General features: G+C 63.6%; 52 protein-coding genes, 1 tRNA gene and 3 pseudogenes (2 of these 56 running past the window's edge). 16 read left to right on the plus strand and 40 right to left on the minus strand.

Annotated features, from left to right (window positions below; all coding sequences use genetic code 11):
• The 8 genes from NKJ13_RS13795 to rsfS all read right to left on the minus strand — a co-directional run.
• Positions 1-681 carry the 5' portion of a D-amino acid dehydrogenase gene (locus NKJ13_RS13795; RefSeq protein WP_352505150.1) on the minus strand. The gene continues 648 nt to the left of window position 1, outside the view, so only the first 681 of its 1,329 coding nucleotides appear in the window; the start codon lies at positions 679-681; its stop codon lies off the left edge, out of view.
• A gap of 66 nt (positions 682-747) precedes the next feature.
• Entirely contained in the window at positions 748-1,899 is a 1,152-nt protein-coding gene (gene alr / locus NKJ13_RS13800; RefSeq protein ID WP_352504912.1) for an alanine racemase, read from the minus strand.
• A 29-nt stretch (positions 1,900-1,928) separates the two neighbouring features.
• Complete coding sequence (locus NKJ13_RS13805; protein ID WP_352737819.1) at positions 1,929-2,450, minus strand: RNA pyrophosphohydrolase; 522 nt, start codon at positions 2,448-2,450, stop codon at positions 1,929-1,931.
• Between the two features lies 1 nt (position 2,451).
• Positions 2,452-3,651 (minus strand): divergent polysaccharide deacetylase family protein, encoded by a 1,200-nt coding sequence (locus NKJ13_RS13810; RefSeq protein ID WP_352737820.1) that lies wholly within the window; start codon positions 3,649-3,651, stop codon positions 2,452-2,454.
• A gap of 202 nt (positions 3,652-3,853) precedes the next feature.
• Complete coding sequence (locus NKJ13_RS13815) at positions 3,854-5,179, minus strand: S41 family peptidase (protein ID WP_023719673.1); 1,326 nt, start codon at positions 5,177-5,179, stop codon at positions 3,854-3,856.
• Positions 5,180-6,523, minus strand: a complete 1,344-nt coding sequence (locus NKJ13_RS13820) for a murein hydrolase activator EnvC family protein (protein ID WP_352737821.1) — start codon at positions 6,521-6,523, stop codon at positions 5,180-5,182. It lies immediately after the preceding gene.
• Between the two features lie 150 nt (positions 6,524-6,673).
• The gene (rlmH, locus tag NKJ13_RS13825; RefSeq protein WP_352701338.1) at positions 6,674-7,156 is read right to left on the minus strand and encodes a 23S rRNA (pseudouridine(1915)-N(3))-methyltransferase RlmH; all 483 of its coding nucleotides are present in this window, start codon (positions 7,154-7,156) and stop codon (positions 6,674-6,676) included.
• A gap of 61 nt (positions 7,157-7,217) precedes the next feature.
• The gene (gene rsfS, locus NKJ13_RS13830; protein WP_352701337.1) at positions 7,218-7,595 is read right to left on the minus strand and encodes a ribosome silencing factor; all 378 of its coding nucleotides are present in this window, start codon (positions 7,593-7,595) and stop codon (positions 7,218-7,220) included.
• A gap of 238 nt (positions 7,596-7,833) precedes the next feature.
• On the opposite strand from rsfS, the gene NKJ13_RS13835 reads away from it, so the two are divergent.
• Positions 7,834-8,691, plus strand: coding sequence for a mechanosensitive ion channel family protein (locus NKJ13_RS13835; RefSeq protein WP_254816404.1), 858 nt, complete (start codon positions 7,834-7,836; stop codon positions 8,689-8,691).
• Positions 8,692-8,717: 26 nt separating this feature from the next.
• Here NKJ13_RS13835 and NKJ13_RS13840 read toward each other — a convergent pair whose 3' ends face one another.
• The 5 genes from NKJ13_RS13840 to obgE form a co-directional block, all read right to left on the minus strand.
• Entirely contained in the window at positions 8,718-10,007 is a 1,290-nt protein-coding gene (locus tag NKJ13_RS13840) for an MFS transporter (RefSeq protein ID WP_352737822.1), read from the minus strand.
• A gap of 74 nt (positions 10,008-10,081) precedes the next feature.
• Entirely contained in the window at positions 10,082-10,669 is a 588-nt protein-coding gene (locus NKJ13_RS13845) for a nicotinate-nucleotide adenylyltransferase (protein ID WP_352687105.1), read from the minus strand.
• A 135-nt stretch (positions 10,670-10,804) separates the two neighbouring features.
• Positions 10,805-12,091 carry a glutamate-5-semialdehyde dehydrogenase gene (locus tag NKJ13_RS13850; RefSeq protein ID WP_352737823.1) on the minus strand — a complete coding sequence of 429 codons (1,287 nt, stop codon included), beginning with the start codon at positions 12,089-12,091 and terminating at the stop codon, positions 10,805-10,807.
• 13 nt (positions 12,092-12,104) lie between these two features.
• Positions 12,105-13,259 (minus strand): glutamate 5-kinase, encoded by a 1,155-nt coding sequence (gene proB / locus NKJ13_RS13855; protein WP_352737824.1) that lies wholly within the window; start codon positions 13,257-13,259, stop codon positions 12,105-12,107.
• Between the two features lie 2 nt (positions 13,260-13,261).
• Entirely contained in the window at positions 13,262-14,293 is a 1,032-nt protein-coding gene (gene obgE, locus NKJ13_RS13860; RefSeq protein WP_352737825.1) for a GTPase ObgE, read from the minus strand.
• A gap of 171 nt (positions 14,294-14,464) precedes the next feature.
• Here obgE and NKJ13_RS13865 point away from each other — a divergent pair.
• Positions 14,465-14,797: pseudogene (locus NKJ13_RS13865) on the plus strand (endonuclease/exonuclease/phosphatase family protein); the annotation flags it as partial.
• 58 nt (positions 14,798-14,855) lie between these two features.
• Here NKJ13_RS13865 and NKJ13_RS13870 read toward each other — a convergent pair.
• The 3 genes from NKJ13_RS13870 to NKJ13_RS13880 all read right to left on the minus strand — a co-directional run bounded on the left by NKJ13_RS13870 (position 14,856) and on the right by NKJ13_RS13880 (position 16,634).
• Positions 14,856-15,443, minus strand: coding sequence for a GNAT family N-acetyltransferase (locus tag NKJ13_RS13870; protein WP_352737826.1), 588 nt, complete (start codon positions 15,441-15,443; stop codon positions 14,856-14,858).
• 115 nt (positions 15,444-15,558) lie between these two features.
• Positions 15,559-15,828, minus strand: coding sequence for a 50S ribosomal protein L27 (gene rpmA / locus NKJ13_RS13875; protein WP_023678077.1), 270 nt, complete (start codon positions 15,826-15,828; stop codon positions 15,559-15,561).
• A 98-nt stretch (positions 15,829-15,926) separates the two neighbouring features.
• Positions 15,927-16,634: a 50S ribosomal protein L21 gene (locus tag NKJ13_RS13880; protein WP_352737827.1), complete on the minus strand. Its 708-nt coding sequence runs from the start codon at positions 16,632-16,634 to the stop codon at positions 15,927-15,929.
• A gap of 338 nt (positions 16,635-16,972) precedes the next feature.
• Between NKJ13_RS13880 and NKJ13_RS13885 the strand changes: the two genes are divergently transcribed.
• Positions 16,973-17,062: transfer RNA gene (locus tag NKJ13_RS13885), tRNA-Ser, on the plus strand.
• A 73-nt stretch (positions 17,063-17,135) separates the two neighbouring features.
• Here NKJ13_RS13885 and NKJ13_RS13890 read toward each other — a convergent pair.
• Positions 17,136-17,489: pseudogene (locus tag NKJ13_RS13890) on the minus strand (DUF308 domain-containing protein); the annotation flags it as partial.
• A 600-nt stretch (positions 17,490-18,089) separates the two neighbouring features.
• On the opposite strand from NKJ13_RS13890, the pseudogene NKJ13_RS13895 reads away from it, so the two are divergent.
• Positions 18,090-19,007 (plus strand): annotated as a pseudogene (locus NKJ13_RS13895) (alpha/beta fold hydrolase).
• 104 nt (positions 19,008-19,111) lie between these two features.
• The gene (locus tag NKJ13_RS13900) at positions 19,112-19,435 is read left to right on the plus strand and encodes a hypothetical protein (protein WP_352777840.1); all 324 of its coding nucleotides are present in this window, start codon (positions 19,112-19,114) and stop codon (positions 19,433-19,435) included.
• A gap of 21 nt (positions 19,436-19,456) precedes the next feature.
• Here the strand turns inward: NKJ13_RS13900 and recQ are convergent, their stop codons facing one another.
• The 9 genes from recQ to uxaC form a co-directional block, all read right to left on the minus strand.
• Entirely contained in the window at positions 19,457-21,295 is a 1,839-nt protein-coding gene (gene recQ / locus NKJ13_RS13905; RefSeq protein WP_352777843.1) for a DNA helicase RecQ, read from the minus strand.
• A gap of 363 nt (positions 21,296-21,658) precedes the next feature.
• Positions 21,659-21,997, minus strand: coding sequence for a cupin domain-containing protein (locus NKJ13_RS13910; RefSeq protein ID WP_352740020.1), 339 nt, complete (start codon positions 21,995-21,997; stop codon positions 21,659-21,661).
• A gap of 24 nt (positions 21,998-22,021) precedes the next feature.
• Positions 22,022-22,789, minus strand: coding sequence for a 2-dehydro-3-deoxy-D-gluconate 5-dehydrogenase KduD (kduD, locus tag NKJ13_RS13915; RefSeq protein WP_352740022.1), 768 nt, complete (start codon positions 22,787-22,789; stop codon positions 22,022-22,024).
• Entirely contained in the window at positions 22,786-23,643 is an 858-nt protein-coding gene (gene kduI, locus NKJ13_RS13920) for a 5-dehydro-4-deoxy-D-glucuronate isomerase (protein ID WP_352740024.1), read from the minus strand. The genes kduD and kduI overlap by 4 nt, the downstream gene beginning before the upstream one ends.
• A gap of 28 nt (positions 23,644-23,671) precedes the next feature.
• The gene (locus NKJ13_RS13925) at positions 23,672-24,448 is read right to left on the minus strand and encodes a FadR/GntR family transcriptional regulator (protein WP_352618125.1); all 777 of its coding nucleotides are present in this window, start codon (positions 24,446-24,448) and stop codon (positions 23,672-23,674) included.
• A gap of 10 nt (positions 24,449-24,458) precedes the next feature.
• Positions 24,459-25,739, minus strand: a complete 1,281-nt coding sequence (locus NKJ13_RS13930; RefSeq protein WP_023678089.1) for a TRAP transporter large permease — start codon at positions 25,737-25,739, stop codon at positions 24,459-24,461.
• A 4-nt stretch (positions 25,740-25,743) separates the two neighbouring features.
• Positions 25,744-26,271 (minus strand): TRAP transporter small permease, encoded by a 528-nt coding sequence (locus NKJ13_RS13935; protein ID WP_023719697.1) that lies wholly within the window; start codon positions 26,269-26,271, stop codon positions 25,744-25,746.
• Positions 26,272-26,374: 103 nt separating this feature from the next.
• On the minus strand, positions 26,375-27,352 hold the full coding sequence (locus NKJ13_RS13940; RefSeq protein ID WP_023678091.1) for a TRAP transporter substrate-binding protein: 978 nt from the start codon (positions 27,350-27,352) through the stop codon (positions 26,375-26,377).
• Between the two features lie 37 nt (positions 27,353-27,389).
• Complete coding sequence (gene uxaC, locus NKJ13_RS13945; protein WP_352740026.1) at positions 27,390-28,799, minus strand: glucuronate isomerase; 1,410 nt, start codon at positions 28,797-28,799, stop codon at positions 27,390-27,392.
• 175 nt (positions 28,800-28,974) lie between these two features.
• On the opposite strand from uxaC, the gene NKJ13_RS13950 reads away from it, so the two are divergent.
• On the plus strand, positions 28,975-30,525 hold the full coding sequence (locus NKJ13_RS13950) for a mannitol dehydrogenase family protein (protein ID WP_352740027.1): 1,551 nt from the start codon (positions 28,975-28,977) through the stop codon (positions 30,523-30,525).
• On the plus strand, positions 30,522-31,700 hold the full coding sequence (gene uxuA / locus NKJ13_RS13955) for a mannonate dehydratase (protein ID WP_352740029.1): 1,179 nt from the start codon (positions 30,522-30,524) through the stop codon (positions 31,698-31,700). The genes NKJ13_RS13950 and uxuA overlap by 4 nt, the downstream gene beginning before the upstream one ends.
• Before the next feature lies 1 nt (position 31,701).
• Here uxuA and lepB read toward each other — a convergent pair whose 3' ends face one another.
• The 7 genes from lepB to NKJ13_RS13990 all read right to left on the minus strand — a co-directional run bounded on the left by lepB (position 31,702) and on the right by NKJ13_RS13990 (position 38,570).
• A complete protein-coding gene (lepB, locus tag NKJ13_RS13960; protein WP_502899819.1) occupies positions 31,702-32,676 on the minus strand; it encodes a signal peptidase I in 975 nt (324 codons plus the stop codon).
• Between the two features lie 90 nt (positions 32,677-32,766).
• Positions 32,767-33,174, minus strand: a complete 408-nt coding sequence (locus NKJ13_RS13965; RefSeq protein ID WP_352489184.1) for a F0F1 ATP synthase subunit epsilon — start codon at positions 33,172-33,174, stop codon at positions 32,767-32,769.
• Positions 33,175-33,292: 118 nt separating this feature from the next.
• Positions 33,293-34,858, minus strand: coding sequence for a F0F1 ATP synthase subunit beta (gene atpD, locus NKJ13_RS13970; RefSeq protein ID WP_352740031.1), 1,566 nt, complete (start codon positions 34,856-34,858; stop codon positions 33,293-33,295).
• 67 nt (positions 34,859-34,925) lie between these two features.
• Positions 34,926-35,810: a F0F1 ATP synthase subunit gamma gene (locus NKJ13_RS13975; RefSeq protein WP_352701321.1), complete on the minus strand. Its 885-nt coding sequence runs from the start codon at positions 35,808-35,810 to the stop codon at positions 34,926-34,928.
• A gap of 28 nt (positions 35,811-35,838) precedes the next feature.
• The gene (gene atpA / locus NKJ13_RS13980; RefSeq protein ID WP_352648923.1) at positions 35,839-37,368 is read right to left on the minus strand and encodes a F0F1 ATP synthase subunit alpha; all 1,530 of its coding nucleotides are present in this window, start codon (positions 37,366-37,368) and stop codon (positions 35,839-35,841) included.
• The gene (locus NKJ13_RS13985) at positions 37,368-37,928 is read right to left on the minus strand and encodes a F0F1 ATP synthase subunit delta (protein WP_352648921.1); all 561 of its coding nucleotides are present in this window, start codon (positions 37,926-37,928) and stop codon (positions 37,368-37,370) included. Before NKJ13_RS13985 ends, atpA begins: the two co-directional genes overlap by 1 nt.
• A 246-nt stretch (positions 37,929-38,174) precedes the next feature.
• On the minus strand, positions 38,175-38,570 hold the full coding sequence (locus tag NKJ13_RS13990; RefSeq protein ID WP_352701319.1) for an AGROH133_08824 family phage infection protein: 396 nt from the start codon (positions 38,568-38,570) through the stop codon (positions 38,175-38,177).
• Between the two features lie 209 nt (positions 38,571-38,779).
• Here NKJ13_RS13990 and NKJ13_RS13995 point away from each other — a divergent pair, with 209 nt between their 5' ends.
• Together NKJ13_RS13995 and NKJ13_RS14000 are read left to right on the plus strand one after the other, a co-directional pair.
• A complete protein-coding gene (locus tag NKJ13_RS13995; RefSeq protein WP_254820451.1) occupies positions 38,780-39,013 on the plus strand; it encodes a type II toxin-antitoxin system Phd/YefM family antitoxin in 234 nt (77 codons plus the stop codon).
• Between the two features lie 118 nt (positions 39,014-39,131).
• Complete coding sequence (locus NKJ13_RS14000; RefSeq protein ID WP_352701318.1) at positions 39,132-39,458, plus strand: PIN domain-containing protein; 327 nt, start codon at positions 39,132-39,134, stop codon at positions 39,456-39,458.
• Positions 39,459-39,467: 9 nt separating this feature from the next.
• On the opposite strand, the gene NKJ13_RS14005 is transcribed toward NKJ13_RS14000, so the two are convergent.
• Positions 39,468-41,651, minus strand: coding sequence for a primosomal protein N' (locus NKJ13_RS14005; protein ID WP_352740033.1), 2,184 nt, complete (start codon positions 41,649-41,651; stop codon positions 39,468-39,470).
• Positions 41,652-41,741: 90 nt separating this feature from the next.
• On the opposite strand from NKJ13_RS14005, the gene fsa reads away from it, so the two are divergent.
• On the plus strand, positions 41,742-42,395 hold the full coding sequence (fsa, locus tag NKJ13_RS14010) for a fructose-6-phosphate aldolase (RefSeq protein WP_023678103.1): 654 nt from the start codon (positions 41,742-41,744) through the stop codon (positions 42,393-42,395).
• A gap of 70 nt (positions 42,396-42,465) precedes the next feature.
• Here fsa and NKJ13_RS14015 read toward each other — a convergent pair whose 3' ends face one another.
• Together NKJ13_RS14015 and leuS are read right to left on the minus strand one after the other, a co-directional pair.
• A complete protein-coding gene (locus NKJ13_RS14015) occupies positions 42,466-43,047 on the minus strand; it encodes an LPS assembly lipoprotein LptE (protein WP_352740035.1) in 582 nt (193 codons plus the stop codon).
• Positions 43,034-45,658, minus strand: coding sequence for a leucine--tRNA ligase (gene leuS / locus NKJ13_RS14020; RefSeq protein ID WP_352740037.1), 2,625 nt, complete (start codon positions 45,656-45,658; stop codon positions 43,034-43,036). Before leuS ends, NKJ13_RS14015 begins: the two co-directional genes overlap by 14 nt.
• Positions 45,659-45,804: 146 nt before the next feature.
• On the opposite strand from leuS, the gene NKJ13_RS14025 reads away from it, so the two are divergent.
• Both NKJ13_RS14025 and NKJ13_RS14030 read left to right on the plus strand, forming a co-directional pair.
• Positions 45,805-46,467 carry a YggS family pyridoxal phosphate-dependent enzyme gene (locus NKJ13_RS14025; RefSeq protein ID WP_352504881.1) on the plus strand — a complete coding sequence of 221 codons (663 nt, stop codon included), beginning with the start codon at positions 45,805-45,807 and terminating at the stop codon, positions 46,465-46,467.
• A 109-nt stretch (positions 46,468-46,576) separates the two neighbouring features.
• Positions 46,577-47,623 carry an aldo/keto reductase gene (locus tag NKJ13_RS14030; RefSeq protein WP_352504880.1) on the plus strand — a complete coding sequence of 349 codons (1,047 nt, stop codon included), beginning with the start codon at positions 46,577-46,579 and terminating at the stop codon, positions 47,621-47,623.
• A 65-nt stretch (positions 47,624-47,688) separates the two neighbouring features.
• Here NKJ13_RS14030 and NKJ13_RS14035 read toward each other — a convergent pair whose 3' ends face one another.
• On the minus strand, positions 47,689-48,597 hold the full coding sequence (locus tag NKJ13_RS14035; protein WP_352504879.1) for a LysR family transcriptional regulator: 909 nt from the start codon (positions 48,595-48,597) through the stop codon (positions 47,689-47,691).
• Between the two features lie 138 nt (positions 48,598-48,735).
• On the opposite strand from NKJ13_RS14035, the gene NKJ13_RS14040 reads away from it, so the two are divergent.
• Both NKJ13_RS14040 and NKJ13_RS14045 read left to right on the plus strand, forming a co-directional pair.
• Complete coding sequence (locus tag NKJ13_RS14040; protein ID WP_352740039.1) at positions 48,736-49,917, plus strand: MFS transporter; 1,182 nt, start codon at positions 48,736-48,738, stop codon at positions 49,915-49,917.
• Between the two features lie 56 nt (positions 49,918-49,973).
• Positions 49,974-51,008 (plus strand): aldo/keto reductase, encoded by a 1,035-nt coding sequence (locus NKJ13_RS14045; RefSeq protein ID WP_352504877.1) that lies wholly within the window; start codon positions 49,974-49,976, stop codon positions 51,006-51,008.
• A 41-nt stretch (positions 51,009-51,049) separates the two neighbouring features.
• On the opposite strand, the gene NKJ13_RS14050 is transcribed toward NKJ13_RS14045, so the two are convergent.
• Positions 51,050-51,322: an usg protein gene (locus NKJ13_RS14050; protein ID WP_254820441.1), complete on the minus strand. Its 273-nt coding sequence runs from the start codon at positions 51,320-51,322 to the stop codon at positions 51,050-51,052.
• A 305-nt stretch (positions 51,323-51,627) separates the two neighbouring features.
• Here NKJ13_RS14050 and acs point away from each other — a divergent pair, with 305 nt between their 5' ends.
• The gene (gene acs, locus NKJ13_RS14055) at positions 51,628-53,583 is read left to right on the plus strand and encodes an acetate--CoA ligase (RefSeq protein ID WP_352504876.1); all 1,956 of its coding nucleotides are present in this window, start codon (positions 51,628-51,630) and stop codon (positions 53,581-53,583) included.
• Entirely contained in the window at positions 53,583-54,326 is a 744-nt protein-coding gene (locus NKJ13_RS14060) for an MOSC domain-containing protein (protein WP_352504875.1), read from the plus strand. The genes acs and NKJ13_RS14060 overlap by 1 nt, the downstream gene beginning before the upstream one ends.
• On the opposite strand, the gene NKJ13_RS14065 is transcribed toward NKJ13_RS14060, so the two are convergent.
• Positions 54,327-55,595, minus strand: a complete 1,269-nt coding sequence (locus NKJ13_RS14065; protein WP_352504874.1) for a class I SAM-dependent methyltransferase — start codon at positions 55,593-55,595, stop codon at positions 54,327-54,329.
• Positions 55,596-55,982: 387 nt separating this feature from the next.
• Positions 55,983-56,258: the final stretch of a pilus assembly protein TadG-related protein gene (locus NKJ13_RS14070; RefSeq protein ID WP_352479566.1), read on the minus strand. Its footprint extends 1,086 nt past the window's final position; only the last 276 of its 1,362 coding nucleotides appear in the window; its start codon lies off the right edge, out of view — the gene reads right to left on this strand; its stop codon occupies positions 55,983-55,985.

Here is a 56,258-nt window from a genome sequence, read left to right on the forward strand (position 1 = left end):
AAACATCTTGCAGTCGCCGGTTTCGTCGCCGGGCAACCGCAGGCCACCGACGAATTTTTCGCGCACGCCAGCCAGCGCGGGTTCGGCCGCAATGCAGCCGTCGGGGTCGAGGACCTCGTAGGGGACGCCATAGGTCTTCAGCACCTCGACATCGCCGCCGACGCCGTCGAGCTGCTTTTGCGTTCGGAAAAGCTGCAGCGTGCCCTTGGCACGCTCGTCATAGGCGATGCCGGTCGCCTCGCGCAGCGCCTTCAGCGTGTCGCGGCTGTACTCGGCCAGCGGCACCATGCGCGCCTTGTTCAGCGCGTAGCGTTCAGCCGTGCAATTGCGCAGCATCTTGACCAGCCATATCCACATATGCGGATCGAGGGCCGGTCGCACCACCAGTGGGCCGTGCTTCATCAAAAGCCATTTGATGGCCTTCAGCGGAACGCCGGGCCCGGCCCAGGGCGAAGCATAGCCGGGCGATATCTCGCCGGCATTGGCAAAGCTGGTTTCCAGCGCCGGGCCTTTCTGGCGATCGATCACCGTCACCTGATGGCCGGCCTCGGCAAGAAAATAGGCGGTGGTGACCCCGATCACGCCGCCGCCCAGCACGAAGATCTTCATCGTTTGGTTCTCCGCGGCGGCATCTCGTCGGGATTCGAGACCGGGATCATCGCCGCCTTCTGTCTGCCGGATTCTGTGGCGTCAGCCAAGTGCCGATGCTCAGGGAAAAGACATGCGTGAGGACAACAAGCTTGCGTCCTAGCGATTCACATAGCGCCGGTGGAAACGGTGGCCGAGGCTGGTCAAGACCTCGTAGCCGATAGTGCCGGCCTGGCCGGCTACCTGGTCCACCGTCTGCGACGACGGCCCGATCAGTTCGACGAGGTCGCCGGCCTTCAGCTTGCCGGGCGGCAGTGCGGAAATGTCGAGGATGATCGTATCCATTGAAATCCGGCCGACGAAGGGCAGCCGCACATTTTCGAACCAGGCAGCGGAAGCGGCGCGACGATGCCAGCCATCGCCGTAGCCGAGCGAAATCGTCGCCGCGGCAAGCGGGGCCTTGGCATGGAAAGTGTGGCCGTAGCCGACACCGGCGCCAGCCTCCAGCATCCGCACCTGGATGACCTTGGCCTGCAATCGCACCACCGGCAGCATCGGATTGTCCTTCGCCGGCGTCGGATTGATGCCATAGAGAGCGGCACCCGGACGAACGAGGTCGTAGTGATAGCGCTGCCCGAGAAAAATGCCCGATGAATTGGCAAGCGAAACCGACGCTTCCGGCAGCATCCGGCGCAGCCGTTCGAATTCCAGCCGTTGCTGTTCGTTGGCCGGTTGCTCGGGTTCGTCGGCGCAGGCGAGATGGCTCATCACGAAGGTCAGTTCGACACCGTCGAAGGCCTGTGGATCCCGCGCGACTGCCTTCACCTCGGACAGCGTCATGCCGAGCCGCGACATGCCGCTGTCGACTTGGAGGGCGGCCGGCAGCTTACGGCCCACCCGTCCGGCCATTTCGCGCCATGCCGCGAGTTGGCTGGCGCTGTTGAGTACGCTGCAAAGCCCTGCTGCAACCGCTTCCCTTTCCGCACCCGGCGGAATGCCGTTCAGCACATAAATGGCCGGGCCTGAGCCGAGCGCCTTGCGCAGCAAGATGCCGCCGGCCAAATGCGCAACAAAGAAGGTATTACAACCCTCAGCCATCAGTGCCGCGGCTACCGGCACCGCGCCAATCCCGTAACCGTCGGCCTTGACCACTCCAGCACAACTGACTCCGCCCAGCCGCGCCTTCAGCCGCCGGTAATTCTCACGCACGGCGCCGAGATCGATGGTCAGGATCGCCCCCGCCGCGGCTTCGCTGACCGGTTCGCCCAGGGTGGCGGTCGGCGGAAGAGATTTGCTGGAGATGTCGTTCATGCCGACCTGTTTTAGCGGAAGGCTGGCGGCTACGCCACCAGATGCCGGAACGCCGCCACCACGTCTTCGTAGACCTTGCGCTTGAACGGCACGATCAGGCCCGGCAATTCCAGCATCGGCCGCCACGCCCACCGGTCGAACTCGGCCTTGTGGCCACCCGGCGGCGGATTGATCGCGATCTCGCTTTCGTCGCCGTCGAAGCGGAAGGCAAACCATTTCTGCGTCTGGCCGCGATATCGTCCCTTGAAGGCGACGCCGACCAGATGCGCCGGCAGGTCGTAGTTGATCCAGTGCGGCGCCTCGGCCAGCAGCGACACCGAGCGCATGCCGGTCTCTTCGTAGAGTTCGCGCGCCGCCGCGGGCAGCGGCTCCTCGCCATCGTCGATGCCGCCCTGCGGCATCTGCCAGAGCTGCGTCGTTCCAGCGAATTCGCTGTCCGGCTCGGCAATGCGACGGCCGACCCAGACCAGGCCGTCGCCATTGAGGACCATCACCCCTACGCAGGGCCGGTAGGGCAGTGTCTCGGCGTCAACGAGCTTGTTCTTTGCCATCTCAGCCTTTTTCCGGATCTATGGCCACCGCCGAAATCGGCACGATCTCGATGCCGCGCTTCTTGGCCTCGGTCACCCAGGAAGACACGGTATCCACCGTCAGGTCGAAAGCCGAGCCGATGCCGACGGCAAACCCTTTCGCCCGCGCCGTCGCTTCCAGCCCATCCAGTTTCTTCAATATGGCGCCGCGGTCCTGCACCGCGTCGATCGCCGTATCGCCGCCGACGAACGGCACGCCGTCCTTCAGCGCCAATTCGGGTGCCAGGCTGCGCGCTGAGGAACCGTCATCGACATAGGCGAGGCCACGCTTGCCAAGCTCGGCCATTAATGGCCCCATTGCCGTCGCGTCGGCCGAAAAGCGGGCGCCCATATAGTTCATGACGCCGGTGTAGTTGGTCGTTCGCGACAGCGCCCAGCGTAAATTCTTCAAATTCTCGTCCGGCGTCGCAGCCACGGTCAGCGTGTTGCGGCCGGGATTGACGTTCGGATAGTCGAACGGCTCGAGCGGCACCTGCATGATGACCTCATGGCCGCCCTGCCGCGCCACCTGCATCCAGCGGCCGATGCTGTTGCCTTGCGGCGCGAAGGCCAGCGTCACCTCCGCCGGCAGCTTGGCGATGGCTGCCTGCGTGCCGGTCTGCGACACGGCAAGACCGCCGATGACGAGCGCCACGCGTGCACCGCGCGCGCCGGACCACGGCCGCGCATAGACATCGAACGGGCGCCGGCCGTCGGCGGCGCGGATCGGCAGCGGACCGGTCTCGCTGGCCTCGATCAGTGCCTTGTCGGGAATGTGCGCGATCCTGAGGTTCTGGCCGATCGTCGAAGGGTCGCGGATGACGATGGCCGCCTCGGGTGGACCATCGCCCTCCTCGGTCTGGACATGGATGATCTGCGGACCGCCCGTCTTCGGCCCGGTTATGTTGGCGCCGCTTGCGTTGCTTGGCGCTGCCGTTTCGGGCGTCGCCTTGGCGGGCGCCGCGGCGGTATCCGCCGCCGCCGGCGTCTTCGGCGTCGAAACGGCTACTTCCTGCAGCTTCCGGAACGGCTTGTCGCGCAAGGCGATCGCGCTGGAGACGCCGACCACGGACAGCACGACAAGCGCGGCCGCGACCGCACCGGCGCTGATCCCGCCGCCCGAGCGCGACGGCCGGATCGCCTGTCCGAGAGGTCGTTCTATGTCCTTGCCGATATCAGCCAAGCCCGCACCCCCGGCGTGCATCCCCGAAGTAAACCTTCTCCGGAGGCGCAAAATTCAAAATGTCGGCGCGTCCCCTTGCTTCACTGGACGCGCAGCATGCCCGGCAGCAGCCCCGAATCAAACTGCCGGAACCTCGCGGCCCCGGCAGCATCGCATCGCTTCGCTCAGGCAGCCAGACCTGTTTGGCCCGGCTTGCCCGCCCTTACTGGTTCAATACGGCCTTTTGCGGATTCGGCGGGAACGCCGGATCGGTCTTCTGGCCGCGCAGCAGCTGCTCGGCATAGATGAGCTGCAAATCGTCCTTCGGCTCCGGCGGCACATAGGCTGCCGAACCCGAACCGGTCGTGCCTTCGTCGGCGCCCTTGATATGGCCCTTGAGGTCGGATTCGCCGCGCGTCAGATCCCTGCCCTGCAGTTCCGCCGGCAGCGGCTGGTCGACCTTGATATCGGGCGTGATGCCCTTGCCCTGGATCGACTTGCCGGACGGCGTGTAATAGAGCGCCGTCGTCAACCGCAGCGCCCCGTTCTCACCAAGCGGGATGATGGTCTGCACCGAACCCTTGCCGAAGGACTGCGTGCCGACCACCGTGGCGCGGCGCAGATCCTGCAGCGCGCCGGCAACGATTTCCGATGCGCTGGCCGAGCCGCCATTGACGAGCACGATCAGCGGCTTGCCGCCGATGTCGTCGCCGGCCCGCGCGTCGAAGCGGGTGACGTCCTTCGGATCGCGACCGCGCGTCGAGACGATCTCGCCACGGTCAAGGAAGGCATCCGACACGCTCACCGCCTGGTCGAGCAAACCGCCCGGATTGAGGCGCAGGTCGAGCACGTAGCCCTTGAGCTTGTCGTTCGGCACCTGCTTCTTGATGGTGTCGATGGCATTCTCGAGGTCGTCATAGGTCTTTTCGGTAAAGGAGGTGATCTTCATGTAGCCGATGTCGTTTTCGACCCGGAACTTGACCGCCTTGACCTTGATGATGTCGCGCACGACGGTCAGTTCGATCGGCTTGTCGGCGCCCTGGCGCAGGATGGTGAGCTTGATCGGCGTGTTGACCAGCCCGCGCATCTTCTCGACGGCGTCGTTGAGCGTCAGGCCGCGAACCTCCTCGCCGTCGATCTTGGCGATATAGTCGCCGGCGAGCACACCAGCCTTGGCGGCCGGAGTATCGTCGATCGGCGTGATCACCTTGACCAGGTCGTTCTCCATCGTGACCTCGATCCCGAGGCCGCCGAACTCGCCCTTGGTTTGAACGCGCATGTCCTGCGCTTCTTCGGCGTTCATGTATGAGGAGTGCGGGTCGAGCGAGGACAGCATGCCGTTGATGGCATTTTCAACCAGCGACTTGTCGTCGGGCGGCGTCACATAATTCGCCCGCACCCGTTCGAAGATATCGCCGAAGATCGCCAGTTGCTTATAGGTCTCGGAGCCCGCAGCCTTCGCCGTCGAGCCGGGCGCGCCATAGACCAGGCTCATCGCCGATGCACCCATCAGCGCACCGGCAAACAGAAGCGACAGTTTCCGCATCATTCACGTCCTTCCAGAAAAACGGTCCGCCCACCATGGGGCCGGATCGACGGGTTTTCCATCCTTGCGGAACTCGACATAGAGCTCCGGCGTGGCATTTCCATTCTTCGATGCCGAGGTGGTCGCCACCCGGGCCTCTCCCATCGCGCCGACCGGCTCACCTGCGAGCACCGACTGGCCAGACGCGACGCTGATTCTGCTCATCCCCGCCAGGACGACATGATAGCCGTCACCCGCATTCAGGATCAAGAGTTGACCGTAAGAGCGGAAAGGCCCCGCATAAAGCACATTTCCATCCGCCGGTGCTGTGACGATGGCTCCGGATTGTGTCGCAACCATGTCACCGAGCATCACCGCGCCGTTACCGTCCTCGGCGCCGAAGCGCCGCTTGATCCTGCCGGTGACCGGCAGCGCGATCTGCCCTTGCAGCGCGGAAAACGGCGCGGCAGCGGTGAGCCTGTTGCTCTCCGGCACCGGCAGCGAGGCCAATTCCGTCGACGCCGCAGCCGATGCCGGGCCCTTGTCGGCGTCGGCCGTCTTTTGCTCGGCTGCCTTGGCCGCATCCGCCGCCTTGCGGGCCCTATCGGCCTCGAGCGAGGCGATCAGTTCTTTCAGGCTGCCGGCCTTGGCCGCCAACGTCGCGGACCGCTGCTTTTCGGCGGCCAGCGCGGTTTGCGTATCGGCGGCGAGCTTCTGCTTGGCTTCGAGCAGCATGCCGAGCCGCTTTTTTTCCGCCGCCTGCTCGCCGATCGCTGCCGTCAGCCGCGCCCGCTCGGCCTCGATCGAGGCCGTCACCCGCGACTGCTCCTTGAGGTCGGTCAGCAACATGTCGGTCTGCTGGCGCAGTTCCGGCACCACGGCACCGAGCAGGATGGCGCTGCGCACCGACGACAATGCGTCCTCCGGCTTGACCAGGATCGCCGGGGGCGGGTTGAGCCCCATGCGCTGCAGCGCGCCGAGCACTTCGGCCAGAACGTCGCGTCTGGCGGCCAGTGAGGCGCGGATCTTCTGCTCCTGCGCCTTAAGCCCTTCCAGCTTGCCGCCAATGTCCTCGATGTCCTGGCCGAGCTTCTGCTCGGTCATCGCCGACTGGATCAGCGCCGCGGTGATCGAGGCGTGGTCCTTCTTGACCGCCGCGATGTCGGCGGCGAGCTTGGCCAGCCGCTCGGACGACAGCGTGATCTCTTTCGATACTTTCTCGTATTCGGCGCGGCTCTGGTCCGGGTCGGGCGCCAGGTCGAGCGTGTTCTCAGCCCGCGCGACGCCGAGCGAAAGCGCGATCGCCGCCACGGCGATGCCGTAGCGCACGCGCCAGGAGCCCGTTCGTGATTTCCAGTCTTCAGACATTGAAGCCTAACTCTATGCGCGGCTTCGTTAACGAACCATCAACCATGTTCGAGCCCGGCCGCGATCCGCAAACCCCATGAGCCCAAACTGTCGATGAGCATTGGGGCAAAAATCCGGGCGGCTGGCATCAATTCGCCGACCGAGCCGACTTCATGAACGATGGTAGGGGTGGCCGGAAAGGATCGTGGCCGCCCGGTAAAGCTGCTCGCCCAGCATTACGCGGACCAGCTGATGCGGCCAGGTCAACGCACCGAGCGACACCGTCAGATCAGCCAGGTCGCGCAGCGACTGGTCATGGCCGTCGGCGCCGCCAATGGCGATCACCAGCGCCTTGCGCCCGCCATCGCGCAGCGAGCCTATGCGGCCGGCGAAATCCTCGGAGGAAAGGTTCTTGCCGCGCTCATCCAGCAGCACCAGCGCCGTGCCCGGTTGCAAGTGCGTCTGCAGCTTCTGGCCTTCCTCGCGCCGGCGCTCATTGGCCGTCTGCGCGCGGCCTTCAGCAATCTCGACGATCCCGGCGAATTCGAGGCCTACGGCAGGACCGCTCTTGGCAAAACGCTCGAAATAGCGATCGGCCAACTGCTTCTCGGGGCCGGCTTTCATTCGGCCCACGGCATGAACGGTAATCTTCATCCCTGCCTCGAAGAGCCGCTGATGCATGTCTGACAACGACATGCATCAAGACGAGTACGGCTCAGTGGAGGGTCTCCTCCTCGAGATCGGGCGCCTGCCACATCTTTTCGAGATTGTAGAAGTCGCGGACCTCGGGACGGAAGACATGGACGATGATGTCGCCCGAATCGATCAGAACCCAGTCGGCGCCAGCCAGCCCCTCGACGCGCGCCGTGCCAAGCCCGGCATCCTTGAGCGCCTTGAGGAGATGATCGGCGACAGCCGAGACATGACGGTGGGATCGGCCCGATGCGACGACCATGTAGTCGCCGAGGCTCGATTTCCCCTGAATGTCGATTGAGACGATGTTTTCGGCCTTGGAGTCTTCCAGACTGGCAAGGACTGTCTTGATGGCGCGGGACACGGCGTCGTGTACGCTGATCCCGGCCGGCGAAGGCACGATGTCGGCCTTCTTCCGAAGTGCTGTTCTCAGTGTATTTCCTTTCGCAGCAAGAACAACCAAATCACCTCTAAAATCAGGTGACATTGCTTAGATAGGCAGAGTTAGGTTGCAGTTTCAAGACATGGTTCGCAAGCAGGCGCCCGGCAGCGGCCGAATATGAGGCTTTCGAGCGAGAAAATCGGAACCGCCTCGCCCCGCAGCGGTTATCGGCTCATCCACGAACCGGAATCCCGACATGCCGATCGATCCCCAGAACGCCCTCCTCACCGTGCAATCCGGCCTGGCGCAACTCAGCACGCTGATCGTCTCCTACTCGCTTTCGGCGGTCGGCGCCGTCATCCTGCTGGTCATCGGCTACATCGTCGCCGGCCTCGCCGAGCGTTCGATCTATGCCGGCCTCGGCCATATCCATGGCTTCGACGAAACGCTCCGCCATTTCTTCTCGCAGGTCGTCCGATACGCCATCCTCGGGCTGGTCGTGATCATGGTTCTCGGCCAGTTCGGCGTGCAGACCGCTTCGATCATTGCCGCCATCGGTGCCGCCGGCCTGGCCATCGGCTTGGCGCTGCAAGGCACGCTGCAGAACATCGCCGCCGGCATCATGCTGCTGGCGCTGCGGCCGTTCCGCATCGGCGAATATGTCGAGGTCGGCGCCATATCCGGCACCGTCGAGGAGATCGGGCTGTTCGCTACAACGCTGAGGACGGTCGAAGGCGTCTACGTGCTTGCACCCAACTCGACCCTATGGAACCAGCCGGTCCGCAACTTCACCCGCAACGGTGTGCGTCGCGGCGACATCACGCTCGGCATCGGCTCGTGGAACGACATCGACTTCGCGCAAAAGACCATGCTTGGCGTTGCCGCCGCCGACCGGCGTGTCAGGCGGCAGCCTGCGCCGATCGCCTTTGTCGCGACCGTCGGCGACAGCACCGTCGCCATCACCTTGCGCTACTGGACGGCGGCTGCCGACTTCTTCGCCACCCAGATCGACCTCACCAAGAGTGTCAAGCAGGCGTTCGATGCCGAGGGCCTTTCGGTCCCGGCGCCGGCACCGAAAGCGCCGCAGGCGGATGCCTCAGCCACACGGCAATAGAGCATTTGAAGCCAGCTGGAGGGTGTTCAAATTTCTTCGCGCCCGCGTTGACCTTCGGGCGCGAAGGCGAGATCGACGGGCAACGGCGCCTGCGCCGTCATCGGCGCGAAACTGCCGGTCTCGGTGGCGGGCACAGGCCGCACCATAACGACTCGCCGAAGAACGAACAGGCAGTAGGCGGCGGCAATGACGATTGCCACATAGATGAAGGCCTGCGTGCCGTAGACGGCGGAAAGCCCGGTCACGACGCCGGGCACGACGAAGCCGGACAGCGACCAGGCGAACAAAAGCGAGCTCGACAGCGCCACCATGTCGTCCTTGCCGGCGCGATCGCCGGCATGGGCGCTGGCCAGAGAGTAGATCGATTCCGAGGCGCCGTCCCAGACCACGTAGATGACGAGCAGCGCCACCAGCGCGCCGCCATCGAAACCGAGGGCAAACAGGCCCGCCGCGGCGGCAAGCGCCGACGCCGCGATCAGCACGAAGCGCCGGTCGGTGCGGTCGGAAATCCAGCCGAGCGGGATCTGCAGGATCAGCGTGCCGACCGGCATTGCCGAAAGCAGCAAGGCGACGTCGGCCTGGCTGTAGCCCTTGGCCGTGGCATGGATCGGCGCAAAGCCCGAGATCGTCATCGACAGGCCGCCGACGGCAAGCATGCCGGCAACGCCGACCGGCGAGATCCGCCAGGCGCGGCCGAGCGCCACGGACGCCGCTTGCGGCGCCGGCGGCTGCGCAAGCCGCGTCAACCCGACGGGAAGGATCGACAGCGCGGTGAAGGCAATGCCGATCAGCGGCGCGTCGGCCGCGCGGATATCGATCAACGCCAGCGTCGAATAGCCGACGCCGAGTCCGGCGACATAGGCAACGTAGAAGATAGCCATGACCCGGCCGCGGATGGCGTTGGCAACGACATCGTTCAGCCAGCTCTGCGCGACGATGAACAGGCCGCAAATGGCAAAGCCGTAGAGCGCCCGTGCAGCGATCCACGGCAAGGGATGCGGCCCGGCGCCGACCGCGGCGTTGGACAGCACGATGAGTGCCGACAGCACCATGAACACGCGGGCATGGCCGACACGCCGCACCAGCGGCCCGGTCAGGATGCAGCCGGCGAGGCCGCCAGCCGAAAGGCCGGTGACGATCAGCCCCGCCCAAGTCGGATCGAAGCCTGCGGCGCCAAGCCGGACTGGGATATAGGCGAACATGAGCCCATTGCCGACGGCGATCAGCGCCATCGACAAGAGGATACTGACAATGGCGATCGACGGGGCCGGCTGCCCTAGACCGTTCTTGTCCTGGTCGCGCTCGAGAATCGTCATGACCGAGGATCGCCCATCAAGCACGTCAAGGCAGCGGCAAAAGCGACATCAGCGGTCTTGCCTTCCGTGTTGGCTCAGCCCCTTGCCACCTTGCGGATCGCGCTCGACGACAGCGACGAACGAGGGCCGTGGATGAAGGTCCAGGCCGGCGCGTCCATGCGGGCGAGCCGCGGCGCGTCGCCCTCGTCGACGCGGGCATAGTCGAACGTCTTGGCGACCACCGACGACAGGAACGACAGTGTCGCGCCCGGCCGGTCGACCACCGCGATCGGGAACGTCATGACGATGCGGCGCCAGCGCTGCCAGCGGTGGAAGTCGCGAAGCGAGTCGGCCCCCATGATCCAGACGAAATCGACACCGGGGTTACGCGCCTTGACCAGCGCCAGCGTATCGGCGGTGAAGCGGACGCGGTGGGCCGCCTCGAAGGCGGTGACCTTGATCTTCGGGTTCTTGGCGATCTTTTCGGATAGCTGCAGCCGCTCGGCCAGCGGCGCCAGGTCACCGGCATTCTTGAGCGGGTTGCCGGGCGTCACCATCCACCACAGCTGATCGAGCGCAAGGCGTCTGAGCGCGATCTCGGCGACCAGCGCATGGCCGGCGTGCGGCGGGTTGAACGAACCGCCGAACAGCCCGACCGCCACGCCTTTCCCGGCATGCGGCATCTTGAGGTAGCGCGGAGGGACGGGATGCTCGGAAGGGGATAGCATCGTGCTAAGCACCCCCCTTGCGGAGGAGATGTCCGGCAGGACAGAGGGGGATGGCTGGGCGCAAACTTCAAGCCCTAGCGGCGAAAAAGGTCAAGGCCTCACCTGTCCCGACCCGCGTACGCGGTATTTGAACGACGTCAGCTGCTCGACGCCGACCGGCCCGCGCGCATGCATCTTGCCGGTGGCAATGCCGATTTCGGCGCCCATACCGAACTCGCCGCCATCGGCAAACTGGGTCGAGGCATTGTGCAGAAGGATCGCCGAATCGATCTCGTTGAAGAACCGTTCGACGGCCTTTGCATCCTCGGCGATGATCGCCTCGGTGTGATGCGAGGAGAACGTCTCGATATGCTCGATCGCGCCGCCAATGCCGTCGACCAGCTTCACCGCAATGATGGCGTCGAGATATTCGGTCACCCAATCTGCATCGGTCGCGGGCTGGGCGTCGGAATAAAGCTTCAGCACCTCGGCATCGGCATGGATCTCGCAGCCTGCCGCCTGTAGGGCCCCGAGGATCGGCACCAGGTGCGTGCCGGCGACGGCACGGTCGACCAGCAGCGTCTCGGCAGCACCGCACACCCCGGTGCGTCGCATCTTGGCATTGACCGCGATCTTGACCGCCATGTCGAGATCGGCCGATCGGTCGATATAGAGATGGCAGATGCCCTCGAGATGCGCGAAGACCGGCACCCGTGCCTCGTTCTGCACACGCTCGACCAGGCTGCGGCCGCCGCGCGGAATGATGACCTCGAGATTGCCGGAAAGCCCTTTCAGCATTTCGCCGACGGCGGCGCGATCGGTGGTCGGCACCAATTGTATGGCATCCTCCGGCAGCCCGGCTGTCTTCAGCCCCTCGACCAGGCAGGCATGGATCGCGGCGGAAGAATTCGCCGAATCCGAGCCGCCGCGCAGGATCACCGGATTGCCCGCCTTGAGGCAGAGCGCGCCGGCATCGGCGGTCACGTTCGGCCGGCTCTCATAGATGACGCCGACGACGCCGAGCGGCGTGCGCACCCGTTCGATATGCAACCCGTTCGGCCGCTCCCAGGCGGCAATGACATTGCCGACCGGATCGCGCAACCCGGCGATTTCATTTATACCGTCTGCCATGGCGCGGATGCGGGCGGGATCGAGCTTCAGCCGATCCATCGACGCTGCCGACAGGCCAGCCTCCTTGCCGTTTCTGATGTCGATGGCATTGGCGTCGAGGATATCCTGCTCATATCGAAGGATCGCCTGAGCCATGCCGACCAGCGCCGCGTGCTTGCGCTCGGCCGCTGCGATAGCCAGCGGTCGGGCCGCGGCACGCGCGCGGCGGCCGATATCGGCCATCAGCGCCACGGTATCGTCCCGGGATTTTTCATGCAGCGTCAGCATGGCTCATCCTCCGCTATTCAACCTGATCACCGACTACTTGCTCGCCGCCGGCATGGCTCACCACAAGGTCGTCGCGGTGGATCATGGCCGAACGCGCCTCGTAGCCGAGCACGGTTTCGATCTCGGTCGTCTTCAGGCCAGCGATCCTTACGGCATCGGCGGCATCATAGGCAACCAGCCCGCGCGCTATCTCGCGGCCCTCGGGCGACAGGATCGCCACCGTATCGCCGCGCGCAAAATTGCCGCTGACCAATTTGACGCCGGCCGGCAGCAGCGACTTGCCGGAGAGCAGCGCGCCGATGGCGCCGGCATCGACGGTCAGCCGTCCTGCAGGTTCGAGCTGCCCGGCGATCCAGGTCTTGTAGCCCTTGACCGGATTGGCACTCGGCCGGAAGAAGGTGGCGCGCTCGCCGCGCTCGATTGCCAGCAGCGGCGACAGCCGCGTGCCCGATGTGATGATCATGGCGGCGCCGGCGGCGGTGGCGATCTTGCCGGCGTCGAGCTTGGTGCGCATGCCGCCGCGCGACAATTCCGAAGCGGCAGCACCCGCCATTGCCTCGATGTCGGGAGTGATGCGGTCGACGACGGGAATGAACCGAGCTTGCGGGTCGCGCGCAGGCGGTGCCGTGTAGAGCCCGTCAATGTCGGAAAGCAGCACCAAAAGGTCGGCGCCCATCATAGTGGCGACGCGCGCCGCCAGCCGGTCGTTATCGCCATAGCGGATTTCCGATGTCGCCACCGTGTCGTTCTCGTTGATGACCGGCACTGCCGTCATCTTGAGCAGCGTCGAGATCGTCGCCCGCGCGTTGAGGTAGCGGCGGCGCTCTTCGGTGTCGCCGAGCGTCAGCAGGATCTGGCCCGATTTCAAGCCATTCTTGCCGAGCGCATCCGACCAGGCGCCGGCCAAGGCGATCTGGCCGACGGCAGCAGCGGCCTGGCTCTCCTCGAGCTTCAGCGCTCGCTTGCCGAGGCCGAGGATGGTGCGGCCGAGCGCAATCGCCCCGGAAGACACGACGAGAATTTCTGCGCCGCCATTGGCCAGCACGGCGATGTCGTCGGCAAGCGAGGCCAGCCAGTCGCGCTTCAGGCCCGTCGTGCGGTCGACAAGCAGCGCCGAGCCGATCTTGACGGCAATGCGCCGATAATTTTTCAGCGATTGCGCGGCCATGGCTATGTGTTCCAGCGCGTCTCGACCGGCGCAGCGACAGCTTCGCGGGCCTCCGCCACTACAGCCATCAGCGCGCGCAACACCGCCTCGACGCCTTCGCCGGTGACAGCAGAAAGCAGCATCGGCGCGCGGCCGGCGGCACGTTTCAGCGAGGCGGCCTTTTTCTTGCGTGCGTCGGCATCGAGTATGTCGACCTGGGAAAGCGCGACGATTTCGACCTTGTCGGTCAGCCCGTTGCCGTAAGCGTCGAGCTCGGCACGCACGGTCTTGTAGGCCTTGGCCGGATTTTCTTCCTGCGCCGAGACGAGATGCAGAAGGACGCGCGTGCGCTCGACATGGCCAAGGAAGCGGTCGCCGATGCCGACCCCTTCATGCGCGCCTTCGATCAGGCCCGGAATGTCGGCGATGACGAACTCGCGCCCGTCGATGCGGGCCACGCCAAGGCCCGGATGCAGGGTGGTGAAGGGATAGTCGGCGATCTTCGGCTTGGCCGCGGTGACCGCCGCCAGGAAGGTCGACTTGCCGGCGTTGGGCAGCCCGACAAGGCCGGCATCGGCGATCAGCTTCAGCCTGAGCCAGATGTTGAGCTCTTCGCCTGGCAGTCCGGGATTGGCGCGGCGCGGCGCCTGGTTGGTCGAGGTCTTGAAGTGCTGGTTGCCGAAACCGCCATTGCCGCCCTTGGCCAACAGGAAGCGCTGGCCGACGACCGTCAGATCGCAGATCAGCGTCTCATTGTCCTCGGCAAAGACCTGTGTTCCGGCCGGCACTTTCAGCGTTACGTCGGCCCCCTTGGCGCCGGTCATGTTGCGGCCCATACCGTGCGTCCCGGTCTTGGCCTTGAAATGCTGCTGATAGCGATAGTCGATCAGCGTGTTTAGTCCGTCGACCGCCTCCACCCAGACATCGCCGCCGCGGCCACCATCGCCGCCGTCCGGACCGCCGAACTCGATGAACTTTTCGCGCCGGAACGACACCGAACCGGCGCCGCCGTCGCCGGAGCGGATGTAGACCTTGGCTTGATCGAGAAATTTCATCGGATTGTATGGTTTCTGTTATTGGCTTTGCGGGATTGCTCTAAACCAAGGCGGGTCGAAGGGCGAGGGCCGTTTTTGCTACTGTAACGTCGCGCGTAGCTCTGGACGCGTAGCATTTGGTTGACCCTTGCCGAAAATCGATCCTCGGCTTTCCAAGCGCGAGATGTCGGAATGAAGCTGGTAACTTACAATATCCACTACGGCGTCGGCCTCGACGCCCGCTATGATGTCGGCCGTATCGCCGATGCCGTGCGCGGCGCCGACGTGATCGCGCTGCAGGAGGTCACCCGCGCTAACCCGAAGAATGGCGGCCGCGACATGGTGGCCGACCTCGGCGAGGCGCTGCCCGACTATTTTGCCGTCTACGGCAGCAATTTCGAAGCCGACGCCGGCTCGCGCCTGGAGAACGGCCGCGCCATCACGACCACCTTCCAGCTCGGCAACATGGTGCTGTCGAGGACGCCGATCCATCTGTCGCGCAATCTCCTTTTGCCGCGCAGCCGGCAAGCGGCCGGTTCGGACCACTTGCCGGTCTGGCTAGAGATGGCGTGAGCCGCATCCATCAAAAATGCACCCAGTTCCTGAGACTGGTCCAGGTCTTGCGATCGAGGCGGTAGCGTTCGACCGGCACCTGACCGGCAACGATCGAATTCAGCATGCCCTGGCCGGCATACTGGAAGCCGCATTTGTGGATGACGCGGCGCGAGGCCGGATTGATAACCCGCGTCGAGGCGTGCAGCACCTGGATCGTGGTTCTCTGGAAGGCAAGGTCGACCAGTGCGTGCGCTGCCTCCGTCGCGTAGCCGCGTTTCCAGTACGGCTCGCCTATCCAGTAGCCGAGCTCCAGCCCGCGATCCGTTGTGTTGAGTCCGGCACAGCCGACGAAGGTCTCGGTGCCGGCCAGCGTCAACGCATAGGCGATTCCAGCCCGGCGCGATGCCGTCATAGCCAGGAAAGCGCGTGCCTCCGCCTCGCCATAGGGATGCGGCATGCGAGCCAGCATTTCCGCGACACGGCGGTTGTCGGCGAGCGCCACCAATTGCTCGATGTCGCTTTCACGCGGGGCACGCATGACCAGCCGCTCGGTCGCGAGCACCGGGCAATCTATCGTGTAACTTTCGTCGTCTGAGTCTTCCGCTTCGGCAACCATGTCAGTCCTCCAGGCAAGAAAAAAGGGAGATGGAAACCCATCTCCCCTGATCCTTTTCCTGGCTTGGCCAGACACCGGTCCCGAGATGGGTGCCGGTGTTCTCGTGCGGAACCGGCTACTCCGCTGCCTTCGTCATCGGGTTCACCGATACGTAGGTTCGGCCATTGGCTTTTTTGTTGAAGGTGACTGCGCCAGCTTCGAGCGCAAACAGCGTGTGGTCCGTGCCAATGCCGACATTGGTGCCGGGATGCCACGTCGTGCCACGCTGACGAATGATGATGTTGCCCGGAATCACGGCTTCGCCGCCGAACTTCTTCACGCCGAGCCGCTTGGAATGGGAGTCGCGACCATTGCGCGACGATCCGCCAGCTTTCTTGTGTGCCATCTAACTACTCCGATGCGCCGTGAGGCGCCTAAACGATCTTATGAACGCGTTCGCGTTCCGTTTCAAGTCCGATCCGGCGACGATTGCGCCGGTTCGTTTTACTTTTTCGCCAATTCCTTGGCCTGCTCGCGCCAGTCCTTGATCTGGTCGGCGCTGAACGGCATGTGCTCGTCGATCTTGGCGACATCCTTGTCGGACAGTTTCGCGATCTGTGCGAAGGTCGTGATGCCCTGTTCGTTGAGCTGGCCGGCTGCAACCGGACCGATGCCCTTGATCACGGTCAGATCGTCGGGTTCGCCCTTCGGTGCCTTGAACAGCGGAGCGGCGGTTTCGGTTGCCTTGGCCTCGGTCGTCTCAGCCTTGGCTTCCTTCTTCGGCGCAGCCTCTGCCTTGTCTTCGGCCTTCGGCGCGGCTTCAGCCTTCGCCTCGGTCTTGGCTGCAACCTCGGCCTTCGCTTCGGTCTTGGCGGCGGCCTTCTTCGCCGGCTTGGCGCCATCCAGCAGGATCTCGGCGATCCTGACGGTGGTCAAAAGCTGGCGATGGCCGATCTTGCGGCGCGAATTCTGCCGGCGGCGCTTCTTGAAGGCGATGACAGTGCGGTTCTTGCCCTGTTCGACGACTTCGGCGGTGACCAAGGCGCCGTCGACGAATGGCGCACCGAACGTGACGTTCTCGCCCTCGCCATGCGCGAGCACCTGGCCGATCTCGACGATATCGCCGACATTGGCTTCGAGTTTTTCGATCTTCAGGAGATCGTTGGCGGCAACGCGATACTGCTTGCCGCCCGTTTTGATGACTGCGAACATTTTTTGCCTTTCGCTGTTCGGTCGGCCTTGATGAACCGCCTAAGGCGGTTCGGCCGTCTTTTTGTCAGTCTGCGGGTTCAAAAAACAAGCGGCGCGGAAGATCCCTCCACGCCGATTGCGCGCTGTCCCTAACCGAAGGTTCGGTTTGAGTCAAGGCAAGCGCCGCGGGCAAGCTGCAAACGGGTTGAGCCCAGTCCTTGCAAATATCGAGCAGCGGCTGCCGGAGGCTCGAAGGAAGCAGGGACAGAAGCTGCGGCGACGGGGCAGATTGGCCCTTGTAACCTGCCTGTCCAGCCGTTATCTAGTGCGCCGCGCCGGCAACGGCGGACCATGACCGCGGAGAGGTGGCAGAGTGGTCGAATGCACCGCACTCGAAATGCGGCATGGGTGCAAGCCCATCGGGGGTTCGAATCCCTCCCTCTCCGCCACTTCGGAATGGTACGACCCGAGCCATAGATAACTGCATCTCTCATCGCGCCGGTAATGGCTTAAGATCGCGGCCTATGCAGCCTTCCGCCGCAATTGGCTCACACTCAGCCACACCGCCGAAACCAGAAAGTAGAGGGCGCCTACTGCGGCATAGCCGGCCACGTTGCTGATGGATGGCGGCATCGGCATCCGCCTGCACGATGAAAAAGGTGCCTGCCAGCGCTGATTGCCCTCCGCTCAGGATCATCGCCCACTGTGCACACCATAGCTCTCCCAACGGCGGACTGCGGTGCCGAGTTGAAGCAGGCCGGACAGGATCGCCCATAGGCCGAACACCCCGAGCACCCAATTCATGCTCACCTCCAGCGCGAGAACGACCGCGGCCGTTGTCGCGCTACTGACCACGACATTGATGGTCTGTCTGCGAAAGCGCCGGGTGTTTGTCGATCGAGGTAGCCATCCCACTTCGGGGAGGAGGGCAACGCCCTCCGGTCGACCGGATCATTGCGATCGCCGGGCGGCACTAGGCGTTTGCACCGACTGCGCTATCTCCCCATCGTTAGCCTTGTTCTATCGCTGGTTGAAGACTGGGAGGTTTCCATGGATCGGCGACTATTTTTGACAGGAATGTTTGGCATTGCCGGGGCCGCGGCCCTTGCAAGCACAGTTCGGCCAATCAACGCAGTGGCCGGCGTTCCAACTGCCAGAAGCGGCATTCTCGATGAACTCGAGGCGCCGGATGTCGAAACCTTCGACGACGACGAAACTCAAGCCGAGTTGCAACCAGTCTATCATCGCCGGTGGCACCGGCCGCGTCGGCGCCGCCGGCGTGCTTGGAGAAGGGTCTGTCGCGTTTACTGGCGAAATGGCTATCGGCGCAGGCGGTGCTTCCGCAGGCGCGTGTGGGTCTGGTTTCGATTCTAGCAACTGGCCGGCTTGAACCCAGGCCATCGCGGCCGGGGTTCGCCTCAGGCGGCCGTTAGCGCCCTTGGAGAGCTTGTCTAAGGGCGCCCGAGGAGGCTGACGGTGTTTGCAGGTTTCAGAGCCACCAGCTTGCGACTGGACGATACGACCATTTTCGCAAGGGTCGGCGGCACCGGTCCGCCGCTGCTGCTTCTTCACGGTTTTCCAGAAACGCATCTGATGTGGAGGGATATCGCCGCAGCCTTGGCGCCCCGCTTCACGGTGGTCGCCGCCGACCTTCGAGGCTATGGGCAAAGCGGATGCCCGGTTTCATCTGCCGATCATAGCCCATACGCCAAGCGCGCCATGGCCGGCGACATGGTTCAGGCCATGAAGCAACTGGGGTTTGAGCGGTTCATGGTTGCCGGGCATGACCGTGGCGGGCGGGTTGCCTATCGCCTGGCGCTCGACCATCCCGACAAAGTGCTCAAAATCGCCGTCCTCGACATCATCCCCACCGCCGCAACATGGGATCGGGCGGATGCCAGACTGGCACTCGGCTTCTGGCCCTGGAGCCTTCTTGCCCAGCCGGAGCCCCTGCCGGAGCGTCTGATAGGCGCGGCTCCCGATGCCGTCGTCGACGATGCAATAACGCAGTGGGGATCGTCGGCGAAAATGGTCTCCAAAGAGGTCAGGGACGCCTATGTTGATGCGCTTCGCGATCCCGCGCATATTCACGCCATCTGCGAAGAGTATCGCGCCGCTGCGACGATCGATCGTGAACATGACGCGCTGGACTAGGTAAACGGTAGTCGCATCGAGTGTCCGCTAGTGGCGCTATGGAGTGGCGAAGGCGCCCTGGAGAACTGGTATGCGCAAGAGGGCGGGCCGCTGGCCATTTGGAGGAAATGGGCCGACAGAGTGGAAGGACGCGCTGTTCAAGGCGGGCACTTTTTCCCGGAAGAGCACCCCGACAAAACGGCAGCGGCACTCTCGGAATTCTTCGAGGATAAACAGGACGGTCAGCACAGAGTATTGTAGAGGTCACATGCTTCAGTTACGCCGAACCTCGGGAGTGCTTCGCGGCCTGAGATCGAGAACCCTCCGAAATTCGCTCGGCCGGCGTCAACGTGCTTGAAAAGAAAATGAAGGCGATCTCCACGGCCGCGCCTCTGATATGCAGCCTGATGTTTGTCGGAAGTTGCGCATCGCCTTTGCCTGCATCCTTCGATGCTGCGAAATACGACAAGATGAGTTGCGTCGAGCTCAACGTGGCGATGGGCGCTGTCGCCGACGAAATGTCGGCGACAGCCATCGCTCGTGGCAAAGTCGTCCACACCAACATTCCGGGCTGGCTGTTGGGAGGGCAGCGTGTCGCCTCGACCGTGGCTGCCCGTCAGAGTGCGAAGCTCGAGCGCTTGCGGCAGCAGGAGGCTGCGATTGCGGCGGCGAGGCGAAGCAGGTGCTGATTACGTCACTGAAGTGGGTCTTCAGCCCGCCACACCAGATTGATGCGCAGCGATCGCGCCGAGGAATATCTCGCCGAAATCCTTGAGCTTGGCGGCGCCGACGCCGTTGACCGCGGCGAAGGCGTCCAGATCGCGCGGGCAGCGTTCGGCCATATCGATCAGTGTACGATCCGAAAAGATCACGAAGGCCGGCACCTGGCGTTCCCGGGCAAGACGCAGCCGTACAGCCTTGAGCGCGGCCAGCAGCACCGAATCCAGACCTTCCGTGCCTGCTGCGGTATCCTGTGCGGTCCGTATCTTGCCTCGCGATGACTGGCGCGCGTCCACGCGATACCGGAACGAGGCCTCGCCCCGAGCCAGCGCACAGCCCTTCTCGGCAACGGCGAGGCCGCCATGGCCCGTTGAGTCCAATGTCAGAAACCCTCCCGCGACGAGCTGGCGGACCAGCGACAGCCACACATTTTTCTTGTGCGCGACACCGGTGCCGAAGCTAGCAAGCCTGTGGTGGTTCCTGTCCAGGACCTTCTCGGTCTCATGGCCGAGCAGAACATCGACGACATGGCCGGCGCCAAAGCGCTCGCCGGTCTGTGCGATCGCCGCCAGGATGAGCCGTGCCTCCGCCTCACCATCCGCATGCGGCGCCTGGTCGAGGCAGTTGTCGCAATTGCCGCAAGGCGAAGCACTCTCGCCGAAATAGCCAAGCAGGATCTGACGGCGGCACTGCGTCGTCTCGCAGTAGCCGATCAGCGTATCGAGTCGGCCATGCGCGCGCCTTTTGTGCTCAGCCGGCGCGTCCTCGTCTTCGATGAAAAGCCGGCGCATGCGGATATCGCCGAGACCGAAGAGCATATGTGCCTCGGCCGCCCGCCCGTCGCGGCCCGCCCGCCCGATTTCCTGATAATAGGCCTCCAAGCTGCCCGGCAGGTCGGTGTGGAAGATATAGGCGACGTCCGGCTTGTCGATCCCCATGCCGAAGGCGATGGTCGCCACCATCACCACGCCGGACAAGGTCATGAAAGCGTTTTGATTCGCTTCACGCGCGTCCTTGCTCATGCCGGCATGATAGGCGAGCGCGCGTACGCCGTTCCGCTCGAGGAACGCCGCCATCTCTTCGGTCTTTTTGCGCGACAGGCAATAGACGATCCCGCTGCGGCCTGCATGGCGCTGCACGAAGTTTAGCAATTGGCGCTTGCTGTCCTGCTTGGGCTCAATGCCTAGCTTGATGTTCGGCCGGTCGAAGCCGAGCACCACCGTATCGACGCGTCGGTCGAACAGTTGCGCGGCAATGTCGGTGCGCGTCGTCTCGTCCGCCGTCGCCGTCAGCGCAATGATCGGCACTTTCGGGAAGATATCACGTAGTCTCGACAATTCTTCGTATTCGCGCCGGAACGCCGGTCCCCATTGCGAGATGCAATGTGCCTCGTCGATGGCGATCAGCCGGACATCGAGCTTGGTCAACGCCTCGAGCATTCGCACGGTCATCAACCGCTCCGGTGCAAGATAGAGCAGGCGCGTCTGGCCTGCGGCGACACGGCGCCATGCAGCGACATTGGCATCGCGGTCGAGCGAGGAATTGATCGTATCGGCCGCCACGCCGGCAAGCCGCAATGCGGCGACCTGATCCTGCATCAGGGCCACCAGCGGCGAAACGACAATGGTGAGCCCGCCCAGCACCAGCGCTGGGACCTGGTAGCAGAGCGATTTGCCGGCGCCGGTCGGCATGACAGCCAGCACATGATGCCCGGCCAGCAACGCCTCCATCACGGCCGCTTGGCCGAGACGAAAATCATCGAAGCCGAATACATCCTTCAGGACGCGCCGCTTGGAATCCTCCACCGGGACGCTCGCCGCTATCTGCATTAGGGAACTTTCGGGGATACGACCTGCCGAAATTCGCCGGCGAATCGCCAGGTGATTGCCTGGACAGCAGATTCGAACATTTATCGACCTCTCTGGTCCTGTCCGCGGCACCGCCCGAGGCGAACTTCTCTCTCATTGGCCGATATCAGACCGTCCTTCCAGCCCCTATTCGCTTTGGCTGTGAATATCGCACCGCCTCGGAGCGGTTAATCCTATCTTCACCATCATTCGGCAGGTTCAGGTTCTGCGGTGATGTTTTGAGTACCGCGGCGCCACAAGCGCCCAGGCAACACGCCCGCGTCTCTCCGGAGGCGCGGGTTTTTTCGTTCTGAGAACCGGCTGCCTGATCTTCGGGCCCGCAGCTCAGTCGAGGAAATCGGCGCGGTGCGGCGTAAAGCTGTCGACCAGTCGTCCCGCCTGCAGCGCCTTGACGCCATGGATAAGGTTGGAAGGAACGATGAAGGTGCTTCCGGCTTCCAGTATCTCGGTCCTGCCGTCGATGGTGACCTCGAAGCGCCCTTCGGCGACGTAGCTCGCCTGGACGTGCGGGTGCGAGTGCAGCGCGCCGACGCCACCCTTGTCGAAACCGAACTCGACCATCATCAGCTCGTCCGTGTGCAGGAGCACGCGCCTGCGATTGCCATCCGGCGTCGGCGTCCATGCGCCCTCACCGGCATGCGAGAAGATTTTGGTTCCGGTCATCGCCAAACTCTCGTCTTTGGTTGCTCATCGCGCCAGCCAGCCGCCGTCCACCGGCATCACCGCGCCATGCATATAGTTCGACGCCGGCGCCAGCAGGAAGACGGCTGCGTCGCCGATGTCTTCCGGCGCACCCCAGCGCCCGGCCGGAATGCGCGCCAGGATCGACGCGCTGCGGTCGGGATCGGCGCGCAGCGCCTCGGTGTTGTTGGTCTCGATATAGCCCGGCGCAATGCCGTTGACATTGATGCCCTTTGCCGCCCATTCGCAGGCAAGCAGCCGGGTGATGCCGAGCACGCCATGTTTGGAGGCGGTGTAGGAGGCGACGCGGATGCCGCCCTGGAAACTCAGCACCGAGGCGATGTTGACGATCTTGCCGCGCCGCCCCGGCTCGGCAAGCACGCGCCTGGCAAAGCGCTGGCTGAGGAAGAACACCGTCTTGAGATTGACGCCGATGACGTCGTCCCAGTCGGCTTCGGTCAGTTCGACCGCATCGGCACGCCGGATAATGCCGGCATTGTTGACCAGGCCGTCGAGCGCCCCCGTATCGTCCCAGACGCGGTCAAGCATGGCCTGGGCAGCGGCATCGTCGCCAAGATCGCAGCGGACGGCTTCGAAGCGTCCGCCGGCCGCTGCAATCTTCTCCGCCGTCTCGTCCATCGCCGAGCGGCCGACGCCGACCACCGCGCCGCCGGCGCGCGCGATCGACACGGCAATGCCCTGGCCGATGCCGGTATTGGCGCCGGTGACGAGGATGCGCTTGCCGGCAAGGCTGAAGGCCGAGAGATCGCTCACTTGAGCTCCTCCATCGCCACCAGGTCGACATCGGTATAGTCGACATTGTCGCCAGCCATCGCCCAGATGAAGGCGTAGTTCGAGGTGCCGGCGCCCGAATGGATCGACCATCCCGGCGACAGCACCGCCTCCTCGTTGCGCATGACGAGATGGCGCGTTTCGTCCGGTTCGCCCATGAAGTGAAACATCCGCGCCGCCTCCGGCAGGTCGAAATAGAGATAGGCCTCCATGCGCCGGTCATGCACATGGCATGGCATGGTGTTCCAGACGGAACCGGGGGCAAGCTGCGTCATGCCGACGACAAGCTGACAGGTCTTTACCCCATCGGCATGGATGAACTGGAAGATCGAGCGCTCGTTGGAGGTCGCCTGGCTGCCGAGATCGAGCCGCTTGGCATCGCCGATGCGGATCAGCCGGTTGGGATGGCCCTGATGCGCCGGCGCGCTGAGCAGGTAGAATTTAGCCGGCGCTGCCGGATTGGTCGCAGCAAACGATACCTCATCCGTGCCCATGCCGAGATAGAGCATGTCGCGCGCCTGCAACTCGTAGGATTGACCGCCGGCTTTCACGACGCCGGCACCGGCGATGTTGACGATGATCATCTCACGGCGGTCGAGAAAATTCTTGGTCCCGGTCGGCTTGATCGCCTGCAGCGGCAGCGGTGTACCGGCGGGCATGGCGCCGCCGACTATCATGCGGTCGTAATGGGTGTAGGTCAGGCTGATGCGGCCGGGCTGGAACAAGTCCTCGATCAGGAAATAGTGTCGCAGCTCGTCCGTTCCCATGGCTGCGGCACAAACAGGATCGATGGCGAAGCGGGAGGTGAAATCCGTATGATTGTCAGTGTGATTCATTGCTGTCCCATGGGGCTGCCTCAATTGCTTATTCAGTTGCCGCGGCCTTGACCGAGTCGGCATAAAAAATCTGGCGCGCGTGCAGGCGCTCGCGATAGCGCTGCTGGCTGGCACCGAGATGCGCGCGCATCGCCTCCCGCGCCGCTTCGGCATCGCCTGCCGAGATGGCGTTGAGGATCATCAGGTGTTCGCGCTGCAGGCCGCGCTGGTAGGCGTCCGATTGGGCGAACTCGGTCGACCAGGGCGAGGTCACATCGCAAGGAATAGCGCGCCGGCCGAGCACGTCGAGCATCTCGACATAGAACGGATTGTTGGTGGCGCTGGCGATTGCGCGGTGGAAGGCAAGGTCTGCCGGTCCCGTCGGCTCGCTGTTGAGGAGCAGCCGTTCGAACTCGAAGAAGGCTTCCTGGATTGCCGCTTCCTGCGCGGCGTTGCGCCGGATGGCGGCGAGCCCGGCGGATTCGATCTCGATCGCCAATCTGACTTCGAGCACGTTGAGGGCAATCGAATCCTTGCTGCCCATCTCCGCTGCCAGAGCACCGAACGCTGTCGAGATATGTTCGGTGACGAAAACGCCGGCGCCTTGGCGCGGCTCGACCAAGCCGTCCGCGGCAAGCTTGGCCAGCGCCTCTCGTATCACGGTGCGGCTGACCCCGAAGGTTTCCGTCAGCTGGCCCTCGGTCGGCAGCTTTTGCCCAGGCTGGATCTCGCCCGCCTGCAGCTGCTTGCGGATCGCCGCGACGACGGTTTCCGAAAGCTTCGGTCTTCGTTCGACGCGGAGCCCGACGGCAGTGTCCGATGCCATGTCGCACCCCCTATTTGAAGACGCTCGGCAGCCATAGCGAAATGGCCGGAATGTAAGTGACGAGCGCCAGCACCACGAGGCCTGCGCCATAGAATGGCCAGATCGAGCGCATCGATTCCCAGACGGATATCTTGCCCACGGCACACGCCACGAACTGCACTGCGCCCACCGGCGGCGTGTTCAGCCCGATGCCGAAATTGAGGATCATGATGACGCCGAAATGCACCGGATCGACACCGTAGGCCTGCGCCACGGGCAGGAAGATCGGCGTGCAAATGATGATCGTCGGCCCCATGTCCATGAACGTGCCGAGGAACAGCATCAAGAGGTTGAGCAGCAGAAGCACGACCAGCGGATCGTCCGAGATCGCATTCATGGAGGCGATGAGCGCTGCCGGCACTTTCAGGAAGGCCATCAGCCACGAGAACGCCGCCGCCATGCCGATGATAAGCAGCACCATGGCAGTGGTGCGCACGGCGCCATGGGTGGCATGAACGAACCCTTCCCAGGTCATCTGCCGGTAAACGAAGACGGTCACGAGCAGCGCATAGATGACGGCGATACAGGAACTCTCGGTGGCGGTGAAGACGCCCGATCGCACGCCGCCGAAGATGATCGCGATCAGTAGCAGGCCGGGCACGGCGACGGCGAAAAGATGCGCGACCGCGGTGAAGCCCGGAAACGCCTCGGTCGGATAGCCGCGGGAGCGCGCCACGATATAGGCGGTGACCATCAGCGACAGGGCCAGCAGCAGGCCAGGGATGATACCGGCCGTGAACAGATCGGCGATCGAGATCTTTCCGCCTGCCGAGATCGAGTAGATGATCATGTTGTGCGACGGCGGCAGCAGCAGCGCGATCAGTGCCGCCATCGACGTGACGTTGACGGCGTAGTCCGCTCCATATCCACGCGCCTTCATCTGCGGGATCATCAGGCCGCCTACCGCCGCTGCCTCCGCCACCGCTGAGCCGGAAATGCCGCCGAACAGTGTAGCGGTTGCAATGTTGACCTGGCCGAGGCCGCCGCGCAAATGGCCGACGAGCGAGCCAGCGAAGGCAACGATCTTGCTGGCGATGCCGCCGCGCACCATCAAGTCGCCGGCGTAGATGAAAAACGGAATGGCCAGCAGCGAAAAGACGCTCATGCCGGAATTCAGGCGCTGGAACACGATGAGCGGCGGCAGGCCCATATAGAGGACGGTGGCGAGGCTTGCGACGCCCAGGCAGAAAGCGATCGGCGTGCCGATAAGCATCAGCAGGGTGAAGACGCCGAAGAGAATCCACAGTTCCATGGCGTCAGACCTTCACGTTGGCGGTGTCGAGTTCGGCCGCGACTTCGGCCGGCGGCAGTTCATCGAGGGCATCGTCGATCGGCGCGCCGGAGAGGCGAAGCACGATGCGCTCCAGCGTGAAGAGCACGATGAGCGCGCCTCCCGCGACAAGCGGGACATAGTCCCAGCCCCCCGATATGCCGAGTGACGGCAAGACGGAGCCCCAGGTCAATGCGACCAGCTGGCTGCCATACCAGATCATGCCGATGCCGAAGGCGAGCGCGACAAGATCCGAAATCATCCGCAGCCAGCGCTTGCCGCCTTTCGGCAGCACGTAGAGCAGTACGTCGAAGCCAAGATGGTAGTTCTCGCGCACACCGACGGCAGCGCCGAGGAAAATGAACCAGCTCATCAGCATCACCGAGCCCGGCTCGGTCCAGCTCGGCGAGCGGTTCAGAACATAGCGGCCGAACACCTGCCAGGCGACGAAGGCGGTCATCAGCACCAGCCCGATGCCGGCGATCGACAGCGCCGCCGTGCTGACGCGCGACATCACTTGCGCGACGCCGGACAGGAGCGGTGTTGGTCTTGGGCTGGAAGTCACCGGTTTTCTCCCCAGGAGGATGGCGGCACGGAATGTCCGCGCCGCCGCTTGATCACTGCACGGCCTTGATGGCTTCGACCATGGCCTTCAGCTTGTCGTCCTTGACGTGCTTCTCGTAGACCGGCCCCATCGCGTCGATGAAGGGCTGCTTGTCCGGCGTCGTGATCTGCGAACCGGCCGCCTCGACCTTGGCGCGCGATTCCTTGACCTTGGCGGTCCACAGCTCGCGCTGCTTGGCGACGCTTTCCTTGGCGGCCGCCTTGAAGATCGCCTGGTCTTCCGGCGTCAGCTTGTCCCAGCTCGACTTCGCCATGACGAAGGCTTCCGGCACCATCGTGTGCTCGTCGAGCGAATAGTACTTGGCGACTTCCGCATGCTTGGCGGTGTCGTAGCTCGGAAAATTGTTCTCCGCGCCGTCGATGACTCCGGTCTCGATCGCCGAATACACCTCGCCATACGGCATCGGCGTCGCGTTGGCGCCGAGTGCCGCCACCATGTCGACGAAGATGTCGGACTGGATGACGCGGAACTTCATCCCGGCCATGTCGGCCACGGTGTTGATCGGCTTCTTCGAATTGTAGAAGGAGCGCGAGCCGCCGTCGTAAAAGGCGAGCAGCACCAGCCCGACCTGGTCGAACGCCGCCGCGATCTGGTCGCCGATCGCCCCGTCCATGACCTTGTGCATATGCTCTTCCGAACGGAAGATGTAGGGCAGCGAGGGCACGGTGGTCTCCGGGATGAGCCCGTTGAACGGCGCCATCGAGACGCGGTTGAGATCGATCACGCCGGTACGCACCTGCTCGATCGTGTCCTTTTCCTCGCCGAGTTGCGCGGAAGGATAGATCTCGACCACATAGCGGCCGGCCGTGCGCTCCTTCACCAGCTCGCCGAAATATTTGACCGCCTCGACCGTCGGATAGCCGTCCGGGTGCGTGTCGGACGAGCGCAGGACCGTCTGGGCGCTTGCCGATCCGGCCAGCAGTGCGGCGGCAAGTAGCGTAGCTCCCGCCAGTCTTGAAAAATGCAGCATTGGTTTCCTCCCGTTTGAACGATGGCGGCAAGCGCCGTTAGAGCCGGTACGCCTTTTTCGCGAGCGTATAGGCAAGTTCCTGCGCCAGCTCGTGCGCCTCGTCCTCGCCGAGCCGATGCTCGGCGACGAGACGCGCCAGATATGCGCAATCGACCCGGCGCGCCACATCATGGCGGGCCGGTATGGATGGAAAGGCGCGGGTGTCGTCGTTGAAACCGACGGTGTTGTAGAAACCGGCCGTTTCGGTGGTCATCTCACGGAACCGGCGCATGCCTTCGGGGCTGTCGTGGAACCACCAGGCCGGGCCGAGCTTCAATGCCGGGTAGACGCCGGCGAGCGGCGCCAGCTCGCGCGCATAGCTGGTCTCGTCGAGCGTGAAGAGGATGATGGTGAGGTCGCGCTCCAGCCCGACGCAGTCGAGCAACGGCTTCAGCGCCGTCACATAGTCGGTTCGGGTCGGAATATCGAAGCCTTTGTCCCTGCCGAACTTGTGAAAGATAGCCGGCGAATGATTGCGCCAGGAGCCGGGATGGATCTGCAGGACCAGCCCGTCGTCGCGGCTCATCTTGGCCATCTCGGTCAGCATCTGGGCGCGGAACAGCTTTCGCTCGCGCTCGTCGTCCGAGCCCCGGCGGATGCGGTTGAACAGCTCCTGCGCGGCGGCATCCGAGAGATTGGCGGTTTCGGCCGTCGGATGGCCGTGATCGGAGGAAGTCGCACCGAAACTCTTGAAGAAGGCGCGCCGCTGGCGGTGCGCCTCGAGATAGCCTGTCCAATTGCCGGTATCGCACCCGGTGATCTCGCCAAGCCGGTCGAGATTGGCCGAGAACCCTTCGAAGTCGGGATCGACGATCGCATCCGGCCGATAGGCGGTGATGACGCGGCCCTCCCAGCCGCTGTCGCGGATCATCTGGTGCCATCTGAGATCGTCGAGCGCGCCTTCGGTCGTTGCGATGACTTCAATGTTGAAGCGCTCGAACAGCGCTCGCGGGCGAAAATTCTCCCACTGCAGCAAGGTCGAGATCATATCGTAATGGCGGTCGGCGGTTGCGGCCGTCAGCGGCTCGTCGATGCCGAACAGATGGGCAAGCACATGGTCGAACCACAGCCGGGTCGGCGTACCCCGGAACAGGTAATAATGCTCGGCGAAGCGCCGCCAGATCGTTCTGCCGTCGGTTTCCACCGGCGAGCCGTCAAGCGTCGGCACCCCAAGCTCCTCAAGCCGAACGCCCTGGCTGAACAGCATGCGGAAAATGTAGTGGTCCGGCACGATCAGCAACTGCGCCGGATCGGGAAACGCCTCGTTGAGCGCATACCAGCGCGGATCGGTGTGGCCGTGCGGGCTGACGATCGGCAGGTCCTTGGCCGCGGCGTAGAGATCACGGGCCAGCGAACGCGGGCGCGCCTCGGCGGCAAACAGCAAATCCGGATCCGTCAATGCGGCCACGCAAATCCTCCCAATCCGGACATCGGTAGGGTTGGAAAGAAATAATGTCAACATACAAAAACTGGGTTGTTGTATGATGACTTTTCGTCGGCCATTGCCCATTGTGCGTGACGGCATCGGGTGTTACGCCGCCTGACAGCAGTGACCCAACAATCTCGATCAGACACGTGGCGCAATGACCAATAGACGCCTTTCCTACAGCACGCTGAAGGCACTGCCGGCTTCGGTCACGGTTCCGCGCTACGCCCGCGGCGGCGGCGCACCGGGCATCGTCCATCTCGGTGTCGGTGCCTTCCATCGCGCCCACCAGGCGGCCTATGTCGACGACTGCCTGGCGGCGGGAGAGGCGGACTGGGGCATTGTCGGCGTGTCCTTGCGCAGTCCTGACACGCGCGACGCACTGGAGCCGCAGGATGGCCTCTACACGCTGGCGATCAGGAGCAGCATCGGCGAAGAGCTGCGCGTCGTCGGCTCGATCCTGTCGCTGCTGGTGGCGCCGGAAGATCCGGCTGCGGTGCTCGCCGCCCTGACCGATCCGCGCACCCGCATCGTCACGCTGACGATCACCGAAAAGGCCTATTTGAGGGCAGCCGGCGGCGGCCTCGACAATACCCACCCCGACATCGTCCATGATCTGGCCAACCCGCAAATGCCACGGACGGCGCATGGTTTCCTGACCGAGGCGCTGTCGCGCCGCCGTGCCGCCGGCATCCAGCCTTTCACCGTGCTCTGCTGCGACAACCTTCCGGCCAATGGCGCCACGCTGCACCGCCTGCTGGTCGAATTCGCCGCACTGCGCGATGCCAGGCTCGCCACTTCAGGCGATGCCAGGCTCGCCACTTCAGGCGATGCCAGGCTCGCCACTTCAGGCGATGCTAGGCTCGCCGCACACATCGCCGACGGCGTCGCGTTTCCGTCGAGCATGGTCGACCGTATCGTGCCGGCGACTACCGACGCCGACCGGGCGCGTATCGCCGTCGAGCTCGGCGTCGAGGATGCCTGGCCGGTGATGACCGAGCCGTTCTGCCAATGGGTGGTCGAAGACGATTTCCCGGCTGGCAGGCCGGCCTGGGAAAAGTTCGGCGTCACCATGGTCGGCGACGTCGGGCCCTTCGAGGACATGAAGCTGCGGCTGCTCAACGGCTCGCATTCGGCAATCGCCTATCTCGGCCTGCTCAGCGGCTACGACACGGTCGACCGCGCCTTTGCCAATCCGGCGATCCGGCAATTCGTCGACGGACTATGGGCCGAGGCCATCCCGACGCTGCCGCAGGACGCCGGGCTCGATACGGCCGGCTACACGGCCCAGCTCGCCGAACGCTATTCGAACACCGCGCTCGCCCATCGCACTGCGCAGATCGCCAATGACGGCAGCCAGAAGCTGCCGCAGCGCATCGTCGCCTCGGCCCTCGATCGGCTGGGTGCCGGTGACCCGCCCGCGCATCTCATGCTGGTGGTGGCGGCCTGGATCACCGCTTGCGAGGCGCGCGGCAAAACCTTGCCGGAAGCCCATTTCACCGACCCGATCGACACTCGGCTTACGGCGCTCGGCAGCCGGCCGGCTGGTGAAACGGTGACAGCGATGTTCGATCTCGCCGGCTTCGCCAAGGATCATGCCCACCGCATGACACTGATCGATCTGACGGCAGCCCATCTCGAGCGCCTGCGGCGGGGCGGCACTGCCGCAGCTTTGGCGGCGCTTGGCATAGGGAGTGAGAAGCCATGAGACAGACCTGGCGCTGGTTCGGGCCGGACGATCCGGTGACGCTTGCCCATGTCCGTCAAGCCGGCGCCGTCGGCATCGTCAGCGCGCTGCACCACCTCAACGACGGCCGCGCCTGGCCGGCAGACGAGATCGCCAGGCGCAAGGCCGAGATCGAGGCAGCAGGGCTGACCTGGGACGTGGTCGAGAGCATCGTCGTGCACGAGGACATCAAGACCCGCAGCGGCGACTGGCGCAGCCTGATCGACAATTACAAGGCTTCGATCCGCGCCGTCGCCGCCGCCGGTATGAACACCGTCTGCTATAATTTCATGGCGATCACCGACTGGACGCGGACGGACCTCGATTACCCGATGCCGCATGGCGGCACGGCGCTCCGCTTCGATGTCGTCGAGCTCTGCGCCTATGACGTCTTCATCCTTGAGCGAGAAGGGGCGGAGGCCGATCACCCACCGGCCCGCGTCGAGGCCGCGCGTGTGCGACTGCAAGGGATGAGCGACAGCGACAAGGCAAGGCTGGAGCGCAACCTGATCGGCTGGGTCCCGGCGCGCGAATTCATCTTCGATCGGGCAAGCTTCCGCCGCGCCCTCGACCTCTACAAGGACGTCTCCACCGAAGGCCTGCGCGAAAACCTGTTTGCCTTCCTGCGCGAGATCGTGCCGGTGGCCGAAGAGGCCGGCCTCAGGATGGCGATCCACCCCGACGATCCGCCTTTTTCGCTGTTCGGCCTGCCGCGAATCGTTTCCAAGGCAGCCGATGCCCGCGCGCTGCTCGACGCCGTCGCTTCGCCGGCAAACGGGCTGACACTGTGCACCGGCTCCTACGGCGCGGGCGCGCAGAACGATCTGCCCGCAATGGCCAAGGCCTTCGCCGAAAACATCCATTTCGCCCATCTGCGCAACGTCACCAAGGAGCCAGACGGCTCCTTCCACGAAGCCGAGCACCTCGACGGCGACACCGACATGGTGGCGGTCGTGTCGGCGCTGATTGGCGAAGAGCGGCGGCGCAAGGCGGCAGGCAGGGCGGACTGGCAGATTCCGATGCGTCCCGACCATGGCCACGCCATCGTCGACGACATCGGCAAGAAGGTGAACCCCGGCTATTCCTGCATCGGACGGCTGAAGGGCCTCGCCGAACTGCGCGGCGTGATGCGCGCAGTAGAGGCACTGACGGTTTGAGCTATTTGCCTGACGAATCCAATATTTGTCGGGACGAATAGTCGACGCCTTTGGAATTCCAGAACAGCCGCACGGCCTTGCCGACCAGATTTTCATAGGGGACAAACCCGACACTGAACCGGCTGTCGGAGGCATTGTCGCGATTGTCACCAAGCACGAAGTAGTGGCCTTCGGGCACCTCAAACACGCGCGTATTGTCGCCGATCGAGTTGTCGGTGAGGTTGAGAACGGAATGGGTGACACCCCCCGGCAAGGTTTCGCTTTGGAGTTTGGCTCTCGAGAACTCGTCGGACGAAAAAGTACCAATATCGTCGAGTCCCACTGCGACATCGTTGATATGAAGCACCCCGTCGATGATCTGGATCTTCTCGCCGGGAAGGCCGACGATCCGCTGGATGTAGTCCACGCTCGGATCGGGCGGGAACTTGAAGACAACCACATCTCCCCTTTTGGGTTCCGCGCCGAATATACGTCCATCAACGGGAAGCAAGTTGAACGGCTCGCTGTAGCGGCTGTAGCCGTATGCCATTTTGGAGACGAAGAGATAGTCGCCTTCCTGCAACGTCGGCACCATGCTGCTGGAGGGAATCGAAAAAGGCTGGAGCAGGAACGCGCGTATTGCGAATGCAGCCGGATACGAGGTCAGAAAGACGAGCACCAGCACCGAAAGCCCACGCGCGTACCATCTGTCCGGCTTGAACCGGTGCGCGAAGGGAACAACGATCGATGCCCACAGGGCCATCAAACCGATCCCTGAAAAATTGGCCCACCAAGCAAGATCGACGCCAGGCAATACCGGAAAGCCAATGTAAACAAGCGCGAAAACGACGACGCTGATCACCACCAGGCTGGCGACCGCCAGTTTGCCGCTGCCGATCCAGAGGAACCCGCCAAACGGGCCGCCAAAGGCCGAAACGAGGGCCGTCGACCATCTGGATCGCGAGATAGTTTCTTGTTGCACTGCTTGTTCTGTCATCGGCCACCCCCCACGCCAAGCCAGCCAGACTGTCCACCAAACAAAAAAGCGGGGCAAGCCCGCTTTTTCAGTTAGTCATTTGAGCGGAACTCACGCCGGCAGGATGGCGCCTTCGAGCGTGGTGAGCTGGTTGAGGAACTGCTCGGCCTTGCTGCGGGTCTGGTCGTCCTTGGCGTCGGCGGCGTCTTCCCTCGCCTCCTGGATGCGGCGGGCAAGGTCGGCGCGGTCGATGTCGCCGACGGCCACAGCCGATTCCGCCAGAAGCGTGCAGCCGGCCGGAACGATGTCGGCAAAGCCGCCGAACACCACATAGCGCTCTTCCTTGCCTTGCGCGGTCTTCAGCGTAACGACGCCCGGCTTGATTGTGGTCATGACCGGCGCGTGATGCGCCATGACAGTCATCTCGCCTTCGGCGCCCGGGATGACGACGGATTCGACCTGCTCGGAAACCAAGAGGCGCTCCGGCGAGACCAGTTCGAATTTGAAAGCTTCAGGCATGATCAATTTAGCGACTGGTGAATGGTGAATGGTGAACGGTCAGAAAGAATGACCTTCACTCAGCCCCGATTTCCTATCCGCTACTCCCCATTCACAATTCACTATTGACCATTCACCATCAGGCCGCTTCAGCGGCCAGGCGCTGTGCCTTCTCGACCGCTTCCTCGATGCCGCCGACCATGTAGAAGGCGGCCTCCGGCAGATGGTCGTAATCGCCGTTGCAAAGGCCCTTGAAGCCCTTGATGGTGTCGGCGAGGTCGACCAGCTTGCCCGGTGCGCCGGTGAACACTTCGGCGACGAAGAAGGGCTGCGACAGGAAGCGCTCGATCTTGCGGGCGCGGGCCACGGTCTGCTTATCCTCTTCCGACAGCTCGTCCATGCCCAGGATGGCGATGATGTCCTGCAGCGACTTGTAGCGCTGAAGGATCGACTGCACCTGGCGGGCGACCTGGTAATGCTCTTCGCCGACAACCATCGGGTCAAGCATGCGCGAGGTCGAATCGAGCGGATCGACGGCCGGATAGATGCCCTTTTCCGAAATCGCGCGGTTGAGCACGGTCGTCGCGTCGAGGTGGGCGAACGAGGTCGCCGGTGCCGGGTCGGTCAGGTCGTCGGCCGGCACATAGATCGCCTGCACCGAGGTGATCGAACCCTTGGTCGTTGTGGTGATACGCTCCTGCAGCGCGCCCATGTCGGTGGCAAGTGTCGGCTGGTAGCCCACGGCCGAAGGAATGCGGCCGAGCAGCGCCGACACTTCCGAGCCCGCCTGCGTGAAGCGGAAGATGTTGTCTACGAAGAACAGCACATCCTGGCCCTGGTCGCGGAAATACTCGGCAACCGTCAGGCCGGTCAGGCCGACGCGAGCGCGCGCGCCCGGCGGCTCGTTCATCTGGCCATAGACGAGCGCCGCCTTGGAGCCTTCGCCGCCGCCCTTCTTGTTGACGCCGGACTCGATGAACTCGTGATAGAGATCGTTGCCTTCGCGGGTGCGCTCGCCGACGCCGGCGAACACCGAGAAGCCGCCATGCGCCTTGGCGACGTTGTTGATCAGTTCCTGGATCAGCACCGTCTTGCCGACGCCGGCGCCGCCGAACAGGCCGATCTTGCCGCCGCGGGCATAGGGGGCCAGCAGGTCGAGCACCTTGATGCCGGTGACCAGGATCTGCGCTTCCGTCGACTGCTCGACATAGGTCGGCGCCGGCTGGTGGATCGAGCGCATCTCGATGCCGTCGACTGGGCCTGCCTCGTCGACCGGCTCGCCGATGACATTGATGATGCGGCCGAGCATGCCCGGGCCGACCGGCACGGTAATCGGTGCACCGGTGTCATAGACGTCCTGGCCGCGGACCAGACCTTCGGTCGAGTCCATGGCGATGCAGCGCACGGTGTTCTCGCCCAGATGCTGGGCAACCTCGAGCACCAGGCGATTGCCGACGTTGATCGTCTCAAGCGCGTTCAGGATCGCCGGCAGATGTTCGCCGAACTGGACGTCGACAACGGCGCCGATGACCTGCCGAACCTTGCCGGCCAGGCCGGTTTTCTTGATGGTGGCGGCCGGCGTATTCACAGCGGCGGCCTTGGTTGCTGCCGCCTTCTTGGCCGGAGCGGCCTTGGTTGCTGCCGCAGCGTTTGCTGGTGCCGCGGCCTTAGGGGCTGCCGTCTTCGGGGTCGCTGCTTTCGCCATCGTCTTTACCCTTTTCGTCTCTTTGTTTCTCACACGCTTGAGGTCGATGACCTCCTTGTGAGCGTGCCTAGAGCGCCTCGGCGCCCGAAATGATTTCGATCAATTCCTTGGTGATCTGCGCCTGCCGCTGGCGGTTGTAGGTGATCGACAATTTGTTGATCATGTCGCCGGCGTTGCGCGTCGCATTGTCCATGGCGCTCATCTTGGCGCCCATCTCGCCGGCAGCATTCTCGAGCAGCGCGCGAAAAACCTGCACGGAAATGTTGCGCGGGATGAGATCGGAGAGGATTTCGCCCGGCTCCGGCTCGTATTCATAGACGGCGCTGCCGCCATCCTTCACTTCCGCGGCAGCCGAAGGCGTGCCCGCCGGGATAATTTGCTGCGCCGTCGGGATCTGGCTGATCACCGACTTGAACTGCGAATAGAACAGCGTGCAGATGTCGAAGCCGCCTTCGTTGAACAGGTGGATCACCTTCTTGGCGATGGCATCGGCATTGACGAAGCCCAGCGTCTTGACCTCGCGCAGATCGACACGCTCGATGATCAATGCCCCGTAGTCGCGGCGCAATATGTCGAACCCCTTCTTGCCGACGCAGATGATCTTGACCTGCTTGCCGTCGGCCAGAAGCTTGCGGATGTGGTCGCGGGCAAAGCGGGCGATCTGCGAATTGAAACCGCCGCACAGACCGCGTTCGGCCGTGCAGACGACAAGCAGATGCACGTCGTCCTTGCCGGTGCCGGTCATCAGCGCCGGGGCATCGCCGCCGTCGCCGATCGCCTGGGTGATGTTGGCCAGCACCGCGCCCATGCGCTCCGAATAGGGACGCGCCGCTTCCGCCGCTTCCTGCGCGCGACGCAGCTTCGCCGCGGCGACCATCTGCATCGCCTTGGTGATCTTCTGCGTCGCCTTGACCGAGGCGATTCGGTTACGAAGGTCTTTTAACGAAGGCATGCTTCAAACCTGATCCCGTCCGTCCTGCTCAAGCAAAGGTCTTGGCGAAGGCGTCGATTTCTGCCTTCAGCCTGGCGCGCAGATCGTCGGACAGCGCCTTCTCCTTGCGGATGCCGTCGAGCACGTCCTTGCCGGCCGAGCGCATATGCGACAACAGGCCATGCTCGAACTTGCCGACCTGGTTGATCGCAAGCTTGTCGAGATAGCCGTTGACGCCGGCGAAGATCACCGCGACCTGCTCCTCGACTTTGAGCGGCGAGAATTGCGGCTGCTTCAGCAGCTCGGTCAGGCGCGAGCCGCGGTTGAGCAGGCGTTGCGTGGCGGCATCGAGGTCGGAGCCGAACTGCGCGAAAGCAGCCATTTCGCGGTACTGCGCAAGCTCGCCCTTGATCGATCCGGCAACCTGCTTCATCGCCTTGATTTGCGCCGAGGAGCCGACCCGCGACACCGACAGGCCGACATTGACCGCCGGACGGACGCCCTGGAAGAACAGATTGGTTTCCAGGAAGATCTGGCCGTCGGTGATCGAGATCACGTTGGTCGGGATGTAGGCCGAAACGTCGTTGGCCTGCGTCTCGATGATCGGCAGCGCCGTCAGCGAACCGCCGCCATTTTCGTCATTGAGCTTGGCGGCGCGCTCAAGCAGGCGCGAGTGCAGGTAGAAGACGTCACCCGGATAGGCCTCGCGGCCCGGCGGACGGCGCAGCAGCAGCGACATCTGGCGATAGGCGACGGCTTGCTTCGACAGATCGTCGTAGCTGATCAGCGCGTGCATGCCGTTGTCGCGGAAATATTCGCCCATGGTGCAGGCGGTGAACGGCGCCAGGAACTGCATCGGCGCCGGATCGGAGGCAGTCGCGGCGATGATGATCGAATAGTCGAGTGCGCCGCGCTCTTCCAGGACCTTGACGAACTGCGCCACCGTCGAGCGCTTCTGGCCGACGGCGACATAGACGCAGTACAGCTTTTCCTTCTCAGGGCCGTGGTCGTGCACCGATTTCTGGTTGAGCATGGTGTCAAGGATGATCGCGGTCTTGCCGGTCTGGCGGTCGCCGATGACCAGTTCGCGCTGGCCGCGGCCGACCGGGATCAGCGCGTCGATGGCCTTGAGGCCGGTCGACATTGGCTCGTTCACCGATTTGCGCGGGATGATGCCGGGCGCCTTGACGTCGACGCGCTTGCGCTCGGTGGCCTGGATCGGGCCTTTGCCGTCGATCGGGTTGCCGAGCGCGTCGACGACGCGGCCGAGCAAGCCCATGCCGACGGGCGTATCGACGATGGCGCCGGTGCGCTTGACGGTGTCGCCTTCCTTGATGTCGCGGTCAGCGCCGAAGATGACGACGCCGACATTGTCGGCTTCGAGGTTGAGCGCCATGCCGCGGATGCCGCCGGGGAACTCGACCATCTCGCCGGCCTGGACATTGTCGAGACCGTAGACGCGGGCGATACCGTCACCGACAGACAGCACCTGGCCGACTTCGGAGACCTCGGCCTCCTTGCCGAAATTCTTGATCTGGTCTTTCAGAATTGCGGAAATTTCCGCGGCGCGGATGTCCATCAGCCGACCTCTTTCAGTGCAAGCTTGAGCGAATTGAGTTTGGTTTTGAGCGACGTATCGATCTGGCGCGACCCGATCTTGACCACCAGTCCGCCGAGCAGCGACGGATCGACGGTGACCGTGATCGCCACGTCCTTGCCGGCGACGCTTTTCAGCGCCGCTTTCAGCTCGGTTTCCTGGGCAGGCGTCAGCGCATGCGCCGAGGTGACCTCCGCAGCGGTCTCGCCACGGTGTTCGGCGGCGATCTGGCGGAACGCCTTGATCATGCCGGGCACGGCAAACAGCCGGCGATTCTGGGCAACGACGCGCAGGAAATTGCCGGTGAGGCCGGCAATCCCTGCTTTGTCGGCGATCGCGGCGATCGCCTTGGCCTGGTCCTCGCTGGAGAAGACCGGGCTCCTGATCAGCCGCGAAAGGTCAGCGCTGCCTTCGAGCATGGCTTCGAACCTGTTGAGGTCGGCCTCGACGCTCGCGACCGAATTGGCCTGCAGCGCGAGTTCGAACAGCGAACCCGCATAGCGTTCTGCGACACCTGAGATTGGCGATGACGATTGGGCCACGGACCGTCTTTTCTCTTGTCTGACAGGCCGCAGATTGTTGGCGCGAGCAAAAACTCTGGCTAAATCTTTGACCTTACTGCATTTTTCCAAGCACGGAGGCGCGGCTTCCGCTATCCCCGGTCGAAAGTCGATTGCCGTCTAGCACAGGGATTTTCAGACCGCAATGCGTCGTCCGGCATGGTTTTCAGGCACTATTGTCGCATCCGCTGGCCGAGTTCAGCAACCAACCCCGGATTGATCCCTGATTCAGGGCAAAAAGCCGAAGACGAAGGCGAGCGGCAAGGCGGCCAGCACCAGTTCGACGACGATGGAACCCCAGTTGAAAGGTGTGTTGGCGCCATCCGACATCATCGACAGCAGCCGGCCGAAGGCGGTGAACAGCCAGGAGAAGCCGAGCGCCATGTAGAGCCATGGTTGTGCCAGCAGAATGCAACATAGGCTGACGCCGAGATAGAAGCCCGACATCCTGCCGCGCCCCTCGGCGATCGCCGCCGCCTTCTCCGGCTTGACCTGCAGCCGCAGGATGCGGAATGCCAGCTGTGGCGCCAGGAATAGCAATAGGCCGAGCAACAAGGTCGCGACCGCGCTCGACCATGCCAGCCACTCGCCCTGGCTCATCGGCCACGGAAACGCAAATTCCATCTTGTCCCCTCGTAAATGCATAGTCGAAATTTCGGACATTCTAGCGAAGCAACTGACATGCGCCAGATGGCCGTCGGCAATATGCAGGGCGCGTCAGCCCAACGCGCGCGCCGTTGTCTCGACCGGGCTAACAGGATGTTACACGACCGGCTGTTTTTTTCTGCACAATTCCTATTTGTGGCTACATGATACCACAAGGGGTTCCGCGCATGAAGACGATGCAACTACGAGAGGCAAAGGCCAGCCTTTCCGCGCTCGTGGAGGCTGCTGAGAACGGTGAGCCCACGGTTATCACCAAGCACGGCAAGCCCGCAGTCATGGTGGTGTCAATCGGTGAGGGACGGAAACTTTATCCGCAGAACAGCCAAAAAGACTTCGTGGATTTCCTGCTTCGGTATCCAGGCGGCATCGAGCTTGAGCGAAACGAATCGCCGTCGCGGTAAGTGGAGTTTTGACCGGCTATCTGCTTGATAAGTCTTTTCTCTCGGCATTTGCACCTGGTCGGCCTCTGCTTCCGTCACACGTGCAGAACTGGCTTGCCGAACAAAGAGAACGCGGCTCTTGGCAGCTCTCGTCGATAGTTATCTTGCGAAACTGAAGCGGGCGGGCGGACATATGAAGGCAGAGCGCATCAATGAGTGGTTCGAAAGGTTGCTTCTGGAGTTCAACCAGCGCATCCTTCCCATCGACTTAGCTATCGCGCGAGAAGCTGGAAAACTCGAAGATGCCACGATCGCCAGAGGCGCCAATCCGGGTCTGGCGGACGTTCTGATCGCAGCTGCTGCCCGTTTGCACGGCCTGTCAGTTTTGACGGCCAACACCCGGCATTTTGCGATTCTCGACGTGCCTTACCTGAACCCATTCACCGAAGGCGTCTCGAAAGGGTAATTCGACAGCTTACAAGAAGCTCTGCGGGTCGATGTCGACCTGGACTCGCACCGAGCCCCTTATCTTCGGTCCCTCGGCCAGCATGGTGCGAATGAACCCTTGCATGTCGGCGCGCCGCTCGCCCTGGATCAGCAGGCGAAAGCGATGGCGGCCGCCGATCAATGACAGCGGCGCCTCGGCCGGGCCGAGCACGAACAGGTCGGTGGCTTGCGGCGCGGCGCGACGCAGGCCACGGGCGTGCCCTTCGGCTTCGGCCCGTGTCGCCGCGCTGACGATGACGCCGGCGAGCCTGCCGAAGGGCGGCAACCCCGCCCGCTCACGCTCCGCGATCTCGCGCTCATAGAAGGCCTCGGCGTCGCCGGAGACGATCGCGCGCATCACCGGGTGGTCGGGTTGGAAGGTCTGCAGCAGGCCGAGGCTTTTCTTGCCGGTGCGGCCGGCGCGGCCGGTCACCTGGCTGAGCAGCTGGAAGGTGCGCTCGGCGGCGCGCGGGTCGCCATTGGCAAGGCCGAGATCGGCATCGACCACACCGACCAGCGTCATGTTGGGGAAATTATGGCCCTTGGCGACGAGTTGCGTGCCGATGACGATGTCGGCCTCGCCATTGGCGATGGCTTCAAGCTCGAGTCGCAGCCGTCGCACGCCGCCCATCAGGTCGGACGACAAGACGATGGTGCGGGCATCGGGGAAATGCGCGACGACCTCCTCGGCGATGCGCTCGACGCCCGGCCCGCAGGCGACCAGATGGTCGAGCGTGCCGCATTCCGGGCAGGCTTCGGGCCGGCGTTCATTGTGCCCGCAGTGGTGGCAGACGAGCAGGCCGCGAAAGCGATGCTCGACCAGCCAGGCCGAGCAGACCGGACAGCCAAAGCGGTGGCCGCAGACTCGGCAGAGCGTCAGCGGCGCATAGCCGCGCCTGTTGAGGAACAGCAGCGACTGTTCCTTTCTCTCCAGCGTCTGCCGCATATGGCCGAGCAGCACCGGCGACAGGAAGCCGCCGCGTGCCGGCGGCGCGCGGCGCATGTCGACCGTCTTGAGATCGGGAAGTGCCGCCTCGGCAAAGCGCGCCGAAAGCACCGCCCTGCTATAGCGGCCCTGGCTGGCATTGACCCGGCTTTCGACCGACGGTGTCGCCGAAGCGAGCACGACTGGAAAGCCGCCGATATGGCCGCGCACCACAGCCATGTCGCGCGCGTTGTAGATGACGCGATCCTCCTGCTTGTAGGCGGGATCGTGCTCTTCGTCGACGACGATCAGTCCAAGCTCCCTGAACGGCAGGAACAGCGCCGAGCGCGCGCCGGCGACGACCCGCACGCCGCCTTCCGCCACCTGTCGCCAGACCTTTTCGCGCATTCTTGGCGGCAGGTCCGAGTGCCACTCCGCCGGCTTGGCGCCGAACCGCTCCTGGAAGCGTTCGAGAAAAGCGTGGGTCAGCGCAATTTCCGGCAGCAGGATCAGCACCTGCTTGCCACGATCGAGCGCGGCCGCGACCGCCTCGAAATAGACCTCCGTCTTGCCGGATCCGGTTACACCGTCGAGCAGGGTGACCCCGAATGTACCGGTCGCGACATTGGCGCGCAGCGTCTCGGCGGCATCGCTCTGGTCGGGCATCAGTGAAGGCACGGCGTAGCCGGGATCGGGTGCTGCGACCACCGGCCGCGGCGGGATCATCACCGTCTGGAATACGCCCTGCGCCCGCAGCCCGTCCACCACCGTCGACGACACGCCTGCCGCATGCGCCAGGCCGGACCGCGTCCAGGCCAGTCCGCCTTCGGCTGTCTCCAGCACGCGCGTCCTCGCCTCCGTCATCCGGTCGGGTCTGGCGAAGGTGCGCTGCAGCCCTTCGATCCACGGCTCCGGATCGAACGCCTCTGGCGCCCTGAGCAGCATGCGCGCCACCATGCCGGGCGGCGACAGCGTGTACTGCGCCACCCAATCGACAAAACGCCGCATCGCGCGGTCGATCGGCGGGCAGTCGAAAACCTGCTCGATCGGCCGCAATTTCTTCGCGTCGACCTTTTCGACGACGCCGTCCCAGACGATGCCGGCGACCTGGCGGGGCCCAAGCGGAACGCGCACGATCGAGCCCGGCACCACGCGCATGCCAGCCGGCACCGCATAGGTGTAGGGGCGCTCGGCGGGCATCGGCACCAGCACCGGTGCGGCCGCGACAAAGGGCGAATCTTCGATCATGAGGCGTGACCTTGCCCCGACTTTGGTCTAGATCAAAGTCCGACCCCAAATGTGCATGACGTGCACATGAAAAATCTTCAGGAGACCGCCATGAAATTTTTTGTCGACACCGCCGATGTCAAGGAAATCCGCGAGCTGAACGATCTGGGGCTACTCGACGGCGTAACCACCAATCCGTCGCTGATCCTGAAATCCGGCGGCAAGATCGCCGACGTCACAAGAGAGATCTGCGAGATCGTCAAGGGCCCGGTCTCGGCCGAAGTCGTCGCCACCGAATACAAGGACATGATGGCAGAGGCCAAGATCCTGGCCAGGATCGCCGACAATGTCTGCATCAAGGTGCCGCTGACGCTCGACGGCCTGAGAGCCTGCAAGGACATCCGGTCGGACGGCCGCATGGTCAACGTCACGCTGTGCTTCTCGGCCACCCAGGCGCTGCTCGCCGCCAAGGCCGGCGCCTCCTTTATCTCGCCCTTCGTCGGCCGCATCGACGACAGCGGCTGGGACGGCATGGAGCTGATTGCCGATATTCGCACCATCTATGACAATTATGACTTCCAGACTGAAATCCTGACCGCTTCGGTGCGCACCGTGAACCATGTCAAGCAGGCGGCGCTGATCGGCGCCGACGTCATCACCGCGCCGCCGGCAACTCTCAAGGCACTGGTCAAGCACCCGCTGACCGACAAGGGCCTGGAGCTGTTCCTCGCCGACTGGGCAAAGACCGGGCAGAAGATCGGCTGAAGCGACTATCCTGCGAACAAAAAAGGCCGAGCAATCGGCCTTTTTTGCAGATTGCGCACTCTGGAAACACCTAGCTTGCCGCCGGCTTGCCGTGCTTGATCAGATCCTGGGCGATCGACAGCCGCAGCACATCCGCCAGTTCGCGCGCCGCACGGTTCTCGGCGTCGATCTGGGCTCGGTATGACGCGAATTCCTGGCGGGGCCTGTCGTATGACGACGGAATCGAGCGCTTGCCCCTCGCTATGACCGTGCCCGTCTTGGCATCGCTGAGCACATAGTTGGCGGTCAGCGTCACGGTGCCGGCGGTCGGCTCGTCCTCGTCGGTCGTGACCTGCTCGATTGCCGCCGATTCGACGAGTTCGGAGACGCCCAGATCAAGCGAATAGACCGGCGAAGCTGGCTCGCCGGCGCCCTGGCCGAGCGCGAAGATCAAATTGTTGCGGACCTGCTGGGCGTAGCGGGTCTTGACCGGCTTGACCGAGATCGATGCCAGCTCGGCAGCAGCGCCAACCTGCGAGCCGGCGACCAGCGGCGCGCTCGAATAGAGCGGCCGCACCGTGCAGGCGGAAACCAGCGCCACCGAGGCGAGCAGCCCGCAAAGCACGATACGGCGCACCGTCAGCTCTGTCCTTCGCGGCTTAGGCAACGACATTGACGATCCTTTGCGGCACGATGATCACCTTGCGCGGCGCCTTACCTTCGAGCGCTTTCTGAACGAAGTCGAGAGCCAGAACCGCCTTTTCGACCGCACCTTGATCCGCGTCGCGGGCAATTGTCAAATCGCCGCGTTTCTTGCCGTTGACCTGGACCGGCAGCACGATCTCGGCGTCGACGACAAGCGAGGGATCGTAGTCCGGCCAGGGCCGTTCGGCGACAAGGTCGGTGCCGCCGAGCGTCTGCCAGCACTCCTCTGCCAGATGCGGCATGACCGGCGCGATCAGGTGCACCAGGATCTCGACGGCCTCACGGCAGGCCGCTTGCAGCGCCGGACCGGCTTTGCCCTCTGCCGCCTCGTTCAGCGGTACGGTCAAGGCATTGGCGAGCTCATAGATGCGGGCGATGGCGCGGTTGAAGGCGAGCTTTTCGATGTCCTCGCCGACCGACTTCAAGATCTTGTGCGCGGCCTTGGACACTGTCCCGGCCTCGCCGTCCTTCGCCGCCTCTGGCCGGACTCCGGCGAGCGATTCGGCAGCCGTCGACACCAGCCGCCAGATGCGCTGGATGAAGCGATGGGCGCCGGCCGCACCCTCGTCGGTCCATTCGACATCGCGCTCGGGCGGCGAGTCCGACAGCATGAACCAGCGCGCCGTATCGGCGCCGTAGCCGTCGGTGATCTCTTCCGGGCTCACCGTATTCTTCTTCGACTTCGACATTTTTTCGAGCGGACCGATCACCGCCTCTTCGCCGGTGGCGATTTCGAAGGCGCGGCGCTTTCCGTCGGCGTCTTCCAGCCTGACCTCGCTTGGCGCAAGCCAGCGGCCGTTCGAGGCGCCGCCAACCCGATAGGTCTCGTGCACCACCATGCCTTGCGTGAACAGGCCCCTGAACGGCTCGGCGAGATCGACATGGCCGGTCTCGCGCATGGCGCGGGTGAAAAAGCGCGAATAGAGCAAATGCAGGATCGCATGCTCAATACCGCCAATATACTGGTCAACCGGCAGCCATTCAGTCGCGGCCTCGGGATCGGTCGGATCATTTGCCCACGGCGCGGTGAAGCGAGCGAAATACCACGAAGAATCGACAAATGTGTCCATCGTGTCGGTTTCTCGCCGCGCATCCTTGCCGCAACGCGGGCATTTGACGCGCCGCCATGTCGGATGGCGATCGAGCGGATTGCCCGGCCGGTCGAACTCGATGTCGTCCGGCAGCTTGACCGGCAGGTCGGCTTTCGGCACCGGCACCACGCCGCAATCCTCGCAATGGATCATCGGGATCGGGCAGCCCCAATAGCGCTGGCGCGAAATGCCCCAGTCGCGCAGGCGGAAGTTCACCTTGCGCTCGGCCATCGGCCGGTTGCCGATGGTCTTTTGTTCCAGCAGCTTCGCCACCTCGTCGAACGCCTGATCCGGCTTCATGCCGTCGAGGAAGCGCGAATTGATCATCACGCCGTCGCCGACATAGGCCTCATCGATGACCTGGAAGCTCCCTTGATTCTCGCCCTCCGGCATCACCACCGGAATGACCGGCAGGCCGTATCTGTTGGCGAAGTCGAGGTCGCGCTGGTCACCGGACGGACAGCCGAAGATGGCGCCGGTGCCGTAGTCCATCAGCACGAAATTGGCGACGTAGACGGGCAGCGTCCACTTCTCGTCGAACGGATGGACGACGCGAATGCCGGTATCGAAGCCCTTCTTCTCGGCCGTCTCCAGAGCCGCCACCGAGGTGCCCATATGGCGGACCTCGTCGATGAACTTTGCCAGCGCCGGATTGTCTTCGGCGGCCTTTTTGGCCAGCGGATGGTCGGCGGCAATCGCCATAAAGGAGGCGCCGAAGATGGTGTCAGGCCTTGTCGTATAGATTTCGAGCTCATGCTCGCCGGCTGCTGGCTTGGCCAGCGGCCAGCGGATCAGCAGACCTTCCGAACGGCCGATCCAGTTCGCCTGCATCAGCTTCACTTTTTCCGGCCAGTCGTCGAGTTGATCGAGCGAATCCAGCAGGTCCTGCGCGTAGTCGGTGATCTTGAAGAACCACTGCGTCAGCTCGCGCTGTTCCACCAGCGCGCCCGAGCGCCAGCCGCGTCCGTCGATGACCTGCTCGTTGGCAAGCACCGTCATGTCCTCCGGATCCCAGTTGACCTTGGAGGATTTGCGCGTCACCAGCCCCTTCTCGACGAAATCGAGGAACAGCATCTGCTGGCGGTGATAGTAATCGACATCGCAGGTGGCGAACTCGCGCGCCCAATCGAGCGACAGGCCCATGACCTTGAGTTGCTCGCGCATAGCGGCGATGTTCTGATAGGTCCAGTCCTTGGGATGGACCTTGTTCTGCATCGCCGCGTTTTCGGCTGGCATGCCAAAGGCGTCCCAGCCCATCGGGTGCAGCACGTTGAAACCCTTGGCCCGCTTGTAGCGCGCCACCACGTCGCCCATCGTATAGTTGCGGGTATGGCCGATATGGATGCGCCCCGACGGATAGGGGAACATCTCCAGCACGTAATATTTCGGGCGCGGGTCGTCATTGTCGGCTTCGAACAGCTTCTTTGCGTCCCAGGCCTTCTGCCATTTGGGCTCTGACGCGCGCGGATTGTATCGTTCGGTTGCCATCGGGTGTTTTTCACTTAAAAGCATGCGCGAACCGCCGGACAATGCCCGGGCGGCTCAGGAAATGTCGTCGCGGTGTTCACCATGGATTGCCGGACCCGTCAACTGCGGCGATCCGGCGAAAAGCCAAACACAGGCAGGATATAGGCATGGCGAGCGCCGTCGAACAGCTTTTCACGGTCAAGGCAAGGATCGCTGCCGCCGAGCGCGAGGCAGGACGCGACGCCGGAGCGGTGGCGCTGGTCGCGGTCTCGAAAACCTTCGACGCCGCCGATATCCGCCCCGTTATCGAGGCCGGCCAGCGCGTCTTCGGCGAAAACCGGGTCCAGGAAGCACAAGCCAAATGGCCGGCACTGCGGACGGCGTTTCCCGACGTCGAGCTGCATCTGATCGGTCCGCTGCAATCGAACAAGGCGAAGGAAGCGGTGGCATTGTTCGACGTCATCGAAACCGTCGACCGTGAAAAGATCGCCGCCGAACTCGCCAAGGAGATCGCCAGGCAAGGCCGGTCACCAAGGCTGTATGTCCAGGTCAACACCGGCTCCGAGCCGCAAAAGGCCGGCATCGAGCCGCGCGAGGCTGTCGCCTTCGTGGCCCGCTGCCGCTCGGTTCACGGCCTCGCCATCGAAGGGCTGATGTGCATTCCGCCGGCCGGCGAGAACCCCGGTCCGCATTTCGCGCTGCTGGAAAAGCTTGGGCTTGAGGCCGGCGTCGACAAGTTCTCCATGGGCATGTCCGGCGACTACGAAACCGCGATCGCCTTCGGCGCGACTAGTGTCAGGGTTGGATCGGCGATTTTCGGCGCCAGATGAGGCGCAGCCGGCCTTAGGCCACAGGCTAACATTGACTAAGCCAGCATATAGAAACGGAACGTTTCGTTCCTATATGGGTCGAGTTATTCTCAACCCGTCTGGAGCCACCATGCGTTACAATCAACTTGGAAATACGGGGATGTTCGTCTCCGAACTTTGCCTCGGCACGATGACGTTCGGCGCGGCCGGCGAGAACGCCCAATGGGGCCTGATCGCCAGCCTCGACCAGAAGGGCGTTGACCAGATCGTTGCCCGCTCGCTCGCCGCCGGCGTCAATTTCTTCGACACGGCGGATGTCTATTCCTTTGGCGCCTCGGAACGGCTTCTCGGCCAGTCGCTCAGGAACCTTGGCGTCAACCGGCAGGACGTGATCATCGCCACCAAGGTTCATGGCGCCATGGGTGGAGGCCCGAACCAGCGTGGTTCCTCGCGCGGCCACATCATGGATTCGGTCGAAGGCAGCCTCGAACGGCTGCAGCTGGATCATATCGATCTCTACCAGCTGCACGGCACCGACACGGTGACGCCGATCGACGAAACGCTGCGGGCGCTCGACGACCTGGTTGCCGCCGGCAAGGTCCGCTATGTCGGCGTCTCGAACTGGCAGGCCTGGCGCATAGCCAAGGCGCTGGGTATTGCCGAGCGCAAAGGCTTTGCCCGCTTCGAGACCGTGCAGTCGTATTATTCGATCGCCGGCCGCGATCTCGAGCGCGAGATCGTGCCGCTGCTCAACGAGGAGAAGCTCGGGCTGATGGTCTGGTCGCCGATGGCTGGCGGCCTGCTCTCCGGCAAATACGGACCGGGCGCCCCCGGCAATGGCGAGGGCCGCCGCGCCAGCTTCAATTTCCCGCCGGTCAATGAGGACCGTGCCTGGGCAGCAGTCGCCGTCATGCGCGAGATCGCCGCCAAGCACGGCGTCAGCGTCGCTACGGTGGCGCTCGGCTATGTTCTGGCCAAGCCATTCGTGATGAGCGTCATCATCGGCGCCAGCCGCACGGAGCAGCTGGAACAGAACCTTGCAGCCACCGAGTTGCAGCTCGATGCCGATGATCTTGTTCGCCTCGACGAAGCCAGTGCCCTGCCCGCCGAATATCCGGGCTGGATGCTGGAGCGTCAGGCGGCCGGCCGGCGGCCGGCGCCCTTTGCGCCGAAATAGTAACTCAATCTTACCTTCTTACCTTCGTTGCTTCGGGAGCCGGCAGGCTCCCGATCGTTTTGGGCTCAGTTCAGCCGGACAGTCTCGACCAAAAAGTCCAAAAAGGCCCGCACCCGCGCCGGCAGATGCTTGCCATGGCCGACATAGACGGCGTGGGTAAGCTCCTCGTCGCCGGGGTTGAACTCTTCCAGCAGCGGCAGGAGCCGGCCGGCGGCAATGTCGGCCTCCACATGCCAGCTTGCCAGCCGGGCGATGCCCGCCCCCGACAGCGCCATCAGCCGCATCGCCTCGCCGTCGCTGACCAGCGTATTTCCGGCGATCGACAGGCTGATCGGCTTGCCGACCGCATCGATAAAAGGCCAGCCCTCGAGGTGGCGTACGAAACGGAAGCCCATCCGGTTGTGACGATCGAGATCGGCGGGCGTCACGGGCGTGCCACGCGCTTCGAGATACGATGGCGCCGCAACGACGACCACCCGGCTCTGTCCGAGCTTGCGCGCCACCAGCCGTGATTCGCCGAGCGGCCCGGCCCGGATGGCGACGTCAGCACGCTCCTCCATCAGGTCGATGACATCGTCGGTCAACACCAGATCGACCGAGATTTCGGGGTAGCGCTCCAGAAAACGCGGCAAAAGCGGGATCAGCCGATGCTGCCCGAAAGGCACGTAGCTGTTGATCCGCAGCCGGCCACGCGGCGCGGCACCCGCCGCCGCCTCGCGCTCGGCAGCTGCCATGTCGGCCAGGATACGCACGCCGCTGTCGAAAAAGGCCGCCCCCTCCGGCGTCAGTTGCAGCCTGCGCGTCGAACGGCTGACCAGCCGCGCGCCGAGCCGTGCCTCCAGCCGCGCGATCAGCTTGCTCACCGCCGACGGGGTCATCCGCAACGCACGGGCAGCGGCCGAAAAGCTGCCCGCCTCGACCACGCGGACGAACACTTCGATCTCGCCGGAGCGGTTGATGTCGGGTCTGGTCATTGGTGAATCTATTTCACAGACGATGTGCCCGATGCAAGGCTGGTTCACAGCACATCGCGACACGATCTTCCGAATTGGGGCGTGGGAGGAACACGGCGCCCGTCGTCAAAACTGGTCGTCATCGAAGTGGGAACCGCCATGCCCCTTGCTCTTTACGCTCTTGCCGCCGGTGCGTTCGGCATCGGCGTCACCGAATTCGTCATCATGGGCCTGCTGCTCGACGTCAGCACCGATCTCGACGTCTCGATCTCAGCTGCCGGCCAGCTTATTTCCGGCTATGCGCTCGGCGTTGTCATCGGCGCGCCGCTGCTGACGATCGCAACCGGCCGTTGGCCGCGCAAGACCGTGCTTCTGTCGCTGATGGCGATCTTCACGCTGGGCAACCTCGCCTGTGCGCTTGCCCCAGACTACTGGACGCTGATGGGTGCGCGCGTGCTGACCGCCTTCGCCCACGGCACCTTCTTCGGCGTTGGCTCGGTCGTGGCGACCGGGCTGGTGGCGCCCAACAAGAAAGCTTCGGCGATCGCCCTGATGTTCACCGGCCTGACCATCGCCAACATCCTCGGCGTGCCTTTCGGCACTTGGCTCGGCCAGGCCTTCGGCTGGCGCGCGACGTTCTGGGCGGTGACCCTGGTCGGCATCGCCGCCTCCGCCATCATTCTCTTGGTGGTGCCGCGCAGCCGAACAGAACCTGAGAAGAGCAATTTGCGTGCCGATCTCGCCGTGCTCGGCCGCACGCCCGTCCTGCTTGGCTTTGCCACCACCGTGCTTGGCTATGCCGGCGTCTTTGCCGTCTTTACCTACATCGCTCCGTTGCTGACCGAGATCACCGGTTTTGAGGAAGCAGCGGTGTCGCCTATCCTGCTGGTCTTCGGCGGCGGCCTCATCGCCGGCAACATCGCCGGCGGCAAGTTCGCCGACCGCCGGCTGCTACCTTCCGTTCTCGGCAGTCTCGTCGTCCTGGCGCTGGTGCTCGGCACCATGACGTTCGCCCTGCACAGCCAGGTCATGGCCGTTATCTATGTCGGCCTGCTCGGCGCCGCCGCCTTCGCCACCGTGGCGCCACTGCAGATGTGGGTGCTGGAAAAGGCACAAGGCGCCGGCCAGAGCCTCGCCTCGTCCTTCAACATCGCCGCCTTCAACCTCGGCAACGCGGCCGGCGCCTGGCTCGGCGGCGTGGTCATCTCGCACGGTCCCGGCCTCGGCGCCGTCACCTGGGTCGCGGCCCTGTTGCCGCTTTCAGCGCTTGCCGTGGCGGCGTTTGCTCTGCGCCTCGACCGAGACCCTGCCCTCTCCACACCGGAAATCGCGCCGTCATAGAACGGCAAACCTCAACCAATCCTTGAAACAGCCATCCTTCCACAAGGAGCAAACCCATGGATTATCGAAATCTTGGCGCATCAGGCCTGAAGGTCCCGGCACTCTCGTTCGGCGCTGGAACCTTCGGCGGCTCAGGCCCGCTGTTCGGCGCCTGGGGCAACAGCGATGCGACGGAAGCACGGCGGCTGGTCGACATCTGCCTAGAGGCCGGCGTCAACCTGTTCGACACCGCCGATGTCTATTCGATTGGCGCTTCCGAACAAGTGCTCGGCGCTGCCATCAGGGGCCGCCGCGACGCCGTGCTGATCTCGACCAAGACCTCGCTGCCGATGGGCGACGGTCCCAACGATGCCGGCTCGTCACGTTCACGCCTGATCAAGGCCGTCGAAGACGCGCTGAAGCGTATTGGAACCGATTACATCGACCTGCTGCAACTGCACGCCTTTGATGCCGCAACACCGATCGAGGAGGTGCTGTCGACGCTGGACGGTCTCGTGCGCGCCGGCAAGCTGCGTTATGTCGGCGTCTCCAATTTTTCCGGCTGGCAAGTGATGAAGTCGCTCGGCCTGGCGGATAGATATGGCTATCCCCGATACGTCGCCCATCAGGTCTACTACTCGCTGGTCGGACGCGATTATGAATGGGAGTTGATGCCGCTCGGCCTCGACCAGGGTGTCGGTGCGCTGGTGTGGAGCCCACTCGGCTGGGGCCGCCTGACCGGCAAGATCCGCCGTGGCCAGAAGCTGCCTGAGAAAAGCCGGCTGCACGACACGGCAAGCTTCGGACCGCCCGTCGAGGATGAGCATCTCTATCGGGTCGTCGACGCGCTTGATGTTGTCGCCGAGGAAACCGGCAAGACCATACCGCAGATCGCCATTAATTGGCTGCTGCAGCGGCCGACCGTCGCCTCCGTCATCATTGGCGCGCGCAACGAGGAGCAGTTGCGCCAGAATCTCGGCGCCGTCGGCTGGTCCTTGACAGCCGAGCAGATGAAGAAGCTCGACACGGCAAGTGAGGTCACCGCACCCTACCCGTATTTTCCCTATCGCCGGCAGGAGGGGTTTGCCCGGCTGAACGCGCCCGCAGTCTGACGCTCCAAAAGCTGGCGGCGGCTCCCGGGCTGCCGCCCCGGCTAATGCAGCACGAACTCGCCGTCGACCTTGCGCCATTCGTTCGGCGCGATCAGCTTCTGGTGCGTGTAGCTCACCGAATGCAGCGGGCCTTCGAGCTCGGCCTTCCAGAATTCGATGAAGCGGATCAGCACCGGAAATTTCGGGGCGATGTCGTAATCCTGCCAGATGAAGCTCTGCAGCAGATGCGGATGATCGGGAAAGTGATAAAGAATCTTGGCCGTGGTCAAGCCATAGCCCTTGAGCATCAGGTCCATTTCTGAATGGTCGCGCATTGCGGTCCCCTGGTTGATTCTCCTTCCTCCCAGCCTGAAATTGTGCACCCCATTTGCTTATTCGTCTATTGATATTTCTGCGATCAAACCAGATTCCTCCCGCAAAAACATGCGCTTAGCAGCCGCCTCACGAGAGTGCTGACACCACCCGGCAAGGCACCTGCGGCATCCCGCCGCGCGAATCCAACGTCTAATGTTGCCGTCACCGCCGAACTGTTAATAATGCGCGCGAATTCGCGGCCGCATCGCTGCGATCCTGCCGGCGGTCAAGCCGGCGGTTTGGTTTTGGGGAGGAAGGCGAAGAAATGTCCGATGTTCATGTCCATCGCGTCCAGCCGGCGTGGAAGAAGAACGCGCTGATTGACAATGACACCTACCTGAAATGGTACGCCGACAGCGTCAAGAACCCGGACAAGTTCTGGGGCACGCACGGCAAGCGCATCGACTGGTTCAAGCCCTACAGCAAGGTCAAGAACACGTCCTTCGACGGCAAGGTTTCGATCAAATGGTTCGAGGATGGCCAGACAAACGTTTCCTGGAACTGCATCGACCGGCATCTGAAGAAGCGCGGCGAACAGACCGCCATCATCTGGGAAGGCGACAACCCCTACGACGACAGGAAGATCACCTATAACGAACTTCACGCACATGTCTGCCGCCTCGCCAATGTGATGAAGAAGCACGGCGTCAAGAAGGGCGACCGCGTCACCATCTACATGCCGATGATCCCGGAGGCCGCTTATGCGATGCTCGCCTGCACGCGCATCGGCGCCATTCATTCGGTCGTCTTCGGCGGCTTTTCGCCGGACGCGCTGGCCGGACGCATCGACGACTGCAAGTCGACCTTCGTCATTACCGCCGACGAAGGCCTGCGCGGCGGCAAGACTATCCCGCTGAAGGACAACACCGACAAGGCGATCGAGATCGCCGCCAAGGCCGGAACGAAAGTCGAAAAGGTCTTGGTCGTGCGCCGCACCGGCGGCAAGACCGGCTGGGCCGCCGGGCGCGACGTCTGGTACCATGACGAGGTCGCCACGGTTAAGGCCGAATGCAAGCCCGAGAAGATGAATGCCGAGGACCCGCTGTTCATCCTCTACACATCCGGCTCGACCGGCAAGCCGAAGGGCGTGCTGCACACCACCGCCGGCTATCTCGTCTATGTCTCGATGACCCACCAATATGTATTCGACTATCATGACGGCGACATCTACTGGTGCACCGCAGATGTCGGCTGGGTCACCGGTCACAGCTATATCGTCTACGGGCCGCTCGCCAACGGCGCCACCACGCTGATGTTCGAAGGCGTGCCGAACTACCCGTCGCAGTCGCGTTTCTGGGACGTGATCGACAAGCACAAGGTCAACATCTTCTACACGGCGCCGACGGCGTTGCGTGCGCTGATGGGCGCCGGCGATGCCCATGTCACCAAAACGTCGCGCAAGTCGCTGCGCGTGCTGGGCACCGTCGGCGAGCCGATCAATCCGGAAGCCTGGGAGTGGTATTTCAACGTCGTCGGCAACGGCAAGGTGCCGATCGTCGACACCTGGTGGCAGACCGAGACCGGCGGCATCATGATCACGCCGGTTCCGGGCGCCACCCACCTCAAGGCGGGTTCGGCGACGCGGCCCTTCTTTGGCGTCAAGCCGCAGCTGGTCGACGCCGACGGCAAGGTACTGGAAGGCGAAGCCAGCGGCAATCTTTGCATTGCCGACTCATGGCCGGGCCAGATGCGCACCGTCTATGGCGATCACGACCGCTTCGTGCAGACCTATTTCTCGACTTACAAGGGCAGGTACTTCACCGGCGACGGCTGCCGCCGCGATGCTGACGGCTACTACTGGATCACCGGCCGGGTCGACGACGTCATCAACGTCTCCGGCCACCGCATGGGCACCGCCGAGGTCGAATCGGCGCTGGTTTCGCATGAGAAGGTCTCGGAGGCCGCCGTCGTCGGCTACCCGCACGATATCAAGGGCCAGGGCATCTACTGCTATGTCACGCTGATGGCCGGCGAGACGCCAAGCGAGGAATTGCGCCAGGAGCTCGTCGTCCATGTCCGCAAGGAGATCGGCGCCATCGCTTCGCCCGACAAGATCCAGTTCGCGCCCGGCCTGCCGAAGACCCGTTCCGGCAAGATCATGCGGCGCATCCTGCGCAAGATCGCCGAGGATGATTTTGCCGCGCTCGGCGACACCTCGACGCTCGCCGATCCGGCAGTCGTCGACGACCTGATCGCCAACCGGCAAAACAAGAAGGGCTGATGCAACCCGCATTGGGCGCCGTCACCGAGCTTTGGCGCTATCCCGCGAGCTCGCTCGCCGGCGAGTTTCAGGAGGCGATCTCCGTCGACTGGTATACCGTCGAAGGCGACCGCCTGTTTGGTCTTGTCGATACCTCGACCGATGAAATCGCACGGCCCGACCGCGAAGCGAAATGGCACAAGGTGCCCCGCATCCGCACCCGGCTGTCGCAGGCCGGCAGGCTGGAGGTCGCCATCCCCGACGGACGCTGGCTTTCGGCACCTGGCGCGCAAAGTGATCGCGCGGTTTCCGCGTATCTCGGCTTTGCGGCTTCCATCCGGCCGTTCCGCCGGGAAAATGCGGCTCCGGATTACGCCGGCCCTCTGCTGACGGAACGCTATGTCAAAGCCCCTATTCATCTGCTGACCACCGCCTCACTGGCGCGTTTGAAAGTGCTGCATCCAGAGGGCACCGCCGACGCGCGCCGCTTCCGCCCCAACATCGTCGTCGATATGCCGGAGGTCGAGGGGTCGTTCCCCGAGACGGAATGGATCGGGCGCAAGCTGGCAATCGGCGACCTGCTCCTGACCATCTCCGAGCCGTGCCGCCGCTGCGGCTTCACCATCATTGGCCAGGACGGGTTGGACCACGACCCGGCAATCCTGCGCAGCCTGGTCCGCCACAACGCCCATAATCTCGGCGTCTACTGCACCGTCGATCGACCGGCCCGCGTCGAGATCGGCGCCACGATGCGCCTCCTGTAGCTATCGGTACAAATCCGCCCGCGTCGGCGGCAGGCCGCTCGGCCCACGCGCGCGCCTTGTGGCGACGGTCTGGAAAACCTGCGCCGATGCACGTTCGAAAGTAATCGAGCAGCCGGTGAGATAAAGCAGCCAGAGCCGCGCCTTGGCTTCGCCGACCTCAGCGATGGCTTCGTCAAAACGTGCGTGGAGACGCTCTGCCCATAGCCTGCAGGTGCGCGCATAGTGCTCGCGCAAGTTTTCGACGTCGTAGACGAGGAAGCCGTGCGCCTCGAGATTGCCGAGCGTCATGCCGATCGTATCGAGTTCGCCGCCCGGAAAAATGTATTTGATCAGCGCCTTGAATTCCGGCCCCTTTCGCAGCGTCTTCTTCAAGCTGCCCTTGTCGCGCCGGGTGATGGCGTGGTGCAGATAGATGCCGCCGGGCTTGAGCAGGCGATGGATCCTCGAGAAATAGGCCGCATGGTTGGCAAGCCCCAGATGCTCGAACATGCCGATCGACGAGATCTTGTCGAAGGAGCCGGACAGCTCGGCATAGGACTTGATCTCGATGGTGATGCGGTCCTCCAGCCCCGCGGCGCGGATGCGTTCGCGGGCGAGCTCGGTCTGTGCCTCCGACAGCGAAACACCGTGGCCGACGACGCCATAATTCTTCACCGCATGGATGAGCATCGCTCCCCAGCCGCAGCCGATGTCGAGCAGTTTTTCGCCGGGCTTCAGCCGAAGCTTGCGGCAGATATGGTCGAGCTTGTCTCTTTGGGCCTGATCGATATCGTTGGCGAAATCCTTGAAATAGCCGCAGCTATAGACCATGCGCTCGTCGAGGAAGAGCCGGTAGAATGCGTTGGAAATATCGTAGTGATGCTGGATTGCCTCCCGGCTCGAACCGCTGACGAAAGGATTGCGGCCGGAAAGATCGGTTCGCGCCGTCATCTGTTTTCGCGAAAACAGCACCGCCGGCAGGTCGCGCAGGATCGCCAGCTTCGGCAACGTCTTGAGCTTCGTCCTGAGCTTGCCGTGCGTGGGCAAGGCGTAGAAATCAAACAGCGATCCGTCTTCGACGTCGACCGCCTTGGCAATCCACATCTCGATCAGCGTCGATAAAGAGGGCCGACGTACGATCTGCCAGACGATGTCCTGGTCGTTGATAGTGAGCACCGGGCCGGTAGCCGGGCCGATCCGCTCGCCTGTCCACAGCCTCACCGCGAAACCCGGTTTCAGCGTTTCGATGACCGTCCGAACAATCCGGGCCGCTCTTTCGGCTGCCTCCATCCCCATCCTCCCTTACCCGGCAAAAAGCGGCCCGGAACAATCGCGGCTCGATCTTGCCTGCCGGATCGGCCGGCCGCAAGCCGCCCGAGTGCACAAGCACGCTTGTTCAGGATTTTCGAGTGCCCCGCCTTGCCATTTGCCGGATGACACCCCATCATGAGCAAGTGTTCAACAAATCGAAAGGAGGTGATCCGATGTCGAGTGATTTCGTTTTCCAGAACGTGGCCTCAGCGGATCGCACTTTCGGGAAGCAGTCTTCCCGTTAAGGCGCGAGATGCGCGGCTGGCGACCAACCGTCGCAGCCAGGAGCCGCGCCATGGACGGAAACACGGAAGGCCGCCGACTTCGCAAGAAGCGGCGGCCTTTTCCTTTTTGGGCTGTTGTCCCTTATTTGGTTACGCTCAACATCTCGACGTTGCGCGCTATGTCCTGGAAAGCCTGGTTGAGTTCGGTTCCATTGGCAGCTTGGTAGAAGTGCTTGATCTTGGTGGTGTCCGGGCTCGCGCAATCCTGGAGCGTCGCCTTGGCATTCGTTTCGTTTAGGTCAAATCCAATAGTGAAGATCTCGATGCCCTTGTCGCGCATGGCAGCGCAAAGTTTCTTGGCTGCCGTGCGGGTCGGCTCCTTGCCGGCGTCATTGTAAACGTCGCTCACCGTGCTCGC

The sequence above is a fragment of the Mesorhizobium sp. M0174 genome, from assembly GCF_040322275.1.
In the GTDB taxonomy this organism is placed as follows: Bacteria; Pseudomonadota; Alphaproteobacteria; order Rhizobiales; family Rhizobiaceae; genus Mesorhizobium.

What these genes read in the sequence shown, in the direction of transcription:
- NKJ13_RS13990 (WP_352701319.1), bottom strand. Translation starts at nt 38,570, where the DNA reads ATGGAATTTGCGTTTCCGTGGCCGATGAGCCAGGGCGAGTGGCTGGCA.
- NKJ13_RS13910 (WP_352740020.1), bottom strand. Translation starts at nt 21,997, where the DNA reads ATGACCGGAACCAAAATCTTCTCGCATGCCGGTGAGGGCGCATGGACG.
- atpA (WP_352648923.1), bottom strand. Translation starts at nt 37,368, where the DNA reads ATGGACATCCGCGCCGCGGAAATTTCCGCAATTCTGAAAGACCAGATC.
- NKJ13_RS13925 (WP_352618125.1), bottom strand. Translation starts at nt 24,448, where the DNA reads ATGGCATCGGACACTGCCGTCGGGCTCCGCGTCGAACGAAGACCGAAG.
- NKJ13_RS14040 (WP_352740039.1), top strand. Translation starts at nt 48,736, where the DNA reads ATGCCCCTTGCTCTTTACGCTCTTGCCGCCGGTGCGTTCGGCATCGGC.
- NKJ13_RS14015 (WP_352740035.1), bottom strand. Translation starts at nt 43,047, where the DNA reads ATGTCGTTGCCTAAGCCGCGAAGGACAGAGCTGACGGTGCGCCGTATC.
- alr (WP_352504912.1), bottom strand. Translation starts at nt 1,899, where the DNA reads ATGAACGACATCTCCAGCAAATCTCTTCCGCCGACCGCCACCCTGGGC.
- uxuA (WP_352740029.1), top strand. Translation starts at nt 30,522, where the DNA reads ATGAGACAGACCTGGCGCTGGTTCGGGCCGGACGATCCGGTGACGCTT.
- kduI (WP_352740024.1), bottom strand. Translation starts at nt 23,643, where the DNA reads ATGAATCACACTGACAATCATACGGATTTCACCTCCCGCTTCGCCATC.
- NKJ13_RS13995 (WP_254820451.1), top strand. Translation starts at nt 38,780, where the DNA reads ATGAAGACGATGCAACTACGAGAGGCAAAGGCCAGCCTTTCCGCGCTC.
- fsa (WP_023678103.1), top strand. Translation starts at nt 41,742, where the DNA reads ATGAAATTTTTTGTCGACACCGCCGATGTCAAGGAAATCCGCGAGCTG.
- NKJ13_RS14060 (WP_352504875.1), top strand. Translation starts at nt 53,583, where the DNA reads ATGCAACCCGCATTGGGCGCCGTCACCGAGCTTTGGCGCTATCCCGCG.
- NKJ13_RS13965 (WP_352489184.1), bottom strand. Translation starts at nt 33,174, where the DNA reads ATGCCTGAAGCTTTCAAATTCGAACTGGTCTCGCCGGAGCGCCTCTTG.
- NKJ13_RS13940 (WP_023678091.1), bottom strand. Translation starts at nt 27,352, where the DNA reads ATGCTGCATTTTTCAAGACTGGCGGGAGCTACGCTACTTGCCGCCGCA.
- atpD (WP_352740031.1), bottom strand. Translation starts at nt 34,858, where the DNA reads ATGGCGAAAGCAGCGACCCCGAAGACGGCAGCCCCTAAGGCCGCGGCA.
- acs (WP_352504876.1), top strand. Translation starts at nt 51,628, where the DNA reads ATGTCCGATGTTCATGTCCATCGCGTCCAGCCGGCGTGGAAGAAGAAC.
- NKJ13_RS13975 (WP_352701321.1), bottom strand. Translation starts at nt 35,810, where the DNA reads ATGCCTTCGTTAAAAGACCTTCGTAACCGAATCGCCTCGGTCAAGGCG.
- lepB (WP_502899819.1), bottom strand. Translation starts at nt 32,676, where the DNA reads ATGACAGAACAAGCAGTGCAACAAGAAACTATCTCGCGATCCAGATGG.
- NKJ13_RS13820 (WP_352737821.1), bottom strand. Translation starts at nt 6,523, where the DNA reads ATGTCTGAAGACTGGAAATCACGAACGGGCTCCTGGCGCGTGCGCTAC.
- NKJ13_RS13870 (WP_352737826.1), bottom strand. Translation starts at nt 15,443, where the DNA reads ATGGTTGCCGAAGCGGAAGACTCAGACGACGAAAGTTACACGATAGAT.
- NKJ13_RS13935 (WP_023719697.1), bottom strand. Translation starts at nt 26,271, where the DNA reads ATGTCGCGCGTCAGCACGGCGGCGCTGTCGATCGCCGGCATCGGGCTG.
- NKJ13_RS13845 (WP_352687105.1), bottom strand. Translation starts at nt 10,669, where the DNA reads ATGCCGCATGCCGGGAAAGGCGTGGCGGTCGGGCTGTTCGGCGGTTCG.
- NKJ13_RS14005 (WP_352740033.1), bottom strand. Translation starts at nt 41,651, where the DNA reads ATGATCGAAGATTCGCCCTTTGTCGCGGCCGCACCGGTGCTGGTGCCG.
- NKJ13_RS14045 (WP_352504877.1), top strand. Translation starts at nt 49,974, where the DNA reads ATGGATTATCGAAATCTTGGCGCATCAGGCCTGAAGGTCCCGGCACTC.
- NKJ13_RS13835 (WP_254816404.1), top strand. Translation starts at nt 7,834, where the DNA reads ATGCCGATCGATCCCCAGAACGCCCTCCTCACCGTGCAATCCGGCCTG.
- NKJ13_RS13850 (WP_352737823.1), bottom strand. Translation starts at nt 12,091, where the DNA reads ATGCTGACGCTGCATGAAAAATCCCGGGACGATACCGTGGCGCTGATG.
- proB (WP_352737824.1), bottom strand. Translation starts at nt 13,259, where the DNA reads ATGGCCGCGCAATCGCTGAAAAATTATCGGCGCATTGCCGTCAAGATC.
- NKJ13_RS13805 (WP_352737819.1), bottom strand. Translation starts at nt 2,450, where the DNA reads ATGGCAAAGAACAAGCTCGTTGACGCCGAGACACTGCCCTACCGGCCC.
- rlmH (WP_352701338.1), bottom strand. Translation starts at nt 7,156, where the DNA reads ATGAAGATTACCGTTCATGCCGTGGGCCGAATGAAAGCCGGCCCCGAG.
- NKJ13_RS13840 (WP_352737822.1), bottom strand. Translation starts at nt 10,007, where the DNA reads ATGACGATTCTCGAGCGCGACCAGGACAAGAACGGTCTAGGGCAGCCG.
- NKJ13_RS14030 (WP_352504880.1), top strand. Translation starts at nt 46,577, where the DNA reads ATGCGTTACAATCAACTTGGAAATACGGGGATGTTCGTCTCCGAACTT.
- NKJ13_RS13900 (WP_352777840.1), top strand. Translation starts at nt 19,112, where the DNA reads ATGAAGGCGATCTCCACGGCCGCGCCTCTGATATGCAGCCTGATGTTT.
- leuS (WP_352740037.1), bottom strand. Translation starts at nt 45,658, where the DNA reads ATGGCAACCGAACGATACAATCCGCGCGCGTCAGAGCCCAAATGGCAG.
- NKJ13_RS13815 (WP_023719673.1), bottom strand. Translation starts at nt 5,179, where the DNA reads ATGATGCGGAAACTGTCGCTTCTGTTTGCCGGTGCGCTGATGGGTGCA.
- NKJ13_RS13930 (WP_023678089.1), bottom strand. Translation starts at nt 25,739, where the DNA reads ATGGAACTGTGGATTCTCTTCGGCGTCTTCACCCTGCTGATGCTTATC.
- rpmA (WP_023678077.1), bottom strand. Translation starts at nt 15,828, where the DNA reads ATGGCACACAAGAAAGCTGGCGGATCGTCGCGCAATGGTCGCGACTCC.
- recQ (WP_352777843.1), bottom strand. Translation starts at nt 21,295, where the DNA reads ATGCAGATAGCGGCGAGCGTCCCGGTGGAGGATTCCAAGCGGCGCGTC.
- NKJ13_RS14025 (WP_352504881.1), top strand. Translation starts at nt 45,805, where the DNA reads ATGGCGAGCGCCGTCGAACAGCTTTTCACGGTCAAGGCAAGGATCGCT.
- NKJ13_RS13950 (WP_352740027.1), top strand. Translation starts at nt 28,975, where the DNA reads ATGACCAATAGACGCCTTTCCTACAGCACGCTGAAGGCACTGCCGGCT.
- obgE (WP_352737825.1), bottom strand. Translation starts at nt 14,293, where the DNA reads ATGAAATTTCTCGATCAAGCCAAGGTCTACATCCGCTCCGGCGACGGC.
- NKJ13_RS13880 (WP_352737827.1), bottom strand. Translation starts at nt 16,634, where the DNA reads ATGTTCGCAGTCATCAAAACGGGCGGCAAGCAGTATCGCGTTGCCGCC.
- NKJ13_RS14035 (WP_352504879.1), bottom strand. Translation starts at nt 48,597, where the DNA reads ATGACCAGACCCGACATCAACCGCTCCGGCGAGATCGAAGTGTTCGTC.
- NKJ13_RS14050 (WP_254820441.1), bottom strand. Translation starts at nt 51,322, where the DNA reads ATGCGCGACCATTCAGAAATGGACCTGATGCTCAAGGGCTATGGCTTG.
- NKJ13_RS14065 (WP_352504874.1), bottom strand. Translation starts at nt 55,595, where the DNA reads ATGGAGGCAGCCGAAAGAGCGGCCCGGATTGTTCGGACGGTCATCGAA.